We start from the raw sequence: 57,671 nt of genomic DNA on the forward strand, positions 1-57,671 counted from the left end.
GCAGGTGACGCCGTACTCGTTCTCAAGTCCGAAGATGCGACGATCCATTATGCTCCTAGCGAGGGGACTGCCGGGTTCACCCGGCAGAGGAATCGCTTCCCGGTTGTGATCCTTGCGCTCGAAACGGTCAGGGCTCGGCCGTCGCCCACCTCAGCTGAGGGAAGCGAGAAGCTGCTCCCGCTCGGGGAGCGGAGGAGTAACTGCCTCACACTATTCGCTGAACTTTTCAAGTGGGTAGGGATCAGTGGGGTTTCCGGTCGTGGACCTTATGCCCCTGCCACCAGCGACGTAAGCGGGTTCACGAGGGAGATTTCCCTCATCCCGGCGCGCTGCCGGAGTGGCGTTCGAGAACCGGTCGACCGGGAAGGGCGCCACCCGTGCCGTCCGGCCCGGCAGGGGGCGGAACGGGTCTCCGTCCTGCCCCCTGCCGGGCACGTCAGGCGCCGGAGCCGGTGTCGATGTCCCCCTCGGGAGCGGTGGCCGGACCCGAGGACGCGCCGGGGCCGGTCTCGGGGGCCGTCTCGGCGGGGGCGGCCTTGGCCTGGGCGGCGGCCTCGGCCAGCAGGCTCTCCAGCCTCGGGCCGTTGAGCCGCTGGAACTTGCGGTGCGGGCGGTTTCGGTCGAGCACCGCCACCTCCAGCTGGCCCACCGGAGGACGCTCGCCGCCCGGCTCGGTCAGCGCCGTCAGCGCCGTCTCCAGCGCCTCGGCCAGCCCCATGCCGTCGCGGTAGCGCTCCTTGAGCCGGGTCAGGACGGCCTCGGCCTGGCCGCCCATCGCGGCCGTGCCGTGCTCGTCGAAGACCGAGCCGTCGAAGGTCAGCCGGTAGATCGCGTCGGTCTCGGGGGTCTCGCCGACCTCGGCGACGACCACCTCCACCTCCATCGACTTGATCGACTCGGTGAAGATCTGCCCGAGGTTCTGCGCGTAGAGGTTGGCCAGGCCGCGGGCGGTGACGTCGGAGCGGTCGTAGGTGTAGCCGTTGATGTCGGCGTAGCGGATGCCGCCCAGCCGCAGCGCCTCGAACTCGTTGTAGCGGCCGACCGCGGCGAAGCCGATCCGGTCGTAGATCTCGCTGATCTTGTGCAGCGCCCGGGAGGGGTTGGGGGCGACGAACAGGATGCCGTGCTCGTACTGGAGCACGACCACGCTGCGGCCGCGCGCGATGCCCTTACGCGCGTAGTCGGCCTTGTCCCGCATGATCTGCTCAGGGGACGCGTATCCAAAAGGCATGGACACCGGAGTGGTCTTCCTCTCGTGTTAGCGCAGCGGGGCGATGGGGCCGTCGGGGTTGGTCATTCGGCCGTCCACCGTCGTCCGCACGTATTCGGCGACCTCCTCGTCGGACAGGCGGCGGAACCCGTCGGCGTCGATCACGGCCACCACCGGCCAGATCCTGCGGGTCACGTCGGGCCCGCCGGTCGCCGAGTCGTCGTCGGCCGCGTCGTAGAGGGTCTGGATGAGCATCAGCGCGGTGTCCTCTGCCGAGGCCCCCTCGCGGTAGAGCTTCTTCAGCGCGCCCCGCGCGAAGATCGAGCCGGAGCCGATCGCGTGGTGGTTGAACTGCTCGTAGGGGCCGCCGCCGACGTCGTAGCCGAAGATCCGGCCGCCGTCGGTCTCGGGGTCGTAGGCGGCGAACAGCGGCACCACGACCAGCCCCTGCATCGCCATCGCGAGGTTTCCGCGGATCATGGTGGCCAGCCGGTTGGCCTTGCCCGCCACCGAGAGCGTGCGGCCCTCCATCTTCTCGTAGTGCTCCAGCTCCACCCGGAAGAGGCGGGCCATCTCGATGCCGGTGCTCGCCGCCCCGGCGATGCCCATGCACGAGTGGTCGTCGGTGCGGAAGACCTTCTCGATGTCCCGCTGGGAGATGATGTTGCCCGAGGTCGCCCGGCGGTCACCGGCCATCACCATGCCACCCGCGCAGGTGGCCGCGACGATCGTGGTTGCGTGCGGAATCATGTCGCCGACCGGGGTCGCCAGCGTGTCGTTCCGGCCGGGGAGCAACTCCGGCGCGTAGGACCCGACGAACTCGGTGAATGAGGAGTTGCCGGTGTTCGTGAAGATATGACTCACCATGCCGGCGGGCAGGTCCCTGTGCGATGCCACGCGACTCCCTCCAAAGGTGCCTTCCTTTAAGGTCCGACCCTACTCACGTTGTCGTGGTGCATGCACTTCCCCGACTCAGCTCACCGCGAACCACCCCGGGCCGGATCCTCGGATCTTTACTCGCGGGTACGCCCGTGTAATTGTCGAGTTGTCGTGACATGCCTCACCCTTCTGAGGGGGTCGCTGTGAGACTCTCCCCCCGTCCCGCTCTGGCCGCGACTCTGATGGGGGCCGTCCTGGCCGTGGCCTCCTGCGGATCCGACACCCCCGCCGAGGGCGGCTCCGTCACCCTGACCATCACCGCCAACGCGATCTCGGGCGGGAAGAACTCGGCGAGCGCCGACTGGATCAAGCAGTGGGTGATCCCCCGGTTCGAGGCCGCGCAGAAGGCCGCCGGGCGGGACGTGCGGGTGCTGTTCCAGCCCAACGGCGTCGACGACGAGCAGTACAAGACGAAGATCGCTCTGGACCTGAAGTCCAAGACCGGCGCCGACGTGATCGACCTCGACGGGATCTGGGTTGGCGAGTTCGCCCAGGCCGGCTACATCAAGCCGCTCAGCGAGGTGGGCGGGTCCGCGGTGGACGCCTGGGAGGGCTGGAACCAGATCCCGCAGGCCGTCCAGGGCCTGGGCATCTTCGAGGGCAAGAAGTACGGCCTGCCGCAGGGCACCGACGGGCGGGTCCTGTTCTACAACAAGGCGCTGTTCGCCAGGGCCGGGCTGCCCGCGACGTGGCAGCCCGAGAGCTGGCAGGAGATCATCGACGCGGGCGAGGCGCTGAAGAAGCTGCCCGGCGTGACGCCGATCCAGATCAACGCCGGCACCGCGATGGGCGAGGCGACCACGATGCAGGGGGCGCTGCCGCTGCTGGTGGGCACCGGCACCGAGATCTACTCGAACGGCAAGTGGACCGGCGCCTCCCAGGGCGTCAAGGACATGCTGGACTTCTACCGGAAGGTCTACCCCGGCGGCCTCGGCGACCCCAAGCTCCAGCAGGAGGCCAAGGGCCGCGACAAGTCCTTCGCCGAGTTCGCCGAGGGGAAGATCGGCATCCTGGCCGAGGGCGACTACTTCTGGCGGGCCGTGGTCGAGCCGACGGCGGGCGTGGCGCCGATGCCCGAGCGGGACAAGGTCGTCGGCTACGCCAAGATCCCGGCCATGGAACCGGGCGCCGGGGTGCGCGGGCAGGACTTCGTCAGCATGTCCGGCGGGGCCGTACGCGTGCTGAACCCCTTCTCCAAGAACCCCGGACCGGCCTGGGAGCTGCTGTCGTTCATGCACTCGGCCGAGGCGGTCAAGGCCGAGCTCGCCGGAGCGGCCCGCGTCACCTCGCGCACCGACGTCAACGAGGAGGTCCTGGCGGGCGACCCGATGCTGAAGTTCATCGCCGAGGAGATCCTGCCCATCACCGCCTACCGCCCCGGCCTGGCCGTCTACCCCCAGGTCTCCACCGCCCTGCAGGAGGCCACCGCCGCCGTGGTCTCCGGCACCCCGCCCGAGGAGGCCGCCGACGCCTACCGCACCAAGGTGGAGGGAATCGTCGGTGGCCCCGGCAACGTCTCCAACTGACCTCCCGCCCCGCCGTACGACGCTTTCCGGGCGCGACGTGTACGGCGGGCGCGTGTGAACAGCCTGCGAGGGGGCGCCGGTGAACCAACGGAGGAGCGCCCACAGCGAAGCGAGGACGCGACGACGGCGGGAGCCGGATCGAGGAGCCCCCGAGCCGCGACGCGTCAGCGTCGCCATAAACGCAGCCCCCGAGCCGCGACGCGCAGCGTCGCCGTGAACACGGACGCGGCGGGGCTGGGGAGGAGCAGGGCGGTCGGGTTCGTGTTGCCGGCGCTCGTGCTCATCGGGGTTTTCCTGGTCTTCCCCGCGTTGTGGACGATCTATCTGGGGCTCACCGACTATCGCCTGACCGGGCTGGCCGCCGCGGACCCGCAGGTGGTGGGGGCCGACAACTACACCACGGCGCTCGGTGACGAGCGGTTCCAGAGCTCGCTGTGGCTGAGCGTGCAGTACGTGCTGGGCTCGGCGATCATCGGGCAGGCGGGGCTGGGGTTCGCGATCGCGTGGGTGATGCGCGGGCGGCGGGGGCCGGTGCGGCGGGTCGTCGAGGGACTCGTGCTGCTGTCGTGGATCCTGCCGAGCTCGGTGGTGGCGTTCCTGTGGATCGCCCTGCTGGACCGTGACGGCGGCACCCTCAACGTCCTGCTGAACACCCCCGGCGCCGCCTGGCTGCTCGACCACCCGATGCTGTCGATCATCGTGTTCAACACCTGGCGCGGCACCGCGTTCTCGATGATGCTCTACGCCGCCGCGCTGGAGAACGTGCCCCCCTCGCACCTGGAGACCGCCCGCCTGGCCGGGGCCTCCACCTTCCAGCAGCTGCGCGACGTCGTCCTGCCCCGGATCAAGGGCCACATCCTGACCAACATGCTGCTGATCAGCCTGTGGACCTTCAACGACTTCACCCCGTTCCTCATCACCGCGGGCGGGCCCGAAGGGCGTTCGGAGATCCTGCCGTTCTACGTCTACACCACGGCCCTGCGCGGCGGGCAGCTCGGCTTCGGCGCCGCCGTCTCCTTCCTCATCCTCCTGATCAACCTCGTCTTCGCCCTGGCCTACCTGCGCCTGCTGCGCAACCGCGACCGCGACCTGCGGGAGGCCGTCGCGTGAACACCGTCCGCCACGTCCTCGGCCGCCTCGCCTCGGCCGTCTTCCTCGCCCTCGTCGTCGGCTTCTTCGCGCTGCCCATGCTCTGGCTGGCCTCGGCGCCCTTCGACGCCACCCCCTCCATCACCGTCTCGATCCCCGAGTTCACCCTCGCCAACTTCCGCGCCATCCTCGACAACCCCTACGCGCTGGGCTCCATCGGCAACTCCCTCATCCAGGCCGGCGGCGCGGCGCTCATCGTGGTCGTCCTGGCCGCGCTGGCCGCCTACGCGCTGTCGCGGGTGCGGGTGCCCGGCCGCGACGCCCTGCTGTACGTGCTGCTCCTGCTGTCGTCGGTGGTCACCGGCACCGCCGCGATGGTGCCGATCTTCGAGCTGGCCACCCGTCTCAACCTGGTCGACACCCACATCGGCGTCATCCTCGTCGTCTCCGGCGGGCTGCTCCCGGCGGCGATCTTCATCCTGAAGGACTTCATGGACGCCACGCCCACCTCCTACGAGGAGTCCGCCCGGGTGTTCGGCGCCTCGCCGCTGCAGATCCTGCGGCACATCGTGGTCCCGGTGGTCCGGCCCGGCCTGGCCACGATCGCCGTGTGGGCCATGGCCAGCGTCTGGGGCGGCTTCCTGATGCAGTACATCCTGCTGCGCGACCCGGCCAAGTCCCCCAGCGCGGTGATCCTCTACACCCTCTACACCGAGGGCGGCCAGCCCAACCTCGACCTCATCTCCACGTTCTCGTTGCTCTACTCGCTTCCCGTGGTCCTGATGTACCTGTTCGTCAGCGGCCGGTACGGCTTCCGCTTCCACGGAGGGATCAAGCAGTGACCATCTCCCTGCGCGGCCTGACCAAGGTCTTCCCCGGCGGGGTCCGGGCGCTGGACTCCCTGGACCTGGACATCGGCGAGGGCGAGTTCTTCGCCCTGCTGGGGCCGTCGGGCTGCGGCAAGACCACGCTGCTGCGCACCATCGCCGGGCTGGAGACGCCCACCTCCGGCACCATCGCCATCGGCGGCGCCGACGTCACCGCGCTGCCGCCCGGCCGCCGCGACGTGGCCATGGTCTTCCAGGACTACGCGCTGTTCCCGCACATGGACGTCACCGCAAACATCGCCTACCCGCTGCGGATCAAGAAGGTGCCGCGGGCCCGGCGCGATGCCGCGGCGGCGGAGGTCGCCGGCCGGCTGAGCCTGTCGGAGCTGCTCGGCCGCCGCCCCGCGCAGCTGTCCGGCGGCCAGCAGCAGCGCGTCGCGCTGGCCCGCGCCATCGCCTGCCGCCCCAAGGTGTTCCTGTTCGACGAGCCGCTGTCCAACCTCGACGCCCGGCTGCGCCTGGAGGCCCGCACCTTCCTCAAGCGCCTGCAGGACGACCTCGGCGTCACCACCGTCTTCGTCACCCACGACCAGAGCGAGGCGCTGGCCCTGGCCCACCGGATCGCCGTCATGGACGCCGGGCGGATCGCCCAGGTCGGCACCCCCGCCGAGATCTTCCGCCGGCCCGCCACCACCTTCGTCGCCTCCTTCATCGGCTCCACCCCGATGAACCTCCTGCCCGGCACGGTCGCCGGCGGGACCCTGCGCGTCGCCGGGGCCGTCCTGCCCGCCCCGGCCGGCCTGCCCGACGGAGAGGAGATCGTCTACGGCGTCCGCCCGGAGTACGCCGACCTGTCGCCCGTCCCCCGCGACGACGCCTTCGCCGGCGCCGTCACCGTCCTGGAGAACCTCGGCACCTCCACCCTCGTCACCCTGGAGGGCGGCGGGCAGGACGGGGACCTGCTCGTGCAGGTCGTCGTCCCCGAGGGGGAGGAACCCCCGGTGGGCACCTCCGCCTGGGCCGTCCCGCACACCGGCCGCGCGCTGGTCTACCACGGCGACCGGCTGGCCGGACCCGTGTGAAGGCGGCGCCCCGCGGCGAACCCCGGACCCTGGAGGACCACCCCGCATGAAGGCGGCGCCCCGCGCCGGACCCCGGACCCTGGAGGACTCCCGTATGAAGGTGACGCGCCGCACCGGAACCTGGACCCTGCGGGACCGGCTGTCCGACCCGGTCCGCCAGGTCCCCTTCGAGCTGCCCGCCGGGACGAGCGCCTTCACCGTCCGGCTGGCCTACGACCGCTCGGCCGGTGTGCTGGACCTGGGCTGCATGGGACCTTCGGGCTTCCGCGGCTGGTCCGGCGGCGCCCGGTCCGAGTACACGATCACCCCCACCTGGGCCACCCCCGGCTATCTGCCCGGCGAGCCCGAGGCCGGCCTCTGGCACGTCATGCTGGGCCTGTACCGCATCCCGCCCGGCGGCCTGCCGTACCGGCTGCGGATCATCCCGCACCCCTCGCCGCCCGCCCTGCCCCGGCACGGCCGGCGCGGCCTGCGGCCCCCTCCCCCGCCGCCCCGCGCGCCCGCCGCGGTCAGGCGCGCCCTGCCCGCCCTCGGCGGGCTGCGCTGGCTGGCCGGGGACCTGCACACCCACACCGTGCACTCCGACGGCTCCCTCACCGTGGCCGAGCTGGCGTGCCTGGCCGCCGACCGCGGGCTGGACTTCCTGGCGGTCACCGACCACAACACCGTCAGCCACCACGCGGAGCTGCCCGCCGCGGCCGCCTACGCCGCCATCACCCTCATCCCCGGCCAGGAGATCACCACCGATCTCGGCCACGCCAACGCCTTCGGCGACCTGGGCTGGATCGACTTCCGTCAGCCGCCCGGCGCGTGGGCGGCGGCCGTACGGGAAGGAGACGGAGTGATGTCGGTCAACCATCCCGTCGCCGCCGACTGTGCCTGGCGCCATCCCATGATCGAGCGGCCCGCCGTCGTCGAGACGTGGCACTGGAGCTGGCTCGACCGCACCTGGGGCGCGCCCCTGGCCTGGACCGGCGCCTGGACGCCCGAGCCCGTGATGGTCGGCGGCAGCGACTACCACCGGCCCGAGGAGGGCCACCCGCCGGGCGAGCCGACCACCTGGATCCTCGGCGGCGCCGACCCCCTGGAAGGGCTGCGCGCCGGCACCGCCGCCGTCTCGGCCTCCCCCGGCGGACCGCTCCTGCTGCGCCACGGCGACGAGTTCCTCGTGCTGGACGCCGACGGCCTGATCCTGTGGGGCCCGGAGACCCGCCGGGTGATCGTCGGCGACCGGCTCGTCCTGCCCGCCCGGCCCGGACCGCACCGGCTGGAGACCTTCCGCAACGAGGTGGTGGCGCTGTGCGCGTGAAAGTGGCGGTGGCCGGGCTGGGCGTGGCCGCCCAGATCATGTACCTGCCGCTGCTGGCCAGGCGGCCGGAGCTGTTCGAGATCACCGCCGTGTGCGACCTCGACCCCGCCCGGGCCGAGCCTGCCGCGCGCCAGGCCGGGGCGCGCGCCTTCACCGACCCGTGGGCGATGCTCGGCCAGGGCGGGTTCGACGCGCTCATCGTGCTCACCGCCGGATCCCACGGCGCGCTCGTCGCCGCCGCGCTCTCCGCCGGGCACGCCGTCCTGTGCGAGAAGCCGCTGGCCTACAGCCGCGCCGAGGTCGCCGGGCTGGACCACGCGGACCGGCTGATGGTCGGCTACATGAAGCAGTACGACCCGGCCGTCCGGCGGGCCGTCGCCCTCCTGGACGGGCGGGCGGTCCGCCACTTCGACGTCACCGTCCTGCATCCCACCGGCGAGTCCCAGCTCGCCTTCGCCCGCGTGCGGCCCTCCCGGCCCTCCGCAGAGGCGCTGGAGCCGTGGCTGCGGGCCGACGAGGAGGCGCTCGACGCCGCCCTCGGCCCCGCCGCGCCCGCGCCCTGGCGGTCGCTGTACGCCGACGTCGTGCTCGGCAGCCTCTGCCACGACCTGGCGCTCATGCGGACCTTCGCCGGCCCGCCCGCCACCGTCGAGCACGCCGCCGTCTGGGAGGGCCCCTCCGTCGAGGCCGCCGGAGCGCTGGAGCACGGCCGCTACGGCCTGCGCTGGCACTATCTGCCCGGCCATCCCGCCTACCGCGAGACCGTCGCGGTCCATCACGAGGACGGCTCACTGGAGCTCGTATTCCCCTCCCCCTACCTGATGAACGCCCCCACCCTCCTGACCGCCACCTCCCTGTCCGGCACGACCGAGACCAGGGCGGCCTTCCGCGACGTGTCGGAGGCCTTCGAGCTCCAGCTGGAGGCCTTCCACGCCCTGGTGACCGAGGGCACGCCCCCGCTCACCGGGCTCGGCGGCGCCCTCGCCGATATCGTGACCGCGCAGGCAATCATCAGAGCGGCAGCCGGAAACGCCATCGGAGGCGAAGCCCATGACGCATGAGGCCGCCGGGCCCCGCGACATCCCCCGCGTCCCCCGCGAGATCGTCGTCGTCCCGCACACCCACTGGGACCGCGAGTGGTACCTGCCCTTCCAGCGCTTCCGCCTGGGCCTGGTGCGCATGCTCGACGAGGTCCTCGACACCATGGCCGCCGATCCCGGCTACCGCTTCACCATGGACGGCCAGCTCGCCGCCCTGGAGGACTATCTGGAGATCCGGCCCGAACGACTGCCCCGGGTGAGGGCGCTGGTCGCCGAGGGCCGCCTGGCCGCCGGGCCGTGGCTCATCCTCGCCGACGAGTTCCTGTGCGCCGGGGAGACCCTCATCCGCAACCTGGAGTACGGCGTGCGCGGCGCGCAGTCCCTGGGCGGGGCGATGCGCGTCGGCTATCTGCCCGACCAGTTCGGCCACTGCGCCCAGATGCCGCAGATCCTGCGCCTGGCCGGGCTGGAGCACGCCTGCCTGTGGCGCGGCGTGCCCGCCCGCGTCGACCGCGACGCCTTCGCCTGGGCAGGCGCCGACGGCACCGTCATCCGCACCCAGTATCTGCCCGGCGGATACGGCAACGCCGTCGCCCTGTTCAGCGGTCCCGCCGAGGCGCTGGGCGACCGGCTGGCGGCCTTCGAGGAGACCATGCGCCCGTGGCGGCCCGACGGCCCCCTGCTGGCGATGTACGGCGCCGACCACAGCGCCCCGGCCGCCGACATCACCGCCGCCGGGCTGCGCCTGGCCACCCTGGGCGAGTACGTCACGGCGCAGGACCCCTCCGTGGCCGGTCTGCCCGTCGTGGAGGGCGAGCTGCGCTCCCACGCCCGCGCCAACATCCTGCCCGGCGTCATCTCCGCCCGCATCCCCGCCAAGCGGGCCATGGCCCGCGCCGAACGCGTGGTGACCCGCTACGCCGAGCCGCTCACCGCCCGCTGGCTGCCCGGCGACACCGCCGCCGCCAAGCTCCTCGACATGGCCTGGCGCCGCCTGATCGCCTGCAGCGGCCACGACTCCATCACCGGCTGCGGCGCCGACGAGACCGCCCAGCAGGTGGCCGCCCGCATCGCCGAGGCCGAGCAGATCGGCCAGGCCGTCGTGGACATGGTCAGCGCGTCCCTGGCCGACGGCGCCGGCCGCGGCGACCTCGTCGTGGTCAACCCCTCCCCCTTCACCCGGACGTCCCTGGTCCTGGCCGACCTTCCCGAGAGCCGCGCCCGCCTGCTGGACGCCGGGGGCGGGCCGGCGCCGCTGCAGCGGCTCGAACTCGCCCCGACCCTGCTCGACGAGACCGTCATGGACGACCTCACCCGGCTCCTGGGCCGCATCCACGAGCGCGAGCTGTTCGGCCAGGAGATCGTCTCCTGGGAGGTCTCCGAGGAGGGCCCCGGCAACGTCTTCACCGTCGTGGTCGGCCGCCACGCCACCACCGGGTACGACTACGCCGACCTGCGCCGCGCCGTCGTGGCCGCCGCCGCGCGCCCCGGCCCCTGGACCGTCCGGACCCGGGCCGAGAGCGTCGTGACCGTCGCCGCCCTGGTCACCGTCCCCCCGCTGGGCCGTACCGTGCTCACCTCCGCGTCCCCGGCCGCCGGGGAGTTCCGCGAGAGCGCGGAGCCCCGGGAGGCCGCGCCCGCGGACCTGTCCGCCGTGCGTCCCGCGGAGCACGTCCCCGCCGCGGCCGCGGCCGGCGGGCCCGTGCTCGACAACGGCCTGCTCCGCGTCACCGTCGAGGCCGACGGCACCCTCTCGCTCGTCTCCGCCACCGGGGCCCGGGTCCGCGGCGCCGGCCGGATCGTCGACGGCGGCGACGTCGGGGACACCTACAACTACGCGCCTCCCGGCCACGACCTGCTGGTCGACACGCCCGTGTCCGTCGAGGTCGACAGCGTCCACTCCGGTCCCCTGGTGTCGGTGCTGGAGATCCTGCGCACCTACCGCTGGCCCGCGTGCGAGGCTCCGGGAACCCGCTCCGGCGAGACCGAGACCGTCGTCGTGGCCACCCGCGCCGAGCTGCGCGCCGGCGAGCCGTACCTGCGGCTGGAGGTCTCCTTCGACAACCGCACCCGCGACCACCGCGTCCGCTGGCACGCGCCGCTGCCCCGGCCCGCCGCGGAGTCGTTCTCCGAGGGGCAGCTCGCGGTCGTCCGGCGCGGCACGGCCGGCGAGGGCGGCTGCGGGGAGGAGCCGCTGCCCACCTTCCCGGCCGAGGGGTTCGTCGCGGCCGGGGGACTGGCCGTCCTGCTCGACCAGGTCACCGAGTACGAGCTGACCGGCGGGGAGCTGGCCCTGACCCTGATGCGTTCGGTGGGCCACCTGTCCAGGAACCGCAACGCCTATCGCGACGAGCCCGCGGGCCCCCAGCTGCCCACCCCGGCCGCCCAGTGCCCCGGCCCCGCGATCATGCGTTTCGCCGTGCTTCCCCTCGCGGGGACCTGGGACGAGGCCGGGCTGCCGCGCCTGACCGAGGAATACCGTCACGAGCTGCTCGCCGTACCCGGCTCCGGCCGCAGGGCATCCGGCCCGGGCCGCACGCCCTCCCCAGGCGAGGACGCGCCGCCCGCCTTCCACGCCTCCGGCGCCCCGCTGGAGATCGAGGGCACGGGTGTGGTCATGGCGGCCCTGCGCGAGCGGGACGGCGTGCTGGAGATCCGTCTGGCGGCCGAGCATCCCGCCGCCACCGAGGCCGTCATCCGCGGGCCGTTCACCGCCGCCCGCCGCGCCGACCTGCTCGGCGCGGCGGGCGAACGGCTGGAGGTCGCCGGCGGCGCCGTACGGCTGCCGCTACGCCCCTTCGAGATCGCGACCGTCCACCTTCACCCCGGCGGGTGACGGCGGCGGCGCGCTGCGCTGATCAGACCTCTGCCGTCACTGCCCGCCCTTCTGGATGTACGACCTGACGAACTCCTCGGCGTTCTCCTCGAGGACCTCGTCGATCTCGTCCAGGATCGCGTCCACGTCGTCCGACAGCTTCTCGTGGCGCTCCTGGACGTCGGTGGACTCCGCAGCCGCGGTCTCCTCGACCTCCTTGTCGGTCCGGCCGGTCTGCTTCTGCCCGCCGGTGTCCTTGCTCGCCATGTGTGGCACCTCCGCCTGGGGGACGTCTGTACTTCATATCTTCCCCGAACCGGGGGACATTTCGCGCGGATCGCTCCACGACCTTCGCCCTTCCGCCCCGGGTGCTGCCCAGACAACCTCCCCACGACCCCCGGGAGCAAATCCATTCTCTTGACTGGATAGCAGAACTATCCAATAATTGGACAGCAACACTATCCAATTGGGAGGCCATCCATGTCCCCGTCGTCCCTGAGCACCGCCGGTGTGCTGTTGATCACTGTGCCGGCCGTCGCCTTCGGCGGAGTCTCACTGCTGGCGCACATCATGCGCTCCATCCCCGGCTACCTCGACAACCCCGTGCGCCGGAGCCTGTGGCGGGCCGGGCACGCCCACGCGGGCGTGCTGGTGCTGTTCGCGCTCGTCGCCCTGCTCTACATCGACCAGGCGGACCTGTCCGACGGCCTGAAGAGCCTGACCAGGACGCTGATCGTGGCGGCGCCGATCCTGATGCCGCTGGGGTTCTTCCTGTCGGTCGTCCGGCCCTCCGACACCAAGCCGAGCAAACTGATCTGGCTGGTGCCCCTGGGCGGGGCGTCCCTGGCGGCCGGAACCCTGCTGCTCGGACTGGGTCTCGTGTGACGCTCTTTACAACGTAGATTCATACCTGTTCGGCAGGTTATGTCCCTCACGGACCGTTCCAAGTAGGTCTCCACTCCCGATTCCTGAGATCATGCCGGGGTGAGCACCATCGTCGACGATCGCTACCAGCTCCTCGCGCCCGTGGGCAAAGGCGCGACCGGCGTCGTGTGGCGGGCCTACGACCTGTTACTCGAGCGCGACGTGGCCCTGAAGGAGATCGCCCTGCCCCCCGGACCCGAGGCGGCCGAGCGGCGCCGCAAGGTGGTGCGGGAGGCCAGGATGGCGGCCCGGCTCAGCCACCGGGGCATCGTGACGGTGCACAACCTGGCCGAGGAGCCCGAGCGGCTCTGGATCGTGATGGAGTTCCTGGAGGCGCTCACCCTGCACGACACTCTGGTGCAGGCGGGCCCGCTCCCCGTCGACCTGGTGGCCAAACTGGGCCGGCGCCTGCTGGAGGCGCTGCGCCACGCGCACGCCGGCGGAGTGGTCCACCGCGACATCAAGCCCGCCAACATCATGCTGACCGGCGACCGGGTGGTGCTGGCGGACTTCGGTTTCGCGGCCTTCGAGAGCGCCGCGACGACGTCGATGCGCGGCACCCCGGCCTTCATCGCACCGGAGGTCCTGCAGGGCCGGGGCGGGACCCGCGAGGCCGACATGTGGTCGTTCGGGGCGACGCTGTACATGGCGGTGGAGGGCAGGACCCCGTTCAGGACCGTCGACTCGATGGCCGCCCTGATCGAGGCGCTGCGGGAGCCCCCGCGCACGCCGCGCCGGGCGGGCGCCCTGGAGCCGGTGCTGCTGGGCCTGCTGCGCAAGGATCCGGCCGCCCGGCTGAGCGCCGAGCAGACGCACGCGATGCTCATGAATGTGCGCAGGCACAGCGCCGCATAGCCGTTCCGGCGGGTCGGCCCGGATTCCGGGCGCGCTTCTTTCTGGATCAAGAAAGGGAAACAATACTCCATTCACGAACGCGCCCGAATTGTTATGCGCAATAGGCAGAGCGAACGCGTCAATCGCGCTTCGGGATGAAAACATGAATCACTGAGGGGCCCGGTTTCTACGTGAAAACAGGTGGTTCATGGGGACGGAAACGGGAAAGCCCCGACCTCTCGGGGGGCGTTACCAACTGCTTTCACCCACCGGCAGGGACGGTGTGGGCATCATGTGGCGCGCGCACGACCTGCGGCTGCGCCGGGACGTGGCGGTCAAGGAGATCCAGCCCCCTTTCCGCGCCGACGGGGCCGATCTCGAGGAGGCGCGGCGGCGCGCGTTGCGGGAGGCGCGCTCGGCGGGGCGGCTGAGCCATCCGGCGGTCATCTCGGTGCACGATCTCCTGGAGGAGAACGGCCGGCTCTGGATCGTGATGGAGCTGCTGGAGGCCCTCACCCTCGAGGAGACGGTCCGGCACCTGGGTCACCTGCCGATCCACTGGACGGCCTGGATCGGTTTCCAGCTGCTCGCGGGGCTGCGGCACGCGCACGGGGCCGGGGTCCTGCACCGCGACATCAATCCCGGCAACATCCTGCTGACGGGCGACCGGGTGGTGCTGTCGGACTTCGGCATCGCGGCGCTGGGCGGGGACCCGGGCACGTCCACCACGGTGCCGATCGGCTGCGCCCCGGCCTACGTCGCGCCGGAGCGGCTGCGCGGCGGCCACGCCGACCCCGCGGCGGACCTGTGGTCGTTCGGGGCGAGCCTGTACTTCGCTGTGGAGGGCCGCTCGCCGTACCCCGGATCGGACACGCTGGCGGTGCTGGGCCGGGCGATGAACAGCGAGCCCGACCCGCCCACGAAGGCGGGGCCGCTGCGCCGGGTCCTGGAGGGCCTGCTGCGGCGCGATCCGGCCGAGCGCATCTCCGCCGGCCGGGCGGCGCGGATGCTGTCGGAGATCCTCCGGCTGGAGGGTGTGGCGGTGACGCCGCCCTCCCTCCCGGCGCAGAGATTCCCGCCCGGCGCCTTCACCCGATAGCCCCCTTTACGTCGTAGATCAGGGAAAACCCCTCAGGATCCTCTCCCGGCCGCCGATGGACACCGGAGACATCGAATCGACCGGGAGAGGAGTCCAGACATGAATGTCGGCCGGCACGAGCGTGCCGCGGCGCCGCGCGGCCTCACGGCCACGGTCATGGCACAACCGCTCCCGCGCGTCACCGCCGCGCTGGCCGTGCTCTGCGTAGGGTGGTTCGTCCTCAACGTCGGATCCCCGTCGGGGTCCCCCTTCGTCGCCTGGGCGCTGTCGGCGCTCTGCTGCGCGCTGGCCGCGTTCGCCTGCGCGCGCGTCGCCCGGCTGTCCGGCCTGGCCGCGCCGACCCGGCGCTTCTGGCGGCACTTCGCCGTCGCCCTGAGCGTCATCCTGCTCGCGCTGGGCAGCAACGCCTACGACGCGGTCGCCGGACCGCTGGCGCCCACCCAGCGCGTCAGCGGGCTGACCACGGCGCTGTACCTGACGGCCGTGGCGGTCTTCCTGTGGGCGCTGTTGCGGCTGCCCGTGACCCGGCGCTCACGTGAGGCCTGGCTGACCCTGGGCCTGGACACCGGTGTCGTGGTCCTGGCCGCCGGGCTGTTCGCCTGGTACTTCGTCCTGCGCGGCTCCTCGGAACTGGCCTTCACCACGGGTTCGGACCTGACCGCGGTGGCGATCATCACGCTGGGCGGCATCGACATCCTCGCCGCCGTCAAACTGGCGCTGACCGGCACCGGCCCGATGGACCGCGGAGTCATGTGGATCCTGGGGCTGGCGGTGCTGATGGGCGCGGGGTGCGGAGCCCTCATGCCGCTGCTGAGGACCAGCCCGCACATCACCACGACCCATCTCAGCATCCCGGTCATCGCCTTCCTCGTCGCGGTGGCGGCCGAGTGGCAGCGGCACGCCCCCGCCCGGGGCACCGCCCGTCGCGCGGCACGCCGCCGCCCGTTCAGCCTGCTGCCGTACGCCGCGATCGCCGCCACCGACGTCCTGCTGCTGGTCTCGACCTGGAACGCGAGCCAGGAGATCCGCCTGGTCGTGACCGGCTCGATCGCCCTGACCGCGCTGGTGGTGGTGCGCCAGATCACGGCGTTCTACGACAACGCCAACCTGCTGGCCCGGCTGGACGCCAGCATGCTGGACCTGAGCCGGCACGAGCAGCGGTTCCGCTCACTGGTGCAGAACTCCTCCGACGTCATCACGGTCACGGCCATGGACGGGACCTACACCTACATCAGCCCGAGCTTCGAAAGCGTCCTGGGCCGCCCGGCCGAGCACTACATCGGCCGGACGCTGCGGGAGTTCACCCACCCGGAGGACCTGCCGGTCCTGCAGGACATGCGCGACCGCCTCGCCCGCGACCCCGGCCTCACCATCACCTGCCAGGCGCGCATGCGCCACGCGGACGGGAACTGGCGCTGGCTGGAGGTCGTGGCCACCAACCGGGTGGACGACCCCAGCGTCCAGGGCATCGTGGGCAACACGCGTGACATCACCGAGACCAAGCGGGCCCAGGACCAGCTGGCCCACCAGGCCACCCACGACGCGCTGACCAGGCTCGCCAACCGGACCCTGTTCACCGCGCGGGCCTCGGAGGCCCTGGCCGAGGCCGGGACCGGCAGCGTCGCGCTGGCGCTGGTCGACCTCGACGACTTCAAGGCGATCAACGACCGGCTCGGGCACGCGGTCGGCGACGCCCTGCTCACGGTCGTCGCCGACCGGCTGCGCCGGTGCGCGCGGCCCGGCGACACGGTGGCCAGGCTCGGCGGCGACGAGTTCGCCGTGCTGCTGCGCGGCGTCTCCCCGCAGGAGACCTGCCGCGTCGCCGGGGAGATCCTCGCGACGCTCCGCACGCCCATCAACGCACTGGGGTACGACATGCTCGTACAGGCCAGCATCGGGCTGGTCGACGGCGGCGCGGGCATGGACGCCAGCGAGCTGCTGCGCCGCGCCGACGTGGCCATGTACGCCGCCAAGGAGCAGGGCAAGAGCCGCTCGGTCCGCTACTCACCGGACATGGACGACCGGGCCGCCGAGCACGCCCGGATGGGCGCCGACCTGCAGCGGGCCCTGGCCGGAGGCGAGCTGTTCCTGCTGTACCAGCCGGTGGTCACGCTGCCCCACGGCGACCTCTCCAGCGTGGAGGCGCTGATCCGCTGGCGGCACCCCGAGCGCGGACTGGTCTCGCCCGCGGAGTTCATCCCCGTCGCCGAGCACAACGGGATGATCGTCCGGCTCGGCGACTGGGTGCTGCGCGAGGCGTGCCGCCAGATGGCCGAATGGAAGCGGGACTACGGCGACGCCGCGCCCTCGCGGGTGGGCGTCAACGTCTCGGCCCGGCAGCTGCGCGAGCCGGCGTTCGCCCAGACCGTGGCCGACGTGCTGGCCGAGACCGGCCTGCGCCCGAGCGACCTGCTGGTGGAGATCACCGAGACGGCCGTGTTCGACGACGGCCCCGCGGTGGAGACCGTGGCCGCCATCCAGGCCCTCGGCGTCGCCATCGCCCTGGACGACTTCGGCACCGGGCACTCCTCGCTCGGCCTGCTGCGCACCTGCCCGGTCGACATCCTGAAGGTGGACAAGCTGTTCGTCGACGAGGTCACCGGCACGGCCGAGCAGGCGGCGATCGCCACCTCGCTGGCCCAGATCGCCCGCGCCCTGGGGCTGGGCGCGGTGGCCGAGGGCGTGGAGACCCCCGCCCAGGCCATGCGGCTGTACCAGATGGGCTACCGCCTGGCGCAGGGGTACCACTTCTCCCGGCCGCTGTCGGCCGAGGACCTGGGCGGCCTGCTGGCCGCCGGGGGCCGCGGCCCCGACGCGGTGGAGCCGCCCGCCCTGGCCAGCTGACGGTCCGGCCGGCCCGTCGTCCGGGGGCACGCCGGTGGCGGATCCGGAGACGGCGGCACGCCGGGGGCGGCCCGTCAGCGGCAGGCCGCGGCGAACCTGGCCGCCAGGTGCGGGCTGCCCGCCCAGTGCAGGTGCAGGTAGGAGGCGGTGACCCCGCCCTCGGCGAACCCGTCGGCGCCCGACCGCCAGCGGAACAGCGGCCGGTCGGGCGCGGGCCGGACGGCCGTGCGGTGGAACTCGTGCCCTCGGTAGCGCTCACCGTTCCTGGTGAGCACCGAATCCCGTACGGCCACCGCGTCGCGGTAGCCCAGGGTGAGCGTGCCCGTCATCTCGGCCTCGGTGTCGAGGATCCCGCACATCGGCCTGCCGTCCAGCGTCCGCGCGAGATAGAGCAGGCCCGCGCACTCCGCCGAGATCGGTCCCTCGAACGCGGCGACCTCCTTGCGCAGCGGCTCGTTGGCGGACAGCTCCGCCGCGTACACCTCGGGGAAGCCGCCACCGATGACGATCCCACGGGTCCCCTCGGGCAGGGCCTCGTCGGTGAGCGGGTCGAAGGTGACGACCTCGGCCCCGGCCGCGGTCAGCAGCTCGGCCTGCTCGGTGTAGCCGAAGGTGAAGGCGGGACCGGCGGCCACGGCGATCCTGGTCCCCGCGGGGACGGAGGGCCCGGCCGCGGCGCCGGGGTCCTGCGGGCCGGGGGTCCACGGGCGGGCGGCCAGGGGCGGCGCCGTGCGCGCGAGCCGTACGAGCCCCTCCAGGTCGCAGGAGGCGGCGACGAGGTCCTCGGCGGCCTTCATCGTCTCCAGCGACCGGGCGCGGCGCTCGGCGACGGGCACCAGGCCGAGATGGCGGGAGGGCGTGGCGACGGCGTCACTGCGGCGGATCGCGCCCAGGACCGGGACGCCGCTCTCGGCCAGGGCCTCGCGCAGGAGGTCCTCGTGGCGTTCGGAGCCGACCCGGTTGAGGATCACGCCGCCGAACCTGAGCCGGGTGTCGTAGGAGGCGAACCCGTGGACCAGGGCCGCCACCGAGCGGCTCTGCCTGGCCGCGTCGACGACCAGGACGACCGGGGCCTGCAGCAGCCGGGCCACGTGCGCGGTGGAGGCGAACTCGCCCGCGCCCGCCCCGTCGTACAGGCCCATGACGCCTTCGACCACGGCGATGTCCGCCCCGGCCGCCCCGTGCAGGAACAGCGGCGCGACGAGGTCCTCCCCCACCAGCCACGGATCGAGGTTGCGCCCCGGACGGCCGGTGGCCAGGGCGTGGTACCCGGGATCGATGTAGTCGGGCCCGACCTTGTGCGGGGACACCGCCAGCCCGCGCCCGGCCAGCGCGGCCATGAGCCCGGTCGCGACGGTGGTCTTACCCGCCCCCGAGGCCGGCGCCGCGATCACCAGCCTCGGCACCGAGACACTCATCCGCCCGTCCCTCCCGCACCCGTCACCACTCGATGCCCTTCTGACCCTTCTGGCCGGCGTCCATGGGGTGCTTGACCTTGCCCATCTCGGTGACGAGGTCGGCGGCCTCGATCAGGCGCGGGTGGGCGTCGCGGCCGGTGATGACGACGTGCTGGTTGCCGGGTCGCGCCGTGAGGGTGGCGACCACGTCCTCGACGTCGATCCACCCCCACTTCAGCGGGTAGGTGAACTCGTCCAGCACGTACAGCCGGAAGGTCTCGGCGGCCAGGTCGCGCTTGATCTGCTCCCAGCCCTCGCGCGCGTCGGCGGCGTGGTCGGCCTCGCTGCCGGGGCGCTGGATCCAGGACCAGCCCTCCCCCATCTTGTGCCACGACACCGCCCCGCCCTGGCCCGACTCGCCGAGGACGCGCAGCGCCCGCTCCTCGCCGACCCGCCACTTGGCGGACTTGACGAACTGGAACACCCCGATGGGCCAGCCCTGGTTCCAGGCGCGCATGGCCAGGCCGAAGGCCGCGGTGGACTTGCCCTTGCCGGGGCCGGTGTGCACCATCAGCAGCGGCCGGGTACGGCGCTGCCGGGTGGTCAGGCCGTCGTCGGGCACGACGGCCGGTTTTCCCTGCGGCATGTTCATGCCCCTTTCCGCATGCTCACCGCATGCTCGATGTCTGCTCGTTGTCCGCCCGGTGCGCGCTCACGCGGCGGTCCGCCGCTCGCGGATCATCCCGGCGAGATCGGCGAGGTCGTCGAGGCGCACGATCTCGGCGCCCATCCGGTGGGCCAGGGACCGGGCCAGGCCGAGGCGGACGTGCCCGCCCTCGCAGTCGACCACCACGCTCGTCACCCCGGCCAGCAGCCCGGCCGCCCGGTGGGCCTCCCCGACGGTGCCGGAGGTGGCCCGGCCGTCGGTGACCACGACCAGCAACGGCCGGCGGACCGGGTCGCGCAGGCGTTCCACGCGGAGCACCTCGGCGGCGCGCAGGAGCCCGGCGGCCAGCGGGGTGCGCCCGCCGGTGGGCAGCTCGCGCAGCCGGGCGGCGCCGGCCTCGACGGAGGAGGTCGGCGGCAGGACGAGGTCGGCGCGGGCGCCCCGAAAGGTGATCAGACCGACCTTGTCGCGGCGCTGGTAGGCGTCGAGCAGGAGGCTGAGCACGGCCGCCTTGACCGCGCGCATGCGCTGCCTGGCGGCCATCGAGCCGCTGGCGTCCACGACGAAGAGCACCAGGTTGCCCTCGCGCCCCTCCCGTACGGTCTCGCGTAGATCACCGCGGTTCAGCAGCAGGCCCGGACCGTTCCTGCCGCGTTCCCGCTGGTACGGCGCGGCGGCCAGGACGGTCGCGGTGAGGTGGACCGAGCCGGGACGGCCCTGGGGGACGCGGGCGCCGGTGGTGCGGCCGAGCGGGGTCCGGGCCCGAGACCTGCGGCCGGGGGCCCCGGCGCCGATCCCCGGCACGGTGAACAACCGGGTCCGGCGGGACGCCTCGACGTCGGCGCCGGAGACCCGCCCGTCGCGTGCCCCCTCAACCTCCGGCCCCGCCGGGACCCCGCCGTTGAGTCCCTCGGCGGACCGGGCGCCGTCCCCGCCGGCCCCATCGGGCCGGGCGCCGTCCTGACCGGACTCGTCACCCCGGGCACCGTCCTGGCCGGGTCCGTCGCTCCGGGCGCCGTCCTGGCCGGGTCCATCAGCCCGGGCGTCATCGTGACCGGACCCCTCAGACCGGCCGTCGTCCGGATGCGCGCCGTTCTGCCCGGTCCCCTCGGCGCGGGGGCCGTCTCCGTCCGGGCCGGGGGTGCCGGGGCCGTCGTCTTCCGGGCCGTCGTCTTCCGGGCCGTCGCCTTCCGGGCCGTCGCCTTCCGGGTCGTCGTCCTCGGGGACCTGGGCCAGCAGGGCGTCGAGCCGGGACTCGTCGAGGCCGGGGGCGTCGAAGGGGTCTCGGCGGCGGCGGTGCGGCAGGGCGAGCCGGGCGGCCTCGCGGACGTCCTCGGCGGTGACCCGGGTACGGCCCCGCCAGGCGGCGTGGGCGATGGCCGCGTTCGCGGTGATCAGGTCCGCGCGCAGGCCGTCCACGTCGAAGCCGGCGCAGACCGTGGCGATGCGCCGCAGCGCGGAGTCCGGCAGGACCACCTCGGCGACCCTGGCGCGGGCCCCGGCGATCCGGGTGGCCAGCTCCGCCTCCCCGGCCGCCCAGTCCGCGGCGAAGGCGGCCGGGTCCGCCTCGAAGGCCAGGCGCCGCCGTACCACCTCGGCCCGCTCGGCCGGGTCCCGCGAGGCCCTGACCTCCACGGTGAGCCCGAACCGGTCGAGCAGCTGCGGGCGCAGCTCCCCCTCCTCCGGGTTCATCGTGCCCACCAGCATGAACCGGGCGGCGTGCCGTACCGAGACGCCCTCGCGCTCGACGTAGCAGGTGCCCAGGGCGGCCGCGTCCAGGAGCAGGTCGACGAGGTGGTCGTGCAGCAGGTTGACCTCGTCGACGTACAGGACGCCGCGGTGGGCCGCGGCCAGCAGGCCGGGCTCGAACGCCTTCACGCCCTCGGTCAGGGCGCGCTCGATGTCCAGCGAACCGGCCAGGCGGTCCTCGGAGGCGCCGACGGGCAGCTCGACCAGCCGGGCGGGCCGCACCGCCGACGCCCCGCTCCGGCGCGCCTCGTCCTGGTGGGACCCGTTCTCCCGCGATTCGTCCTGGTGGGAGCCGTTCTGGAGCAGCCCGCTCTCGTACGTCCCGTCCTCGTGAGCCCCGTTCTCGTGCGGCCCGTCCGGGCAGCCGGGGTCGGGCGCGGCCGGGTCGCAGGAGAACCGGCAGCCGCGCACGACCTCGACCGGCGGCAGCAGCGCGGCCAGCGCCCGCACGATCGTGGACTTGGCGGTGCCCTTCTCGCCGCGGACCAGCACGCCGCCCGCGCGCGGGGAGACCGCGTTGAGGATCAGGGCGAGCTTGAGGTCGTCGAGGCCCACGACCGCGGTGAAGGGGTAGCGCGCGTCCCGCGCCGGGGCGGCCGCCGTCACCGGGGCCGCCGTGGAGGTGTCGCGCACCGTCGGGTTCTCCTTGAGGTTCATGGTCCGGCGAGGTTCATGGTCCGGCGAGGTTCATGGTCCGGCGATTCACGGCCCGGCGAGGTTCATGGCCCGGGGTAGCCGAGCCGCCAGCGCCCGCCGCGGCCGGTGAGGGTCACCCGGGCCAGCGGAGCGACGTCGACGCGCCAGAAGGACAGGGCCGGGGCGCCGAGGGCGTGGACGATCGCCGCGCGGATGACCGAGGGGTGAGTGACCGCGACGGTCCTGCCCGGTCCCCTGGCGGCCAGCCACGCGGACACCCGGCCGAGCAGGCCGACGACCGTCTCCCCTCCGTGGGGCGCGGCGGCGGGGTCGGTGAGCCAGGCGGCCAGCGCCTCCGGCTCGGCCGCCTCGACCTCGCCGAGCGTCAGTCCGCGCCAGCGGCCGTAGTCGTACTCGGCCAGCAGCGGATCCGGGGCGGACTCGATCCGCAGGCCGAGGGCCTCGGCGGTCTGCACGCACCGCTGTTCGGCCGCGCAGACCGCCGTGGCGCCGCCGGGCACGCGGGTGCGGGCGGCCCGGCGCAGGCCGGCCTCGTCGAGGGGCTCGTCGGCCGGGAACGCGGCCCGGACCGTCGCCCGCGTCGAGGCGTGGCAGACCAGCAGCAGGCGGGCGACCCCCGAGGGGGACCTCACGCCGGGCTGGGCACGCGCGAGGCCGGGACGCGCCCGCGCGCGGCGAGGGCGAACAGGGTGCCGACGCCGAGCCAGAACACCGCCTGGGTGCCCAGGGAGGCGATCCGGAAGTCCCACAGCAGGTCGGCGGGGAAGCCCCGGGGCACCTCGCCGATCTCGGGCAGGAGGATCCAGGCCGCGATCACGGGCAGGAGCGTGCACGCGCCCGCCGCCAGCCAGCGCAGCCGGGGCTCCGCGCCGGCGGCGTAGCGGTGGGTGGCGGCGCCCGCGGCGACGGAGAGGATCCCGACGGCCACGGCGACGAGGTAGAGCACGGTGCGCTCGTTGATCGTCCCGGGGTCGCCGACGGCCGGCGGGTTGGCGGGGTACTTCAGGAAGGGCACCAGGACCACCGCGACGAACGCGGCGGCCGCCAGGGTCACCGCGAGCGCCGGCTCGGAGCGGGGACCCGCCCGCCCGCGCACGGCCGCGTAGGCGAGGGCGAACAGGCCGCCGACCGCCAGGCCGTACAGGGCCAGGGCCAGGAACAGCCCGAAGCGCTGCCCGTCCCGGCTGACGAGGGCGTCCTCACCGTGGGAGTGCCCTCCGGAAGCGGCCCCGTCGTGGGAGTGCCCCCCGGCGGCCGCTCCGTCGTGGGAGTGGTCGCCGGTCTCCGCGCCGGAGTGCGCGGCGGCGTGCCCCGGGGAGCTCGCGGCCGCCTCCTCCAGCGCGATGGCCCGCTCGATCTCCGGCTCGCCCACGGCGTAGGCGAACACGGCCGCGAGCAGCCCGGCGAGCAGCCCGGCGAGCATGCCCCGGACGAAGAGTTTGGTGATCACCTGTGGCTCAGTGGCACGGGACGCCGAGCAGGTGGCGTCCGTCGTGCATGAGCTCGTGCAGGTAGTTCCCGGCCTGGGAGATCGCGCCCTGGTCGAAGGTCACCAGGTAGGCCAGGAGCAGCAGCGCCGGTACGGCGAGCAGCATCCAGCGGGTGAGCGAGGACCACGGAACGGGGCGGCTGTGCGGAGCCGAGATCTGGCTCACGGCTACCTCCTTCAGGGATTGCGCGTCCCTCTCGTAGGTAGTGGCGGTCGAGTGACCTGACTCCCGGCCCCGCGGGGCCGATCACAGTGGCGCGACCGCACCGGAATCTCACCGGATTTCCCTCGCACCGCCACAAAACACCCGGACCGTATCCCGTGATCCTCTCCCCCGTCAATTCCACATCCTGCGCAACAGGCCCGGCAGGGGTGACGCGGAGGAGACGACGCGGAGGAGACGACGCGAAGGAGACGACGCGAAGGAGACGACGCGAAGGAGACGACGCGAAGGAGCGCGCCGGGGCGGCGGCCCCGGCGCGCTCCGCGGAGATCGCTGTTCGCCGGTCCGTTATTCGCCGGTCAGTGCGGTGACCAGCTCGGCGGCCGTGCGGCAGCGGTCGAACAGCTCGCCCACGTGTGCCTTGGTGCCGCGCAGCGGCTCCAGGGTCGGGACGCGCTGCAGGGACTCGCGGCCGGGGATGTCGAAGATCACCGAGTCCCAGGAGGCCGCGGCGACCGAGTCGCTGTACTGGCTCAGGCAGCGCCCGCGGAAGTAGGCGCGGGTGTCGCTGGGCGGCGCCTCGACGGCGCGCAGCACCTCCTCCTCGGTGACCAGCCGCTGCATCTTGCCCCGGGCGACCAGCCGGTTGTAGAGGCCGCGGTCGGGGCGGATGTCGGAGTACTGCAGGTCGACGAGCTGCAGACGCGGATGGGACCACGCCAGCCCGTCGCGGGAACGGTAGCCCTCCAGCAGCTGCAGCTTGGCCACCCAGTCGAGCTCCCCGGCCAGCAGCATGGGGTCGTCGGCCAGCCGGGTCAGGACCGACTCCCAGCGGTCCAGGACGTCCTTGGTGGGCTCGTCGACGCCGCCGTTGCCGCTGCGGGTCTCGGCGTACTTCCTGGCCAGCTCGAGATACTCCATCTGCAGCTGCACCGCGGTCATCTTGCGGCCGTCGCGCAGCTGGATCTCGTAGCGCAGCGTGGGGTCGTGGGAGACCGCGCGCAGCGCCTGGACCGGGTTCTCCACGGCGAGGTCGCGGGTGAAGAAACCGTCCTCGATCATCGCCAGGATCAGCGCGGTGGAGCCCAGCTTCAGGTAGGTGGAGATCTCCGACATGTTGGCGTCGCCGATGATGACGTGCAGCCGGCGGTACTTCTCCGGGTCGGCGTGCGGCTCGTCGCGGGTGTTGATGATCGGCCGCTTGAGCGTGGTCTCCAGGCCCACCTCGACCTCGAAGAAGTCGGCCCGCTGACTGATCTGGAAACCCTCGCCGCGGGAGTCCTGCCCGATGCCGACCCGCCCGGCGCCGGTGACGACCTGCCGGGAGACGAAGAAGGGCGTCAGATATCTGACGATGTCGGCGAACGGCGTCGCCCGCCGCATCAGGTAGTTCTCGTGGCAGCCGTAGGAGGCGCCCTTGTTGTCGGTGTTGTTCTTGTAGAGCTGGATCGGCGCGTTGGACGGGATCGCCGAGGCCCGGGTCGCGGCGTCGTGCATGACCCGCTCGCCCGCCTTGTCCCAGATCACCGCCGCCCGGGGATTGGTGCACTCGGGCGTGGAGTATTCGGGGTGGGCGTGGTCGACGTACAGCCGCGCGCCGTTGGTGAGGATCACGTTGGCCAGGCCGAGGTCCTCGTCGGTGAGCTGGCTGGCGTCCGCCACCTCCCGCGCGAGATCGAAGCCCCGCGCGTCGCGCAGCGGATTCTCCTCCTCGAAGTCCCAGCGTGCCCGCCGCGCCCTGGCCGCCGAGGCGGCCAGATAGGCGTTCACGACCTGCGAGGAGGTCACCATCGCGTTGGCCCCCGGCTGTCCGGGCACGGAGATGCCGTACTCGGTCTCGATGCCCATCACCCGCCGTACCGTCATGCGCACCCTCTGTTCATCTGGGGCTGTCTCATCCGCCGTGTTATATATCCCCGAGCCTAGACCTTCCACCATGCCCTGTGGCCAGACAGTTATGGCACGGAGGTTTTTTCCACCGCGATTCGGGGCTCTTCGATGACAGCCTCGACCGGAATTGCGACGCGCCGTCTCCTGGCCTTGACAAAATCCTGGACCGGGCGTTCAGCCAAACGGTAAACCAGATAGGAGAAGGCCGCCACGGCAAGCACGGTGACGGCGGCGGTCAGCCAGGGCGGCAGCGTGTCGCGCAGCGCGGGGATGATCAGTACGGCTCCCGCGGTGTGGAACAGATAGACCGGGTAGGTAATCGCCCCCAGCACGAGCAGGCCGCGCCAGCGCAGCCGGCCCAGCCAGCCGAGCGCCACCATGGCCATCAGGACGTAGAAGGCGACCACGGTGGCCACCACGGCCCAGTCGGGCACGGGCATGGCGGCGTAGCCGACGGCGTCGATCCGCCGGGCCACCCGGTCCAGGGCCGCGTCGACCGCCAGGCCCGCGCTGATCCCCGCCATGCACCACAGGACCAGCCGGGGGCCGTAGCGGGTCATCAGATAGAAGGCCATGCCGCCGACGAAGTAGGCCGCGTACCTGGGCATGACCAGCAGCTCGACCCAGTAGTCGTCGCTGCCGGCGAAGAACCCGGCCGCCAGCAGCCACACGCCCATGAAAGCCAGGCAGCGGCCGAGCGTGGGCCCGACGATCACCAGGACGGAGATCAGCAGATAGAAGCGGAGCTCGACCCAGAGCGACCAGTAGACGCCGTTGGCGTCGTAGACGCCCAACAGGCGCTGGATCATGGTCAGGTTGGCCGCGTAGCCGCCTGCGTCCAGCTTGGGGTCCAGGGCCGTGGCCGAGGTGAGGCCGTACAGGGCCGCGGTGACCCCGACGCTGACCCAGTAGGCCGGATAGAGCCGGACCACGCGGGACAGGGCGAAGGCGCCCAGGCCGCGCCCCCAGATGCTCATCAGGATCACGAAGCCGCTGATCATGAAGAACAGCTCGACGCCGAGGATGCCCAGCCCGGAGATCGTCGAGATCGCCGGGAACAGCTCGGCGGGGGTCTCGTCCCACACCGAGCGGAAGGCGATGAAGTAGTGGAAGGCGAGCACCGCCATGGCGGCGGTGAAGCGCAGGAGATCCAACTCGGCGAGGCGGCCGCCGTCCCGGACCGCCCCCCGGGATCCCGAGCCGGTCACCCGGCGGCCGACCCGAAACGTTCATGCACGCCTGTTGGACGGCGAACCAATCAGTTGGGTTCCAAGTGACGACATTTCACTTTTGTGGCGTATGTGAAAGCCGTTGCCGTACGACCTCGATCCCGGCCCCGATCCCGGCCCTGCCCCGGTCCCGGACGCGCGGAGGTTCCGGCGCGCGGGCCGGAGCCTCCGGACGCGGAACGGCGCGGCGCCCGAGCCGGGTGCCGCGCCGTTCCGGTGGTGCTAGAGGTACTGACCGGTGTTGGCCACCGTGTCGATGGACCGGCCGGCCTCGGCGCCCTGCTTGCCGGAGACGAGGGTGCGGATGTAGACGATCCGCTCGCCCTTCTTTCCGGAGATGCGCGCCCAGTCGTCCGGGTTGGTGGTGTTGGGCAGGTCCTCGTTCTCGGAGAACTCGTCCACGCAGGCGGTCAGCAGGTGCTGCACCCGCAGACCCTTCTGGCCGGTCTCCAGGAACTGCTTGATCGCCATCTTCTTGCCGCGGTCGACGATGTTCTGGATCATCGCGCCGGAGTTGAAGTCCTTGAAGTACAGGACCTCCTTGTCACCGTTGGCGTAGGTGACCTCCAGGAAGCGGTTCTCCTCGCTCTCGGTGTACATCCGCTCGACGACCCGCTGGATCATCGCCGCGATGGTGCCCTCGCGGTTGCCGTTGTGCTCGGCGACGTCGTCCGGGTGCAGCGGAAGATCCGGGATGAGGTACTTCGAGAAGATGTCCTTGGCCGCCTCGGCGTCCGGCCGCTCGATCTTGATCTTGACGTCCAGACGGCCGGGCCGCAGGATCGCCGGGTCGATCATGTCCTCGCGGTTGGAGGCGCCGATCACGATGACGTTCTCCAGGCCCTCGACGCCGTCGATCTCCGACAGGAGCTGGGGGACGATCGTGTTCTCGACGTCGGAGGAGACGCCCGAGCCTCGGGTGCGGAAGATCGAGTCCATCTCGTCGAAGAACACGATCACCGGGGTGCCGGCCGAGGCCTTCTCCCGGGCCCGCTGGAAGACCAGGCGGATGTGCCGCTCGGTCTCACCGACGTACTTGTTGAGGAGCTCGGGGCCCTTGATGTTGAGGAAGAAGCTCTTGCCCTCCTGACCCGTCTTCTCCGCGACCTGCTTGGCCAGTGAGTTGGCCACGGCCTTGGCGATGAGGGTCTTGCCGCAGCCGGGCGGGCCGTACAGCAGCACGCCCTTGGGCGGACGGAGCTTGTGCTCGCGGAAGAGGTCGGCGTGCAGGTAGGGAAGCTCGATGGCGTCCCTGATCTGCTCGATCTGCCGCATGAGCCCGCCGATCTCCTCGTAGGAGATGTCGGGCACCTCCTCCAGGACGAGCTCCTCGACCTCGGACTTGGGGATGCGCTCGTAGACGTAACCCGAGCGCGGCTCCAGCAGCAGGGAGTCACCGGCCCGGATCGGCTGGCCGATCAGGGACTCGGCGAGCTTGACCACCCGCTCCTCGTCGGCGTGCGAGATCACCAGTGCGCGCTGGCCGTCCTCGAGAAGCTCCTTGAGCATCACGATCTCGCCGAGGTCCTCGAAACCGAGTGCCTCGACGACGTTGAGGGCCTCGTTGAGCATGACCTCCTGGCCACGCTTGAGTTCCTCGACGTCCACCGCGGGGCTGACGTTCACACGAAGCTTGCGGCCACCGGTGAAGACCTCCACCGTGCCGTCTTCCCTCGCCTCAAGGAAGACACCGAACCCGGATGGCGGCTGCGCCAGCCGGTCGACCTCCTCCTTCAGCGCGACGATCTGGTCTCTGGCTTCCTTGAGGGTCGCCACCAGACGTTCGTTCTGGCCGGTGACGGCCGCGAGATTCGCCTGGACCTCGTGGAGACGCTCTTCGAGGATCCTGGCCTGCCGGGGAGACTCCGTCAGCTTCCGACGCAGCGCGGTGACCTCCTCCTGCAGGAAGGAGACCTGTGTTGTGAGATCAGCGACCTCCCGTTCGCGCTGCGCGGCTCGAGCCTCAGCGTCGTCGCGAGCTGCCACGCCGTCACCTCCTTCCCAGTCGAGACCGACTACTCAAAACCCTACCCATCTGAGAGCCGCCCGTTACCTGTCCGGGCAGTGTTCGTATGGCTACGTTAAGCGAGCAGTGATTAATCCCTTATGGTGCGTTTAGTGCTGAGAGCATGAGAACACGGCATTCTGTACTCGTGTCTACCACGACGTGGGTCGTGGCCGAATCGTCATGTGGATGCGGCGGAGGTCGTGGACTCCTCGCCATACGCCCCCTTCGCCGGACGCCTGCGCCGGGGTGGTGGGGTCACCCCGTCCGCCATGCGGCGGGCCGTGACGAGAAAGCCGGTGTGGCCGACCATCCGGTGGTCGGGCCGTACGGCGAGCCCTTCGACGTGCCAGTCGCGAACCAGGGTCTCCCACGCATGGGGCTCGGTGAAACTCCCGTGCTCCCGCAGAGTTTCCACCGTGCGCGACAACTGCGTCGTCGTCGCCACGTAGCAGCAGATCACACCGCCCGGCGTCAGAGCCTTGGCCGCCACGTCCACGCACTCCCACGGGGCGAGCATGTCCAGGATGATCCGGTCGACGTCGCTCTCGTCGAGCGCGTCGACGAAGTCGCCGACGACCAGGCGCCACTGGTCCATCGGCCCGCCGTAAAACTTCTCCACGTTCTTGGTGGCGACCTCGGCGAAGTCCTGGCGACGCTCGTAGGAGGTGACCTTCCCCTCGGGCCCGACCGCGCGCAGCAGGAAGCAGGTCAGCGCGCCGGAGCCGACGCCGGCCTCGACGACGCGCGCGCCCGGGAAGATGTCGGCCATCGCGACGATCTGCGCGGAGTCCTTGGGGTAGATGACCGCCGCGCCGCGCGGCATGGACAGCGTGTAGTCGGAGAGCAGGTGCCGGAAGGCGAGGTACTGGGTCCCGCCGGAGGACCGCACCACCGAGCCCTCGGGCTGCCCGATCAGGTCGCTGTGCGGGATGAACCCCTTGTGCGTGTGGAAGACCCCGTCCTCCTTCAGCGTCACCGTGTGGCGCTTGTTCTTGGGGTCGGTGAGCTGAACCTGATCCCCGGCCTGAAACGGCCCATGCCTGCGAAAACCCATGCCCGCAAGGGTATCGGCGCCCGGCCGGAGGAAACGCCGGTCCGGCCGGGGGGAAAACGGTTCGCCGCACCGGCGGTGACCTGGTAGCACTGGAGGATGTTTCCCCGAGAAGTGATCCCCGCCGGTCCGGTCCTGCTGCGGGAGCCCGCCGAGGCCGACGCCGAGGCGATCGTCCGCGGCTGCTCCGACCCCGAGATCGCCAGGTTCATCCCCGCCGTGCCGGTGCCGTACACCCTCGACGACGCGATCTCCTACCTGAAGGCCGCCGAGCAGGACTGGCAGCGCGGCGGCGCCTCGTTCGCCGTCGCCGACCCCGGCACCGGCGAGTGGCTGGGCAACATCGGGCTCAAGCCGCCCAACCCCCGCGGCGGCGTCGAGATCGGCTATCTGATCGCCCCGTGGGCGCGCGGGCGCGGGGCGGCCACGGCAGCCACGGCGGCGCTGACCGCCTGGGCCTTCGCGCACGGGGTGCACCGCGTGGAACTGCTGGCCGTGGTGGAGAACCTCGCCAGCCAGCGGGTGGCCATGGCCGCCGGGTTCCACCGCGAGGGCGTCCAGCGCGAGGGCACGCCCGCGCGCGACGGCCTCCACCACGACCTGGTGTCCTTCGCCCGGCTGAGCACCGACTCCGGCGAGCGGGTCCGGCCGTTCCTGCCTCCCCTGCCCGGCGGGTCGCTCTCGGACGGGGTGGTACGGCTGACGCCGCTGGAGGCCGGGGACGCCGCCGACTACCACACGCTGCAGAACCTGCCCGACGTCGTGCGCTACAGCGTCCCCCCGGAGGCCCCCACCGCCCGGGAGAGCGAGCGGTTCTGCCGGGAGGCGGGCATGCTCTGGCTGGCGGGCGCGCGGGCGGAGATGGCGATCCGCAGCGCGGACGACGACGCGTTCGCCGGGCACATCCAGCTCAGCAACGTCATCCCCCCGCTGCGGCAGGCCATGGTGGGCTACAGCCTGCTGCCGCGGGCCCGCGGCAGGGGCCTGGCCACCCGCGCGGTGAACCTGGTGACGGAGTGGGCCTTCGGCCACACCTCGCTGGCCCGGGTCGTCGCGGGAACCTCCCCCGCCAACACCGCCTCGCACCGGGTGCTGGAACGGGCGGGCTTCACCCGTGACGCCCTCCTGCACGGCGCGCTGCCCGGCCACGGCGAGACCCGCCTGGACGACCTGCAGTGGTACCGCCTGCGGCCCTCCGGCTGACCCCTGGGCGCCCGTTGCTCAGCGCTTCTTCACGCCCCCTCCCGGATTCGGTCCGCCCGTCGCAAACATTTACGGCTTTCTCCCAGGTCACTGCATATTCGTCTCACCTCAGGGAACTCCCCCGTCACGTATGTCCCACATCCCGCATGCGGGGGTGGCCAAGCGGGGTTATGACGGGAATACTCCGAATCGTGCTACCCCAGGCCCACCACCGTTTCGGCGTGGGCACCCGGCTCGACGAAGCGAGGGACAAGGGATGAGCATCACCCACCAGGTCGGACTGGATCACAGCGCCGCCATCTGGTACAGCGAACCTGAGGATTCCCTGCAGAGCCTGATCGAGACCTTCACCGGCCTGGACGCCGACGACCTGATCGACCAGGTCGTCGCGGCCGCGGCGACGGTGTGCTCGACCGGCTACTCGGGGCTGGTCCAGGTCGATCCTGTGCAGGAGAGCGCGACGCTGGTCCGGCTGCACACCCCGCCGGGAGACCCGCTGGCGGTGGAGAGCTGGCTCCAGGACGGTCCGGTGCTCAAGACTCTGGCGACCCGGTGCCATCCCATCCGCCTGCCGCGGGACAGCGTCCTGGGCCATCCGGGCTTCCTGGCCGTCCCGGTCCCGCTGGCCACCCGGGAGGAGGCCTACCTGTGGGCGGCCGGGCGTCCCTTCGACCACCGCGACGAGGACCTGCTGGTGCGCTTCGCCACCGCGGCCGGGCGCGCGATGGAGGCGGCCAGGGGGTTCGAGGCCGCCACCCGGCTCCTGCGGTCGGTGCACGCGTTCGCGCGCCGCCTGCCCCGCCTCGGCTCCGGCGCCCCGGGAGCGGGCCCGAAGTGATCCGCACCAGCTGACGACCGGCCGGGGGCCGGGCCCGCGTTCCGCGCCGGGCCCGGCCCCCGGGCATGCGTGCCGCGAACCGGGCCCGCGCGCCGTACGAAGATCCCGTCGGTCGGCGCACCGCCGTACGGGGTCCGCGGGCCCGCGCGCCGTGCGGAGAACCCGTCAGTCGGCGCCGAACTTGGCCCGCAGGCGCGCGAAGGCGGCGTCGGTGCCCTGCAGCGCGCGGTCGATGTCGGCGTCGGCGTGGGCGGCCGAGATGAACCAGTTGTGCCAGGGGTGGACGTAGACGCCCTCCTCCAGGCAGGCCGAGGACCAGAACATGCCCTTCTCCAGGGTCGCGTCGCCCTCGAAGGACAGCCACGGGATCTGGACCGGGCCGGTCTGGTTGATCACGAAGCCGTGGGCGGCGGCCTGGGCGGCCAGGCCCTCCCGCAGCCGGGTCCCCGCCCGCTCCATCAACGCGACGCCGTCGATGGCGTGCAGGGTCTCGATGGTGGCCTTGGCCGCGGCCATCGGCGCCGCGTTGAACCAGAACGAGCCGGTGGAGTAGATGGTCTGGGCCGGGCCCCGCAGCGCGTCCACGCCGGTGACGGCGGCGATCGGGTGGCCGTTGGCCATCGCCTTGCTGAAGGCGTACAGGTCGGGGCGGACGGCCAGGGTCTCCCAGGAGCCGCCCAGGTCCAGCCGCCAGCCGCCGCGCACGTCGTCGATCACCAGGGCGGCCCCGAGCCGGTCGGCCAGGGCGCGCAGGCCGCGGGCGAACTCGGGCTCGGCCAGCTCCTGGTCCTCGAAGGAGTCGTGCTTGAACGGCGTGACGATGATCGCGGCGACGTCGGACCCGTCCGGGCCCTCGGCCTGCGCGGCGGCGGCCTCGGCGCTGGCCAGGTCGTTGTAGGTGAACTCGATCAGGTCGGCGCGCTCGTTGGGCGTGGTGCCCGAGGGGCTCGGCGTGCACCAGGGGTCGGCGCCGTGGTAGGAGCCGTGGGCCATGAGCACCTTGGTCCGCCCGGTGGCCGCGCGGGCGATCATCAGGGCCTGGGTGGTGGCGTCGGTGCCGTTCTTGGAGAACATCACCCAGTCGGCCTGCGGGATGGTCTCCACCATCAGTTCGGCGAGCTCGACGTAGACCGGGCCCGGGCCGTTGAGGCAGTCGCCGACGGCCAGCTGGGCGGCGACGGCCGACTCCACGGCCGGGTGGCGGTGGCCGAGCACGATGGGCCCCCAGGAGCACATCAGGTCGACGTACTCCCGGCCGTCGGCGTCGAACTGGCGGCACCCCTCGCCGCGCACGAAGAACTGGGGGTAGGCCGGCCCGTGCAGGGCGGCGTTGAGGTGGCCGTACATGCCGCCGGGGACGACCTTGGCGGCCCGGTCGCGGAGGTTGGCGTCAGTGGACATCGCTGGGAACATCACCTTTCGTTCTGTCACGTGACCGCGCCGGGTCACAGGCCGGACGGGTCGACGCCGTCCAGGCCCGCGTCGGAGCCGAGGCCGCCGGCGACGCGGGCCGCCACGGCGGTGCCGAGCCGGGCCGAGCCGAGGACGTCGCGGCCCTGGGCCAGACCGGCGATGAACCCGGCGCAGTAGGCGTCACCGCAGCCGGTGGTGTCGACCACCGGCACGTCCAGGGCGGGCACCCGGGTGATCCCGGAGGCGGTCGCCACCAGGCTGCCCTCGCCGCCCAGGGTGACCAGCACCCCCTTGGGCCCCTCGGCCAGCAGTTTGACCGCGGCCTCCTGGGCGTCGGCGGCCCCGCTCATCATGAGCGCCTGCTCCTCGTTGGGCAGCAGGTAGTCGATGTGCGGAAGAAAAACACGTGCCCCCTGCATCAGATCGGGCATGTTGGACAGGAGGTCCATCGTGACGACCGTCCCCGCGGCCCGCGCCTCGTCCAGCAGGGCGAAGAACCGGGGGTCATGCAGACCCCAGGTCACGTCCATGCCGCCCAGGTGCAGGATCCGCGCGCTCCTGATCCGCTCGTGGTCCAGGTCGTCGGGCGACAGCACCAGGTTGGCGCCGGGCACGTGGAAGGAGGGACGGCCGCCGTCGGGCCGGATCGGCAGGATCGAGGCGGCGGTCTGCTGGCCGGGCCTGCGCACGATCCCGCCGACGTCCACCCCGTGTCTCGCCATGATCATCAGAAGGAAGTCGCCCAGCTCGTCGTCGCCGATCGCGCCGGCCGAGGCGACCTCCAGCCCGAGCTTGGCGAGGTCGACGGCGGTCCCGGCTGCGGCGCCCGCCGCCGTGATGCGGATCTGCTCCAGCAGGTGGGTGTCCTGGCCGGCCGGGATCGACTCCACGGGCCGGGCGAGCACGTCCACGATGTGCACCCCGACGGTGACGACAGTCATGGCGAGCCCTCCTCATGTCTTGACGGTCCTGAGCGGATAATAGACGGGCGCCCGAATACCATGTCAACGAGCAAGGCGGAGAGGACGGGAAAGTGCCGAAGATCGTCGATCACAACGAGCGTCGCGAAGAGGTCGTCGAGGCCGCGCGCCGCATCATCCTCCGCGAGGGGATCGAGGCGGCCACGACCCGCGCCATCGCCAAGGAGGCCGGGTACTCCAACGGCGTGCTCACGCACTACTTCGCCGACAAGGACGACATCATGCTCTCGGCGCTGCGCTCGTCGCACCGCCGCATCGTGGAACGGCTGCGCGCCAAGCTCTCCGGCCGCACCGGGCTGGCCGCGCTGCGCGAACTGCTCCTGGACAACCTGCCGCTGGACGACGAGCGCACCCAGGAGAGCGGTCTGGAGGTCGGCTTCTGGAGCCGGAGCCTGACCAGCCCGGCCCTGCTGGAGGCCCAGCGCGCCGAGGCGCGGGAGCTGCACTATCTGGTGCGCAGCCTGCTCGGCGCGGCGGCCGACGCGGGCGAGATCGCGACCGCCGAGGACCTCGACGACGTCGCCGAGCGATTGCTCGCCCTGGTCGACGGGCTCAGCGTGCACCGGCTGCTCTATCCCGACAGGCTGGGCGCCGGGCGGATGGAGAGGCTCCTGGACGCCGAGCTCGGCCGTCTCCAGGCCTCCCCCGCGTCCCCCCGGCCCGTGCGGGGCCGCGGGGACGGGGAGGCGTCCCAGAGGAGCGCGTGATCCCGGCCCGGTTCACCGGCCGGGCGGGAGCGTTCCAAGACGAGAGGTGATCCCGGCCGGTCGGTCCCGGCCGGGGCGGATCACAGGAGCGCGTAGACCCGGTCGGCCACTCCCCTGGCCGTGGGCCGCTTGGCGGCGTCCCCGATGCAGGTCTGCACCAGCTCGGCCAGCTCGGGCTCCAGGTCGCCGACTACCGAGGGCGCGGTGCTGTTGATCTTCCGCAGGGTCAGCAGCGGGTCGTGGGTGGGCAGGTCGCCGTACAGCCCCCTGCCGGTGGCCGCCCAGTGCAGTGTGGCGCCGAGCGACCACACGTCCCCGGCGGGCGTGGGCTTGTCCCCCTGCAGCAGCGCCGGGTCGGTGAACTCCACCGAGCCGATCCCGCCCATCCCGGTCACCGTCGCGCCCGGCGTCAGCACCTGCGACAGGCCGAGGTCCGACAGCTTCCCCCCGGTGTCGGTCAGCAGCACGTTGCCCGGGGTGATGTCGCGGTGCACGATCCCCTCCTCGTGGAGCGCCTGCGCGGCGTGCGCGGCGCAGGCCACGGCGCGCAGCGCGTGCTCCCGCGACGGCGGCTCGACCGGGCGGCTCAGCGACCCGGCGGGCAGGTACTCCATCGAGTAGTAGAAGATCCCTCCCTGCTGACCCGCGTCGTAAAGCGTCACCAGGTACGGCGAGCGCACCGCGGCGAACGCCTTCAACTCCCTGGTCGCCCGCCGGAAGGCGTCGGCGCCGGTGCCGCCGAGAACCTTCACCGCGACGAACTCGGTCTCCACCGGCAGTCGCTCGGGCTTTTTCGCTAAATAGAACTCGCCGTGATTGCCCGCCCCCAGCGATCGGACGAACTCATAATCGGCGATGCCTTCCACCGGCGCTCTCCCCTCCTTGCCGCCGATCCATTCCCGGCGGCGTTCTCCACACGGTAACGTCGCCTGGTCATTGTCGGGGCTTTTCTTCACTTACGGGAAGCGTGTTCACCGGTGCTCCACATGGATCTGCTCCTGCTCGACCTGGTGATCGTCCTGGCCGTCGCACGGCTGTTCGGTGCCCTGGCCCGGCGTCTCGGCCAACCACCGGTGGTGGGCGAGATCCTGGCCGGCATCCTGCTCGGTCCCACCCTGCTCGGCCCGCTGCTGGGTGAGACCCTCTTCGGCCCGGAGATGAAACCTCCGCTGCAGGCTCTGGCCAATGTCGGCCTCGTCCTGTTCATGTTCGTCGTCGGCCTGGAACTGGACCAGAAACTGGTGCGGGGCAAGGGCCGCATCGCGGTGACCGTCGCGCTCGGCTCGACGCTGCTGCCGTTCGTGCTGGGCTGCGGGCTCGCGCTGTTCATCGCCGGCGACCACGTCGGCGGGGACAAGACCCTGCCGTTCGTGCTGTTCATGGGGGCGGCGATGGCCGCCACCGCCTTCCCCGTGCTGGCCCGCATCCTCACCGACCGGGGCATGCAGCGCATCACTCTCGGCGGCCTGTCCCTGGCCGCCGCCGCGGTGATCGACGTGCTCGCTTGGACCGTTCTAGCGGTGGTGGTGGCCGTGGCCGGGGCGGGGGACGCCGAGGGCCAGTGGAAGGTCCTGCTGGCGCTGCCGTACGCGCTGGTGATGTTCCTGGTGGTCCGCCCCCTGCTGGCCCGGCTGGTGCCCGCCTACGAGCGGGCCGGGCGGCTGACGCCCTCGCTGCTGTCGCTGGTGCTCATCGGCCTGATCGCCTCGGCCTGGGCGACCGAGTGGATGCACGTGCACTTCATCTTCGGGGCGTTCCTGTTCGGCGCGGTGATGCCGCGCGAGGGCGCCGAGCGGCTCAACCACGAGATCCTGGAGCGCCTGGAGCAGCTGGCCGTCCTGCTGCTGCTGCCGATGTTCTTCGTGGTGGCCGGGCTCAACGTGAACCTGCGCGCGCTGGACCTGTCCAGCCTGGGCGTCCTGGCCGCGATCCTGGCGGTGGCGATCGGCGGCAAGATGCTGGGCTCCTACGCCGCGGCCCGCATGCAGGCGGTGCCCTCGCGGCAGTCGTGGGCGCTGGCCACCCTGCTGAACACCCGGGGGCTGACCGAGATCGTCATCCTCACCGTCGGCCTGCAGAAGGGCGTGCTCGACAACGAGCTGTACTCGCTGATGGTCGTGATGGCGCTGGTCACCACCGGCATGACCGGCCCGCTGCTGCGCAGGATCTATCCCGACCGGCGGGTGGCCCGCGACATCGCCGAGGCCGAGCGCGCCGCCCTCGGGGTGACCGCCGCGCACCGGGTGCTGGCCGTCGTCCCCGAGCCGCCCGCCGAGCAGGGCCCGCTGGTGGACCTGGCCGCCACCCTGGCCCGCGTGAAGTCCCCCTCCGAGGTGGCCCTGGTCCACCTGCGGCCCTACCCCAGCGGCCGGCTGGAGGTCGGCACCGGCCTGTCGTCGGAGCTGGCCGAGATGGCCGAGACGCTGCACGAGCTGGAGGAGCTGGCCGGCACCGCCAGGGTGCAGGGCTCGCAGTCCCGGGTGGTCAGCCGCTTCGCCACCGACGTGGCCGTCGAGCTGCCCGAGGTGGTCGGCGGGGCCGAGCCCGACCTGGTGGTGCTGCCCGCGGGCGTGCCCGGCTACGCCGAGGTCCGCGCCGCGGCCGTGTGCCGCGTGGTGACCGTGCTCTCCCCCGACCAGACCGAGGCCGCCGAGTTCGGGACCGGACCCGTCGCGGTGCACCACGGCTCCGACGCCGCCACCCACGTGGCGCTCATCCTGGCGCTGCTGCGCGACCGGCCGCTGGTCGTCACCGGGGGCGGCCGGGCCTCCTCGCTGGCCCAGCGGCTGAGCAAGCTTGGGGTGCGGGCCACCGCGGGCGAGGCCCCGGCCGGGGCGCTGGTCGTGGCGCCCGACAACGGGACCGTTCCGGGCGGCACGCACCTGCTGGTGCGCGCCGAGCAGGACGCCGACCCGGTCGACTGGGCCGCCGCGGTCGCCGCCCTGCGCACCCCGGTCGCCCAGCCCTGAGGGTCCCCCGGCCCCTGAGGACACGCGAGGGGCGGGCCGGGGCCTCATGGCCCCGCCCGCCCCTCCGCCGTGTCGCCGCTCTCAGCTGTTGCGGTGCGACTCGTAGCGCATGGTGCGCGAGACGCCGATGCGCACGGTCGTGCCGGGCGCGATCGTGACCGGCTCGTTCGGCGGGATGTCGTAGAAGTTCGGGTCGCCGGGCGGCTGGATCTGGGTGCCGTTGACCGAGCCCAGGTCGACCAGGTTGACGTCCCAGCCGTCCAGCGCCACACGCAGGTGGCGGCGGGACACCGAGCCGTCGGGGCTGGTGACCTTGGCCGGGCGGACCGCGCCCTCGGCGACCTCCGGGGCCCGCTCGGGGTCGCGCCCGAGCAGGTAGTCGGTGTCCAGGCGCAGCGTCATGCCGTCGTCCAGCAGCAGCACGCCCAGCGGCGGGCGCGGCCCCTTGTAGGGCACGAGCGTGCGCTGCACCAGCGCGATGCCGCAGACCGCGCAGTACGGCACCCGCGGGTCGTTGAAGTGGTCGTTCTTGCAGTCGACGCCGTAGACCAGGGGCCGCGATTCGGGCTCGGGCATCATCGGCATGTCCGGCGCGGTCCCCGAGGGGCCGGAGGGGCCGGGGGTCAGCAGCTCGTACTCGAACGACTCGTTGCGGACGTCGATCGGGTCGCCGCCCATCCCGTTGGCCCGTGCGGTGTCGATGTCCTCGTGCGAGGGCATCGCGGGGGCCGATCCGGACCCCGGCCCCTGGGACGGGACCGCGGGCATGGGCTCGGAGTGCCACCCCTGGGGAGCGGGGGCCTGCTGCTCCATCGGCGGGCCCGCCGGCGGGTAGGGGTCGGCCGGGCCCAGCGGGTACGGCGGCGGCCCCGCCGGGGCGGGCTCCATCACGGGTCCGGGCCGCTGCTCCATGGGCGGACCGGCGGGCTCCATCGGCGGCGGTCCCCAGTCGGGGGCCATCGACGGGCCGGGGGCCGGACCGGGTCCGGCTCCCATCGGGGACATCGGGGGCATCGGGGGCGCCTGGGACTCGGCCTGGACCGGTGCCGGGGCGGGCTGGGCCGCGCGCATGGGCGGCTGCGCCGCCTCGCCCATCTCCGCCGGGTCCCACTGGACCCCGCCTCCGGAGATCACGCCGCCGTCCAGCCGGGCGAAGCGGTGCGCCGCACCGGCGTCGGGCAGGCGCAGCTCGACCCGGGTGACCGGGCCGGGCACCAGCCGGTCGGACCAGGTGAGCGCGTCGCGCCCGGCCAGGCGCACCTCTCCCGCGGAACCGGTGACCGACGCCGAGGCCTGGCCGCTGACCAGCACGGCGACGCCCTCGGGCACGTGACCGGCGACGGCGCACGCCACGGGCTCGCCCATCATGGCGGCCAGCACCTGGGCGACGCGCCGGGCCAGGGCCCGCCCGTCGCCGCCCGAGGCCGCGGTCTCCCGCACCGCCCCCAGCAGATCCTCCGCCACGGCCTCGGCCGCGTCGCACACCAGCAGCAGCCCGCCCACATGGGCGACCAGCCCGTTGCCCGGAAGCGGACGCACCACCCCGAAGCCCTGGTCGGTCACAGAACTCTCCCTCCCCGGAAACGCCATCGGATGAACGGAACCCTCATCGGACCGTTCGCCACTAGCCACATGGATACCCAGACGACGGTGAAGTGCGTCCAGAACGCGGCCGCCGGAATCGGGTCGATGAAACCGACCGCACCGGACCGTAGCAAAAAGTACAGCAGAAGACCTTCGGGAACGAGAGTGAGCAAACCGAACATGGTCGGCCAGTCCTTCTCCCACCTGAACTGCATGAGGAAGTGATAGATCAGCTCCCAGACGATGCCCAGCACCCCCACCGCCACCAGGACGAGCAGACCGGTGACATAGAGCTCGCTGAGCGGGGCGGTCACGCCCGGCACGATCGGCATGATGAGCAGCGTGACCACCACGCCGACGGTGGCCAGCAGGAACAGGCGCGTCTGGATGCGCCCGATCAGGGTCGGAACCACGGAGACACTCCTTATACCGGCGAGTTGAAGGCCCACTTGAACCACTGCGCGGTCGAGCGCAGCGGCCCCATCTTCTTGACGAACCCGCGCCTGGCCAGGTCGTCGGCGATCTCCTGGGCCGCGATCTGCAGCCCGAGGAAGGTGTCGACGCCGGGGAAGTAGCCGCCGAGGGTGGCCGACCCGGAGGCGTACAGCGCGCCGTCGCCGTTGGCGGTCCCCTTCACCTCGAAGTGGCGCTCCACCTCCAGGCGGCCGACCGGATTGCGGTAGGCGCCGCTGTGCTGCAGCAGGTCCGCGAAGATGCGGTGCTCGGAGATGTCGGCCTCCAGTCCCGTGCAGTCGATGATGTAGTCGGCCACCGGCTCACGGATGATGCCGTCGTTGCTGCGCACGTAGCTGACCAGCCGGCCGTCCTCGGTGCGCTCCACCCGGTCCACCGTGCCCTGCACGGCGTGGTAGTAGCCGCCCTCGCGCCCGGCGCGCATCTGCTCCTGCCAGTGCCGCCGGTAGGGGGTGTTGGTGCCGCCCATCTGCTTGTACTTGGCCGCGCGCTCGGCGCCCTCCAGCTTGCGCATCTCCGCCTTGAGCTGGCCGCCCCACACCGACTTGGGATAGTTGAACCCCTGGTAGGCCCAGCCGTCGCCGCCCTTGCGCCGCGACCACAGGTGCGGGCCGTGGGAGCCGGTGATGAAGGTCCGGAAGATGTGGATGATCTGGGTCTGGAGCCCGAACTTCTTGCGGTCGTCGAACAGGCGCTGGAGCACCCGGGAGGCGACGATGCCGCCGCCCCGGATGACCACCGTGCCGGGCCGGGTCTTGAGGAACTCGTAGACCTGCTCGTGCGGCTCGTAGGCGTTGACGACGTGCTGGTAGTCGGAGTACTTCGTGCGGAACTCCTGCAGGTCGGGCAGGAACTTCAGGCCCGGGTAGCCGACCGCGATGTGGACGAACCGCGAGCGGAAGATGATGCGCTTGGTGGGCGCCGCCCCCTCGGGCGGGGTGACGACGGTGAAGTAGCCGCCGCCGGCCCTCTTGCGCACCATGCGGACCTGGCCCTTGACCAGCATGTCCCAGTAGTTGATGCGCTTGGCCTCGCGCTCCAGGTTCTCGAAGACGGTCCCGGCGCGCGGCGTCCAGTAGTCGTTCAGGAGCGGCTCGGTGAACAGCTGCCACAGGTAGGCCGGGTTCTTGTCCTTCCAGGCCTCCTCCAGCGCGTAGGAGGGGAAGCCCCACAGGTTGTCGGGGCGCGAGGAGGAGTCGGAGCGGATCCGCTCGCCGCGCGGGATCTGCGAACACCTGGTGAGGAACTCGTAGGTCTGCCACGGGTGGTCGATGTTGGAGATGACCCGCATCTGCGAGGTGGGGACCCCGTAGATCCGCAGATAGTCGACGGTCACGAACGACCCGATGCCCCCGCCCACGGTGAGGAAGGGGATGTCGTACATGGGAATGCCCGCGGACGCGACCATGTGGTCGGTCCACTCGGAGGTGCCGAGGAGTTCCGGCGTCAGGTCACCGGCCGAGGCCGGCGTGCTGGGGGGTGCCAATGTGATGCGTCCCTCGAAGATACGTGGCCAACCGGTTCAGTTGGCCAGAAGATTAGTCCCGGTCCGCGCCGAAAACGAGTGGGACAGATCGGGCGATCTTTTCCCCCGCGCCGATGTTCTGCCCCTTGTCTCGTTCCAACGCAATCTTTCAGACGTCTGAAAAGTGCCGGAGGTTCGCCCGGACACCGGTGAACAGGCTTCAGACACCGGTGAACAACCGGTTCACGTCCGACGTGGCGAGCACGCCGAAGATCTCCCCTCCGCGTTCGACCAGAAGATACTCCCCGGCGGGGCTTTCGCGCATGGCCTCGATCAGGGATTCTCCCGTCAGATCGGCGGCCAGCACCAGCGAAGGCTCGAGATTGCGGGCCAGCGCGCCGACCGCCACCCACGGGCGGCGGTTCTCCGGGGTGGCCTCCACCGCGATCTCGTTGACGATCCCCGTCGGGCGGCCCTCGTGGTCCACCACGACGATGGCGCCCGCCTGGGCCTCGGTCGTACGGCGCAGCGCCTCGGCCAGCGGCACGTCGGCGGTGACCGCGATGGCCCGCCGGGCCAGGGCGCGCGCGTTGACGTGCGGGATGCGCGCCCGCATCCGGGCCCCGCGCAGCGCCTGCGTGGCGCCGAACCAGATGAAGGAGGCCAGCAGCACCGACCAGATGAGCGGGCCCCAGCTCGGCTCCTGGCCGCTCATCAGCGACAGGGCGGCCGGCCAGACGACCAGGAGGACCGCCAGCCCGCGACCCACCCAGGCCGCGACGACCGTACCGGTCCCGGAGCTGCGGGTGATCTTCCACACTCCGGCGCGCAGCATGCGGCCCCCGTCCAGCGGCAGGCCCGGCAGCAGGTTGAACACTCCGACGATCAGGTTGGCGAGCCACAGCTGGTAGCTCAGCACGCCCAGGATCGTGTTGGGGTCCAGGAACCGGTCCAGCGCGAAGCCCGCGCCGCCCAGGCCCAGGGAGAGCAGCGGCCCGGAGAAGGCCACCATGAACTCCCTGCCCGGGGTCTGCGGCTCGCGCTCGATCTCCGAGACGCCGCCGAGCAGATAGAGCGTGATGCGCCGGACCGGCAGGCCGTACATCTTGGCGACCACGCAGTGCGCCAGCTCGTGGAGCAGCACCGAGACGTACAGCAGCACCGCGAAGACCAGCGCGACCAGGTAGGACAGGCCGGTGCTCAGCTCGGGCAGCCGCGAGACCACCGCGGGCTGGAAGGTGAAGGTGATGAACGCCGCCACGATGAACCAGGTCGGCGAGACATAGACCGGGATGCCGAACGGACGACCCATCCGCAGACCCGGGTTGTCCTGGCGCGGGCTCTCGCTGCTCACCGGTGGCTCACCACTCCTCGAATCACTCGGGCTCCGGCCTCGATGCTACGCGCCCGGGGTCGCGGGGGCCGCGCCACATCTGCACTCCGGGTCCAAACTGTCGCCGCGGTGACCTACAGTGCGGACATGTCGCTGACCGAGCCCACGATCATCGGAGCGCTGTCGCCGTCCCGCGCCGGTGACTTCATGACGTGCCCGCTGCTCTACCGGTTCCGGGTGATCGACCGGCTGCCGGAGCCGCCGTCGCCCGCCGCGGTGCGCGGCACGATGGTGCACTCGGTCCTGGAGCGTCTCTACGACCTGCCGGCCCCGGCGCGCACCGTCGCCGCGGCCCTGGACCTGGTGGAGCCCCAGTGGGAGCGCCTGCTGGCGGAGGAGCCCGCCTACGGTGAGATGTTCGCCGGCGAGCGGGAGCAGGCCGAGTGGCTGGCCCAGGCCCGCGCCATGCTGGAGCGCTACTTCACGCTGGAGGACCCCCGCGTCCTGGAGCCCGCCGAGCGGGAGCTGTACGTCGAGGTGGTGCTCGACGACGGCCTGATGCTTCGGGGTTACATCGACCGGCTGGACGTCGCGCCCACCGGCGAGGTCCGGGTGGTCGACTACAAGACCGGCAGCGCGCCGGGCCCCTCGTTCGAGGCCAAGGCGCTGTTCCAGATGAAGTTCTACGCGCTGGTGCTGTGGCGGCTGCACGGCTCGGTGCCCCGCCTGCTGCAGCTGATGTACCTCGGCGGGGCCGGTGAGGTCCTGCGCTACGCCCCCGACGAGGCCGACCTGCGCGCCACCGAGCGCAAGGTGCGGGCACTGTGGAAGGCCATCGAGCGGGCCCTGGACACCGGCGAGTGGGTGGCCAGGCCCAGCCGCCTGTGCGACTGGTGCAACTACAAGGACCTGTGCCCGGAGTTCGGCGGCACCCCTCCGCCGCTCCCGGCGCGGCAGCCGGGCGACACGGTGCGCAGCACCCGCCGCGCGACCCGGGCCGCCACCGACGAGATCTGATCGGTGCCCGATCCTCATCTGATCCGCGTCTGATCCGCACGTCGGGGTCATCCGAGGGGATGAGGGGGATTTCCCCCTGTAGCAGGGTGGCGCGGGTGACAGGACGCCTAAATTGATTGTGTGCGCAACACCCTGGGCACTCCGTCCCCCCGGTCCCGCGACCGCCGGCTGGTCCCGGACGCGGTGCTCGCCGTGCTGCTGGCGGCCGCCGCGGTCCCCCTCGCCTACCTTCCCTCCCCCTTCGGCTCCTCCTACGGCGCCCCCGCCGCGCCGGACTCCCCCGGCTGGCCGGGCCTGACCCTGATCGTGGCCGGGTGCCTGGCCACGGCGTTGCGCCGCCGCCGGCCGTTCCTGATGCTCTGCCTGGTCGTCCTCGTCGACATGACGCTGGCGGCCCTGTCCGAGGGCGGCTCCCTGCTCTGGCTGGCCACGTTGTGGCTCGTCTACACGGTCGCCGCCCACCGGGGGCTGGCGCTGAGCCTGTGCGCGCTCGCGGTGGGCTTCACCGGCCGTGTGGCCTCCGGGGCGCTGCGGGGCGACCTCGGCGACTGGAGCGCGCACCTGCTGGTGATCGTGCTCGCCACGGCGCTCTGGCTGGCGGGCCGGAGCCTGCGGCTGCGCCGGGCCTACCTGTCGGAGCTGCGCGAGCGCGCCGGGCGGATGGAGCGGGCCAGGGAGGCCGACACCCGCGCGGCCAGGGCCGAGGAGCGCTCCCGCATCGCCAGGGAGCTGCACGACGTGGTCGCCCACCACGTGAGCGTGATGACCGTCCAGGCCGCCGCGGCCCGCCGGGTCCTGGCCAGCAACCCCGACGGGGCGCGCGAGGCGCTGTCGGCCATCGAGAAGATGGGCCGCACCGCGATGGCCGAGATGCGCAACATCGTGGGCGTGCTGCGGACCGACCAGGGCGCCCCCGCCGAGCGCGAGCCGCAGCCCGGCGTGCACGGGATCCCCTCCCTGGTCGCCCAGATGCGCGAGGCGGGCCTGTCCACGCAGCTGAGCATGGTGGACGCCTGCGGCGCGCCCGCGGACGGCGGGGACCACGGCGGGGACCGGTTCGGGCCGCTGCCGCCGGGGGTGGACCTGGCCGCCTACCGCCTGGTCCAGGAGGCGCTCACCAACAGCCTGCGCCACGCGGGCGCGGGCGCGCACGCCTGGGTGACCGTACGGCACGAGCCGGGCGAGCTGACCGTCCACGTCGAGGACGACGGCCGGGGGGCGCATGTGGACCGCACCGCGGACGGCCCGGCGGACCGGGGCCGGGACGAGGGCGGGCGCGCCGGGGGCGGGCGGGCCGCGGCCGAGCGGATCGGCCACGGATTGGTCGGCATTCGTGAGCGGGTCGCACTCTATGGTGGAATTCTGAGGATCGGCCCGCGTCCGGAGGGCGGATTCGAGGTAAGAGCCCGGTTCCCTCTCAAGGACTCATGATGACGATCAGAGTGTTGCTGGTGGACGACCAGCCACTGCTGCGCACCGGCTTCCGGCTCATCCTGGAGGCCGAGCCCGACGTCACGGTGGTCGGCGAGGCGGGCGACGGCAAGGCCGCGCAGGACCAGTCGCGGGCGCTGCTGCCCGACGTGGTGCTGATGGACATCCGGATGCCCGGCGTCGACGGCATCGAGGCGACCCGCAGGATCGTCCGCGAGGCCCCGGGCGGCGCCCACGTGCCCCGGGTGCTGGTGCTGACCACCTTCGACCTGGACGAGTACATCGTGGAGGCGCTGCGCGCCGGGGCCAGCGGCTTCCTGCTCAAGGACGTCCCGCCGGACGAGCTGGTGCAGGCCATCCGGGTGGTCGCCGCGGGCGACGCCATCGTCGCCCCGAGCGTCACCCGGCGGCTGCTGGACAAGTTCGGCGCCCGGCTCCCCTCGGCCCACCAGCAGTCCACCCCGGCCCGCCTGGACCGGCTCACCGAGCGGGAGCTGGAGGTGCTGCGGCTGATCGCCCGCGGCATGTCCAACGCCGAGATCGCCGCCGAGCTGGTGGTGAGCGAGACCACGGTCAAGACCCACGTCGGCAACGTGCTCACCAAGCTGAACCTGCGCGACCGCGTCCAGGCCGTGGTCCTGGCCTACGAGACCGGGCTGATCACCCCCGGTGCCATCCCGTAACCGGCCCGGCGGGTCACCGCCTGATCGATCCCGGCGCCATCCTGTGACCGGCGATCCGCTGACCGGCCCGGCGGGTCCCCGCGGAGGCGCACGCCATCCGGTCCCCGCCGGCGCATACGCGCTGTGAGGCGGCGCGGGCAAGCCTCTCCCGCGACCGCTCCCGTTCTGCAACCGCCCCGCTACTGACAGGCATCCGTCGGGCGGTTGCATGGACGGGAACTTCCTGCCGTGACACCTGTTTCCGGCACCCGCGCGGGGCCGGGACACCGCCTGGACAAGAGGCCATGAACCGTTCGCTCACCACCGCAGGCCGCCCGGCCGCCGGACGGTCCGGCGTGCGCGGACGTCGCCTGCCACCCGCGTGGGTCTGCTGCCTCCTGGCCGGTGCCGGCCTGATCGCCCTGTACTACGCCTTCCCGTTCCTCGGCGCGTCCGACGACGTGCAGTCGGGGCTGTACTGCGTGATCAGCGGGGGATCCGCGGTCGTCATCGCCGCCGGGATCCGGTGGCGGCGGCCGCGGGCGAGGCTCGCCTGGTGGCTGCTGGCGGCCAGCCAGGTGATGTACACCCTGGGGGACCTGACCTACTCGTTCATGCCGGGCGACCCGGGCACGAGCTATCCGCTGCTGGCCAACATCTTCTATCTTCTGCAGTACCCCCCTCTGGCACTGGCGCTCATCCTGCTCATCAGGCGCCGCACGCCCGGGGGCGACGTCCCGGCCATGATCGACTCCTTCGTCATCTCGATCGGCGCCGCCCTGCTGTACTGGATGTTCCTGATCGGCCCGGTGATGGTCACCTCGTCCCTCTCCCCGTCCGACCAGTTCGCCACGCTGGCCTTCCCGGTGGTGGACCTGCTGGTGCTGGCGCTGTCGCTGCGCCTGGTGTTCGGCGGGGGCGAGCGGAGCCGGTCCTACCACCTGCTGATCGGCTTCCTCTCACTGGTCCTGGTGGCCGACATCGGCTACGGGATGCAGGCCCTGTTCGGCCGGTACATCCCCGGCACCGCGCTGGACCTCGGCTGGCTGAGCGGTTACGTGCTGCTCGGCTCGGCCGCGCTGCACCCGTCGATGGCCAGGATGGGCGAGCAGGTGCCGGCCCGGCCCGCGGAGGCCTCCCGCTACCGGCTCGTCCTGCTGGCCAGCGCGACCCTCATGGCGCCGATGGTCCTGCTCGTGCGCTACCTGCAGGACGGCAACATGGAGCTGCTGGTGCTGGCCGCCGCCTCGGCCTCCCTGTTCCTGCTGGTCATGGCCCGCATGTCCGGGCTGATCGCCGCCCAGCGGCGGCTGGCCATGACCGACGCGCTCACCGGTCTGAGCACGCGGCGGCTGCTGGAGGAGAGCATGCGCGGCGAGATCTCCCGCTCCGGCCGCCACGGCACCACGCTGGGCCTGCTGCTCATCGACGTGGACCACTTCAAGCGGGTCAACGACACCTTCGGCCATCCCGCCGGGGACGCGGTCCTGGCCGAGACGGCGCGGCGCATCCGCGCGGTCTGCCGGGACGGCGACCTGGCCGCCCGCTTCGGCGGCGAGGAGTTCGCGGTCCTGGCGCCGCACACCACGCAGGCGGGGCTGGCCCTGCTCGCCGAACGCATCCGCGCCGTGGTGGCCGCCGCCCCCGTGGCCGCCGACGAGTCCACCGGCGTGCCCGTCACCGCCTCGGTGGGCGGCGCGATCATGCCGCTGCACGCCCGGACGGCCGACGACCTCATCCGGATCGCCGACGAGGCGCTGTACGCCGCCAAGAACGCCGGCCGCAACCGGGTCCTGATCGGCCCCCTCCCCCAGACCTCCGCCGAACCCGGCGCCGGACCCGCCGCCGGGCCCGTCCGGGCGGCCGGTGGACCCGGCCACGGGCCCGCGGAGGAGCCCGAGCGTTTCCGCCCCGTGGCCTGACCTCCCGGCGAACGGCTCCGCCCCGCGGCCCGGCCCCGCGGGAGCGGGTCACTGCACGGCGGGGGCGCCCACCTCGGTGGCGGTGGGGTCCTGGGCGCTCGCGGCGGCCCGGATCGTCCCCGTGGCGATCTCCTCCGCCCAGTGGCAGGCGACCTTGCGGCCGGGGCGCATCTCCCGCAGGTCCGGTGACTCCTCGGCGCAGCGCGTCGGCTGGCGGAAGGGGCAGCGGGTGTGGAAGCGGCAGCCGGGCGGCACGTCCACCGGGGAGGGCAGGTCGCCGGTGAGCAGGATCCTGCGCCTGCGCTCCTCCACCTCGGGGTCCGGGATGGGGATCGCCGACATCAGGGCGATCGTGTAGGGGTGCAGCGGCTCGGCGTACAGCTCGTCGGAGGGGGCCTCCTCCACCAGCGCGCCCAGGTACATCACCCCGATGACGTCGCTGACGTGCCGGACGACGGCCAGGTCGTGGGCGACCACGACGTAGGTCAGGCCGAGCTGCTCCTGCAGATCCTCCAGGAGGTTGACGATCTGCGCCTGGATCGAGACGTCCAGCGCGGAGACCGGCTCGTCGGCGATGATCAGGTCGGGGTTGAGGGCGATCGCCCTGGCGATGCCGACGCGCTGGCGCTGCCCTCCGGAGAACTCGTGCGGATAGCGGCCCGCCGCCCCCGCCGGCAGCCCCACGATGTCCAGCAGCTCGCGCACCCGCTTCGACCTGTCGCCGGGGAAGCCGTGGGCGCGCAGCGGCTCGGTGAGCGCCGACTCCACGCTCTGGCGGGGGTCGAGGCTGGCCAGCGGGTCCTGGAAGACCATCTGCATGTTCCTCCGCAGGCGGCGCATGGGCTCCGGTCCCTGCAGGGCCAGATTGACGCCGTCGAACACGACGGTCCCGGCGGTGGGCTCGACCAGGCGCAGCACGGCCTTGCCCAGGGTGCTCTTGCCGCAGCCGGACTCCCCCACCAGGCCGTAGGTCATGCCGCGCCGCACCTCGAGGTCGACCCCGTCCACGGCGCGCACGTGGCCGACGACCCGCTGCAGCAGCGTCCCCTTGCGGATGGGGAAGTGCACCTTCAGCCCGCGCACGGACAGCAGCGGCTCACCGGGGACCGCCGCGCCGTTCGAAGGCGCGGGCCCGGCCGATCCCGCGGCGCCGTCCGGGGGCGCCGGCTCACCGGGCTCCGCCGTACCGTTGGAGGTCATCGGGGGGTCACCTCCCGCACCGGGCCGGACCGCAGCGGGTTGAAGCAGCGCAGCCCGTGGTGCCCGCCCAGCAGCTCGGGGGTCGCGGAGGTGCACTCCTCCACCCGGTTGGGGCAGCGGGGCGCGAACGCGCAGCCCCGGTCCCAGGGGATGGTGTCGCGGGGCGAGCCGGCGATGGGTTCCAGGCGCGTGCCGCGCGGCTGGTCCAGGCGGGGCACCGAGGCGAGCAGGCCGCCGGTGTAGGGGTGGCGGGGCGCGCCGAACAGGTCGTGGCGGGACGCCCGCTCGACGATGCGGCCGGCGTACATGACGTGGACGGTGTCGCACATCCCGGCGACCACGCCCAGATCGTGGGTGATCAGGATGAGCGCGGTCCCGGACTCGGCCACCAGCGTCTTGAGCAGTTCCAGGATCTGCGCCTGGATGGTGACGTCCAGCGCCGTGGTGGGCTCGTCGGCGATCAGCAGCCGGGGGCGGCAGGCCAGCGCGGTGGCGATGAGCGCCCGCTGCCGCATGCCCCCGGACAGCTGGTGGGGATACTCCCGCAGCCGCCGGGAGGGGTCGGGGATGCCCACCCTGCGCAGCAGGTCCCCGGCCTCTTTGCGGGCTTCGCCCTCGTTCAGGCCACGGTGGCGCACCAGCACCTCGGTCACCTGCGTGCCGACGGGCACCACGGGGTTCAGCGAGGTCATCGGGTCCTGGAAGACGACGGCCAGCTCCCTGCCCCGCAGGGTGCGCAGCTTGTCGGGGGGCAGGGAGAGCAGCTCGGTCCCGTCGAAGGACACGCTCCCCTCCACCCGCACGCCGCGCCGGGGCAGCAGCCCCATGACAGCCAGGGAGGTGACGGACTTGCCGCAGCCCGACTCCCCCACCAGGCCGACGGTCTCGCCGGGGGCCACCGAGAAGCCGACGCCGTCCACGGCGCGCACGTCGGGGCGGCCCCGCTGCCGGAAGACCACCGTCAGGTCCTCGACTCGCAGAAGAGTCACATGTCACCGCCGGTACTTGGGATCGAGGGCCTCGCGCAGCGACTCGCCCAGCAGGGTGAAGCCGAGCGCGGCGATGATGATGGCCAGGCCGGGGAAGACCGCCAGCAGCGGGGCGCTGGACAGATAGCGCTGGGTGTCGGCCAGCATCCGGCCCCACTCGGGGATGCTCGGGTCGTTGCTGGACAGGCCCAGGAAGGCCAGGCCGGCCGCGTCCACGATGGCGACGGCCAGGGTGAGCGTGCCCTGCACGATGACCGGGGTCAGCGAGTTGGGCAGGACGTGGCCGAGCACGATCCGCCGCCGCCGTACCCCCACCGCCTTGGCGGCCAGCACGTAGTCCGACTGGCGCTGGGCCAGCATCTGGCCGCGCAGCAGCCGGGCGAAGATCGGGACGTTGACCACCGCGATGGCGATCATCACCGCGTCCAGGCCCGAGCCGAGCATGGCGGCGATGCCGATGGCGAACAGCAGGCCGGGAACCGACAGCATGATGTCGACCAGGCGCATCACCACGCCGTCCACCCAGCCGCCGAAGGCCCCGGCCAGCAGGCCCAGCACCATCCCGCCGACCAGGCCCAGCAGCAGTGACACCACCCCGATGACCAGGGACCAGCGGGCCCCCCACAGGACCCGGGAGAACTCGTCGCGGCCCAGGTCGTCCAGGCCGAACCAGTGCTCGGCCGAGGGGCCGGGGATGGAGGTGGGGGTGACCTGGCCGACCGGCTTGTCCGGCGGGTACGGCGCCAGCCAGGGGGCCAGCAGCGCGAGCGCGACGAACATGATCACCAAGATGGCGCCGACGATCGCGACGGGGTTGCGGCGCAGCCGCCGCCAGGCGTCCCTGCCGAGGCCGCCGCCGGTCTCCTCGGGGGCGACGGTCTCCACCTGGGCCAGGCTCATGCGCCGCTCCTCTCCCGGCGGGCCGCCGGCCGGTCCGGCCGGTTCCCACCCATGCCATCCCCGGATCGGCGCCCGCTCACGCCGCCTCCGGACGGGTGCCCGCTCACGCCGCCCTCACCCTCGGGTCGACGAGCCCGTAGGTGACGTCCACCAGCAGGTTGACCAGAACGAAGATCACCGCGGTGAACAGGATGAACCCCTGCAGGACCGCGTAGTCCCTGGCGGCGATCGAGTCGGCCACGAACTTGCCGAAGCCGGGGAAGGCGAAGACCGTCTCGGTCAGCACCGCGCCGCCCAGCAGCAGGCCGACCTGCAGGCCCACCACCGTGACCACCGGCAGCAGGGCGTTGCGCAGCACGTGCCGCCCGCGGATCGTGCCGGGCCGCAGACCCTTGGCCTCGGCGGTGCGCACGTAGTCCTCGTGGAGCACGTCCAGCACCGAGGCGCGGGTGATGCGCACCACGATCGCCAGCGGGATCGTGCCCAGGGCGATCGCGGGCAGGATCAGGTGCGTCACCGCGTCCCAGGCCGCCTCGGGGTTGCCGGTCACCAGGCCGTCCAGCACGTAGAACCCGGTGGGGTGCTCGGCGTCGATCAGCGGGTCCTGCCGCCCGTCGGTGGGCAGGATCCCCAGCTTCTCGGCGAAGACGAACTTGAGCATGTACCCCAGGAAGAAGACCGGGATCGTGATGCCGAACAGCGACCCGGCGACCGACAGGTGGTCGACCCAGGTGCCGTGGCGGCGGGCGGCGAGATAGCCCAGCGGCACGCCCACCCCCACCGCGAAGATCATCGCGGTGAGGGCGAGCTCCACCGTGGCGGGGAAGGTGCGCAGCAGCTCCTCTACGACCGGGTGCTGCGTCCTGCTGGAGACCCCGAGGTCCCCCTGGAAGACGTTGCCCACCCAGGTGAGGTACTGCTCGTACCAGGGCCGGTCGAGGCCGTAGAGCCGCTTGACCCGCGCCACGGCCTCGGGTGTGGCCCGCTCCCCCAGCAGCGCCTCGGCCGGCCCGCCGGGCAGCGCCCTGACCCACAGGAACAGCAGGATCGACAGTCCCAGCAGGATCGGCACGAGCAGCGTCAGCCGCCTGACGACGAACCGCAGCATCGATCAGTTCAGCGAGATCGAGGCGAACTTGTCGTTGAGCACCGGGCTCGGCACCCAGCCCTGGACGTTCTTGGCCGCGGCCGAGAACGAGGGGCTCTGCGCGTACGGCACGCCGGGCACGAAGTCGGCGATCAGGACGTTGGCCTGCTTGTACAGCGCCTCCCGCTTGGCCTGGTCGGGTTCCTTCTCCGCGTCGCTCAGCGTCTTGAAGATCTCTTCGTTCTTGAACGACCACTGGTTGGAGAAGGACTGGAAGAACGTGCCCAGGAAGTTGTCCGGGTCGCCGAAGTCGCCGTTCCAGCCCAGCAGGAACAGCGGGCAGTCGCCGGCCTGGGTGGTGTTGAGATAGTCGGGGCTCCACGGCGAGGTCTTCGGGGTGACCTTGAAGCCCGCGGCCTCCAGGTCGGCCTTCATCAGCTGGAAGTTGCCGGCCGGGTCGACCATGTAGGCGCGGCTGACCCCGCTGGGGTAGCAGAACTCCAGCGTCGGGTTCGACACGCCGGACTCGGCGATGAGCCGCTTGGCCTTGTCGACGTTGTAGTCGTACTTGGTGAAGTCCTCGGTGTAGCTCCACAGGCTGTCCGGCATGAACGCGTTGGCGACCTTGGCGCCGGTGGCGTACTTGGTCTTCACGACGTTGTCACGGTTGATCGCGTGGGCGATCGCCTGGCGGATCTTCTGGTTCTGCATGATCTCGGTCCGCTGGCTGAAGCCGAGGTAGCCCATGTTGAACGGCGCCCGCTCCAGGACCTGCACCCCGGCGTTCTTCAGCGACTCCAGGTCGGCCGGGTCGGCGTAGTCGAAGGCGTGGACCGATCCGGCGCGCAGCGCCTGCGCCCGGTCGGCGGCCTTCTCGATCGGCCGGAATATGATCTTGCTGAGCTTGGCCTTCTCGCCCCAGTACTCGTCGTTGCGGACGATCTCCAGCTTGTCGCCGCGCGTCCAGCTGCCGAACTTGAACGGCCCCGTGCCGACCGGGTGCTCGGTGCCGAAGGTCCCGGTGAACTGCGGCGACTCGGCGGTCCCGCTCACCTGGTCGGCGTTGTAGTCCTTGAGCGCCTTGGGGCTGGCGATGGCGAACGACGACAGCGTCAGCGCCGACAGCACCGCGGCGGACGGCTCGGTGAGCTTGAGCTCGACCGTGCCCTCGTCCTTGGCCGTGCAGCCGCCGTACAGGCTCTCGCCGAGGGTGTCGGACTCGTTCTTGGCGAAGCCCCGGAAGACCGTCACCCAGTAGTAGGAGACCGAGTCCGCCTGCGCCAGGCCGGTGAAGTTGTACCAGCGGTCGAAGTTGGCGCACACCGCCGCGGCGTTGAACGGCTCGCCGTCGTGGAACTTCACGCCCTGGCGGAGCTTGAAGGTGTAGGTCTTGGCGTCCTTGCTGACCTGCCAGCTCTCCGCGAGGCCGGGCACGACGCCGGTGCCGCCCTCCTCGGTGGCCACGAGCGTCTCGAAGATCTGGTTGGTGACCCGGGAGGACTCTCCGTCGCTGTGGAAGGCGGGGTCGAGGATGGCCGGGTCCGCCGAGGAGGCGAAGATGAAGGACGAGCCCTCCGCCGTCTGCGTCCCGCCCGCTCCCGGCTCCGCGTCGTCTCCGCCGCAGGCCGCCGCCGAGATGGCCAGGGACAGGCCCGCCATCACCGCCGCCGACCTGCGTAGGGGCATACCGTCTCGTCGCATGCTGCACACCTCATCGCCGTCTTGCGGCCGAGTCACGGCCGCCGTGCGGACTCCCCGTTGATCGCAGGATCCACGGCGCCGCGAGGGCTGACCACCCCCTTGACTGAGGCTGTGGCGCAAATGTGACAGTCGGCTACCCGGAAGAGGCCTGGAGCGTTTCATCGGCGGAGCGGCATGTCCGGAAAAACGCGGACGCCCGTCCGGTACGGCTCGCGCGAGCCGTACCGGACGGGCGTTCACCGGGTCCGCGGCACCGGAGACCGGCGGGGCCGGGTCTCCGGGCGGGTCTCCGGACGGTGTTCAGAGCACGCTCAGGCGACCGGCCTCTTGGGGTCCAGGGCCTCGTCCACGTTCTGCACGATCTTCGCAGCCGCGGAGGCCGACACCTTGTCGGCGTTCTCCGGGAAGTGGCAGGCCACCTGGTGGCCGGGGGCCAGCTCCACCAGCGGCGGCTCCTCCGTCTTGCAGATCACCTGGGCCTTCCAGCACCGGGTGTGGAAGCGGCAGGCCGGCGGCGGGTTGAGCGGGCTGGGCACGTCGCCCTGCAGGCGGATGCGCTCGCGGTCCTTGCGCCGGGCCGGGTCCGGGATGGGCACGGCCGACATCAGCGCGTTGGTGTACGGGTGCATGGGCGACTCGTACAGGTTCTTCCGGTCGGCCAGCTCGACGATCTTGCCGAGGTACATGACCGCGACCCGGTCGCTGATGTGCCGGATGACCGACAGGTCGTGCGCGACGATGACGTAGGTCAGGTCGAGCTCGTTCTGCAGGTCCTCCAGGAGGTTGACCACCTGGGCCTGGATGGAGACGTCCAGGGCGGAGACCGGCTCGTCGGCGATGATCAGCTTCGGCTTGAGCGCGAGCGTGCGGGCGATGCCGATGCGCTGGCGCTGGCCTCCGGAGAACTCGTGCGGGTAGCGGTTGTAGTGCTCGGGGTTGAGGCCGACCAGCTCCAGGATCTCCTGGACCGCCTTCTTGACGCCCTGCTCCGTCTTGATGCCCTGGATGCGGAAGGGCGCGCCGACGATCGCGCCGACCGTGTGGCGCGGGTTCAGCGAGGAGTAGGGGTCCTGGAAGATCATCTGGATGTCGCGGCGGAGCGGCCGGATCTTCGGCTGGGTCATGTGGGTGATGTCGTGACCGTCGAAGACGACCTTGCCGCCGGTCGGCTCCAGCAGCCGGGTCACCAGGCGGCCGGTGGTGCTCTTGCCGCAGCCGGACTCGCCGACCAGTCCCAGCGTCTCGCCCCTGCGCACGTCGAAGCTGACCCCGTCGACCGCCCTGACCGCGCCGACCTGGCGCTTGAACAGGCCCTTGGTCACCGGGAAGTGCTTCTTCAGGTCCTGGACGGACAGCAGCGCGTCGGAGGCGCCCACGCTCACGCCCCCCTTCTCGTCCGCGCTCACGCGCCCTCCTGCGTCGGCCGCGTTCGCGATGCTGCTGCGTTCATGGCTCGCTCGCTTCGCTCGCTCACACGCCCTCCATCATCGGCTTGATCTCGTTCTCCCAGATGGCCCGCCGCTCCTCGCGAGGCATGTGGCAGCGGACCAGGTGCCCGCCGTCGCTCTCCACCAGCTGCGGCACCTCGGTGGTGGCCTTGCCGCCGGTGCGCTCCCGGTAGGGGCAGCGGGGGTTGAAGGCGCACCCGGAGGGCACGTTGATCAGGGAGGGCGGCGTGCCCTTGATCGGCAGCAGCCGCTCGGTGGGCTCGCGGTCCAGGCGGGGCATCGATCCCAGCAGACCCCACGTGTAGGGGTGCTCGGGCCGGTAGAAGATGTCCTCGGCCGCGCCGTACTCGATGCACTTGCCGCCGTACATCACCAGGATGTCGTCCGACAGCTCGGCGACCACGCCGAGGTCGTGGGTGATGATGATCAGCGCGGAGTTGAACTCGCGCTGCAGGTCCAGCATCAGGTCCAGGATCTGGGCCTGGACCGTCACGTCGAGGGCGGTGGTCGGCTCGTCGGCGATCAGCAGCTCGGGGTCGCACGACAGGGCCATGGCGATCATCGCGCGCTGGCGCATGCCGCCGGAGAACTCGTGCGGGAAGCTGTCGACGCGCTTGTCGGGCTGCGGGATGCCCACCCGGCCGAGCATGTCGATCGCGTGCTTGCGCGCGACCGCCTTGCTGACCTTGTGGTGGATCCGGTACGCCTCGACGATCTGCTGGCCGACCGTGTAGAACGGGTGCATCGACGACAGCGGATCCTGGAAGATCATCGCCATCTTCTTGCCGCGCAGCGTGCGCACGTGGTCCTGGCTGGCGCCGACGAGCTCCTCGCCGTCCAGCCAGATCTCACCGGAGATCTTCGCCCGGCCGCCCTTGTGCAGGCCCAGGATGCCCAGGCTCGTCACGCTCTTGCCCGAACCCGACTCGCCCACGATGCCCAGGGTCTTGCCCCGCTCGAGCTTGAAGGACAGGCCGTCGACGGACTTGACCAGGCCGTCCTCGGTGGGGAAGTGGATGCGCAGGTCGCGCAGCTCCAGGAAGGAGCCGGGCGCCGGAGAAGCGGAGGGGGTCGTCATGACAGCCTCACCCTCGGGTCGACCACCGCGTACAGAACGTCCACGATGAGGTTGGCCAGGACGATGAAGAAGGCCGCGAACAGGGTGACGCCCAGCACGACGGGCAGGTCGTTGCCCCGGATCGCGTCGATGACCAGCTTGCCGATGCCGGGGATCGAGAAGGTGCTCTCGGTGAGCACCGCCCCGCCCAGCAGCAGGCCGACGTCGAGGCCGAAGATCGTAAGGATGGGGGTCAGCGTGGCGCGCAGGGCGTGCTTGGTGACCACCGTGCGCTCCTTGAGGCCCTTGGCCCGGGCCGTGCGGATGTAGTCCTCGCCCATGGTCTCCAGCATGCCCGCCCGGGTGAGCCGGGCGTACAGCGCGGCGTACAGGAACGCCAGGGTGATCCAGGGCAGCACGAGCGCCTGGAACCACATCACCGGATCCTCGGTGAAGGGGGTGTAGCTGCCGCCGCCGGGGAAGATCCCCAGCGTGTAGGCGAACAGGGCCAGCGAGACCAGGCCGGTGAAGTAGATCGGCAGGGAGACGCCGGCCAGCGCCACCGTCATCGCCAGGCGGTCGGTCAGGGTGCCGCGTCTCAACGCCGAGATCACGCCGATGCTCACGCCGGCGACGAGCCAGATGATCGCCGCGCCGATGGCCAGCGACAGGGTCGCCGGGAGCCTGTCCATCAACGTCGGCCAGACCGGCTGGTTGTTGTTGAAGGAGTAGCCGAAGCAGGGTGCCGGGCACTCGACCATGCGGGGGCCGATGGAGTACTCCTGGCCCGCGACGATGCCCTTGGCGAACCGTCCGTACTGCACGATGAGCGGCTCATCCAGGTGAAGCCTCTTGACGGCGCCCTGGATCGCCTCGGGTGTGGCGTCCCGCCCGACGTAACGCGAGGCCATGCCCTCGGGGGTCTGTCCCAGGGCACGCGGGATGAGGAAGAAGATCGCGAACGTCGCCACACTGACGATGACGAGCATCAGCACGGCGGCGATCACGCGGCGGACGATGAAAGCGACCACGATCGTTCGGCCGGGGCGCCCGGGAGGATCTCTCCCGGGCGCCCTAGGCCTTCACCTGCCTTTGGCTAGCTAGGAAGGGACTACTGCTGGACGCCGAGCCACGTGTAGTCGTACATGCCGTAGGCCGGGTGCACGTACACGTTGGTCAGGGTGGACGGACGGAAGAGCAGGGTCTTCTCGTAGACGAACGGCAGGAACGCCGCCGACTCCATGACCTTCTTGTCGACCTCGCCCCAGATCTTGTTGCGCTCGGCGGCGTCGGTGGTCTGGATGCCCTTGTCCAGCAGGTCGTTAACGGCCGGGTCGTTGAGCTCCATCATGTTGTAGTTGCCGGAGTCCTTGATGAAGCGACCGTCGACGATCTGCGACAGGAAGCCGAAGCCCGAGGGCCAGTCGGCGCCCCAACCGGCGATCATGATGCC

48 protein-coding genes and 1 riboswitch (1 of these 49 running past the window's edge) are annotated in these 57,671 nt (G+C 72.0%); of the genes, 19 read left to right on the plus strand and 29 right to left on the minus strand.

What is annotated here, in order from left to right; genetic code table 11:
• Window positions 1–436: 436 nt before the first annotated feature.
• Both prcA and prcB read right to left on the minus strand, forming a co-directional pair.
• Window positions 437–1,231: a proteasome subunit alpha gene (gene prcA / locus Psi01_RS34845; protein WP_204068496.1), complete on the minus strand. Its 795-nt coding sequence runs from the start codon at window positions 1,229–1,231 to the stop codon at window positions 437–439.
• A gap of 27 nt (window positions 1,232–1,258) precedes the next feature.
• Window positions 1,259–2,077, minus strand: coding sequence for a proteasome subunit beta (prcB, locus tag Psi01_RS34850; protein ID WP_204068497.1), 819 nt, complete (start codon window positions 2,075–2,077; stop codon window positions 1,259–1,261).
• 215 nt (window positions 2,078–2,292) lie between these two features.
• Between prcB and Psi01_RS34855 the strand changes: the two genes are divergently transcribed.
• The 7 genes from Psi01_RS34855 to Psi01_RS34885 all read left to right on the plus strand — a co-directional run bounded on the left by Psi01_RS34855 (window position 2,293) and on the right by Psi01_RS34885 (window position 11,858).
• Window positions 2,293–3,675 carry an extracellular solute-binding protein gene (locus tag Psi01_RS34855; protein WP_204068418.1) on the plus strand — a complete coding sequence of 461 codons (1,383 nt, stop codon included), beginning with the start codon at window positions 2,293–2,295 and terminating at the stop codon, window positions 3,673–3,675.
• A 213-nt stretch (window positions 3,676–3,888) separates the two neighbouring features.
• Window positions 3,889–4,785 carry a carbohydrate ABC transporter permease gene (locus tag Psi01_RS34860; RefSeq protein ID WP_204068419.1) on the plus strand — a complete coding sequence of 299 codons (897 nt, stop codon included), beginning with the start codon at window positions 3,889–3,891 and terminating at the stop codon, window positions 4,783–4,785.
• Window positions 4,782–5,606, plus strand: a complete 825-nt coding sequence (locus Psi01_RS34865; RefSeq protein ID WP_204068420.1) for an ABC transporter permease subunit — start codon at window positions 4,782–4,784, stop codon at window positions 5,604–5,606. The genes Psi01_RS34860 and Psi01_RS34865 overlap by 4 nt, the downstream gene beginning before the upstream one ends.
• Window positions 5,603–6,673, plus strand: coding sequence for an ABC transporter ATP-binding protein (locus tag Psi01_RS34870; protein WP_204068421.1), 1,071 nt, complete (start codon window positions 5,603–5,605; stop codon window positions 6,671–6,673). The genes Psi01_RS34865 and Psi01_RS34870 overlap by 4 nt, the downstream gene beginning before the upstream one ends.
• 94 nt (window positions 6,674–6,767) lie before the next feature.
• Window positions 6,768–7,982: a CehA/McbA family metallohydrolase gene (locus tag Psi01_RS34875; protein ID WP_204068422.1), complete on the plus strand. Its 1,215-nt coding sequence runs from the start codon at window positions 6,768–6,770 to the stop codon at window positions 7,980–7,982.
• Window positions 7,973–9,043, plus strand: a complete 1,071-nt coding sequence (locus Psi01_RS34880) for a Gfo/Idh/MocA family protein (protein WP_239128257.1) — start codon at window positions 7,973–7,975, stop codon at window positions 9,041–9,043. The genes Psi01_RS34875 and Psi01_RS34880 overlap by 10 nt, the downstream gene beginning before the upstream one ends.
• Window positions 9,033–11,858: a glycoside hydrolase family 38 N-terminal domain-containing protein gene (locus Psi01_RS34885; RefSeq protein WP_204068423.1), complete on the plus strand. Its 2,826-nt coding sequence runs from the start codon at window positions 9,033–9,035 to the stop codon at window positions 11,856–11,858. The genes Psi01_RS34880 and Psi01_RS34885 overlap by 11 nt, the downstream gene beginning before the upstream one ends.
• A 36-nt stretch (window positions 11,859–11,894) precedes the next feature.
• Here the strand turns inward: Psi01_RS34885 and Psi01_RS34890 are convergent, their stop codons facing one another.
• Window positions 11,895–12,104 carry a ubiquitin-like protein Pup gene (locus Psi01_RS34890; RefSeq protein ID WP_203874491.1) on the minus strand — a complete coding sequence of 70 codons (210 nt, stop codon included), beginning with the start codon at window positions 12,102–12,104 and terminating at the stop codon, window positions 11,895–11,897.
• Window positions 12,105–12,317: 213 nt separating this feature from the next.
• Here Psi01_RS34890 and Psi01_RS34895 point away from each other — a divergent pair, with 213 nt between their 5' ends.
• The 4 genes from Psi01_RS34895 to Psi01_RS34910 all read left to right on the plus strand — a co-directional run bounded on the left by Psi01_RS34895 (window position 12,318) and on the right by Psi01_RS34910 (window position 17,538).
• Entirely contained in the window at window positions 12,318–12,722 is a 405-nt protein-coding gene (locus tag Psi01_RS34895) for a hypothetical protein (RefSeq protein WP_204068424.1), read from the plus strand.
• A gap of 99 nt (window positions 12,723–12,821) precedes the next feature.
• The gene (locus Psi01_RS34900) at window positions 12,822–13,616 is read left to right on the plus strand and encodes a serine/threonine-protein kinase (protein WP_204068425.1); all 795 of its coding nucleotides are present in this window, start codon (window positions 12,822–12,824) and stop codon (window positions 13,614–13,616) included.
• Window positions 13,617–13,803: 187 nt separating this feature from the next.
• Window positions 13,804–14,694 carry a serine/threonine-protein kinase gene (locus tag Psi01_RS34905; RefSeq protein WP_204068426.1) on the plus strand — a complete coding sequence of 297 codons (891 nt, stop codon included), beginning with the start codon at window positions 13,804–13,806 and terminating at the stop codon, window positions 14,692–14,694.
• Window positions 14,695–14,793: 99 nt separating this feature from the next.
• A complete protein-coding gene (locus tag Psi01_RS34910; protein ID WP_204068427.1) occupies window positions 14,794–17,538 on the plus strand; it encodes a putative bifunctional diguanylate cyclase/phosphodiesterase in 2,745 nt (914 codons plus the stop codon).
• Window positions 17,539–17,612: 74 nt separating this feature from the next.
• On the opposite strand, the gene Psi01_RS34915 is transcribed toward Psi01_RS34910, so the two are convergent.
• The 10 genes from Psi01_RS34915 to Psi01_RS34960 form a co-directional block, all read right to left on the minus strand.
• Entirely contained in the window at window positions 17,613–18,956 is a 1,344-nt protein-coding gene (locus Psi01_RS34915) for a cobyrinic acid a,c-diamide synthase CobB (RefSeq protein WP_204068428.1), read from the minus strand.
• A 22-nt stretch (window positions 18,957–18,978) separates the two neighbouring features.
• Complete coding sequence (cobO, locus tag Psi01_RS34920) at window positions 18,979–19,581, minus strand: cob(I)yrinic acid a,c-diamide adenosyltransferase (RefSeq protein ID WP_204068499.1); 603 nt, start codon at window positions 19,579–19,581, stop codon at window positions 18,979–18,981.
• Window positions 19,582–19,647: 66 nt separating this feature from the next.
• Window positions 19,648–22,008 carry a VWA domain-containing protein gene (locus tag Psi01_RS34925; protein WP_204068429.1) on the minus strand — a complete coding sequence of 787 codons (2,361 nt, stop codon included), beginning with the start codon at window positions 22,006–22,008 and terminating at the stop codon, window positions 19,648–19,650.
• 62 nt (window positions 22,009–22,070) lie between these two features.
• Entirely contained in the window at window positions 22,071–22,640 is a 570-nt protein-coding gene (locus Psi01_RS34930; protein ID WP_204068430.1) for a histidine phosphatase family protein, read from the minus strand.
• Window positions 22,637–23,458 carry a CbtA family protein gene (locus tag Psi01_RS34935; RefSeq protein ID WP_204068431.1) on the minus strand — a complete coding sequence of 274 codons (822 nt, stop codon included), beginning with the start codon at window positions 23,456–23,458 and terminating at the stop codon, window positions 22,637–22,639. The genes Psi01_RS34930 and Psi01_RS34935 overlap by 4 nt, the downstream gene beginning before the upstream one ends.
• A gap of 7 nt (window positions 23,459–23,465) precedes the next feature.
• On the minus strand, window positions 23,466–23,663 hold the full coding sequence (locus Psi01_RS34940) for a CbtB domain-containing protein (protein ID WP_204068432.1): 198 nt from the start codon (window positions 23,661–23,663) through the stop codon (window positions 23,466–23,468).
• Window positions 23,664–23,665: 2 nt separating this feature from the next.
• Window positions 23,666–23,810, minus strand: a riboswitch (adenosylcobalamin (AdoCbl) riboswitch).
• Between the two features lie 198 nt (window positions 23,811–24,008).
• The gene (gene dop, locus Psi01_RS34945; protein ID WP_204068433.1) at window positions 24,009–25,526 is read right to left on the minus strand and encodes a depupylase/deamidase Dop; all 1,518 of its coding nucleotides are present in this window, start codon (window positions 25,524–25,526) and stop codon (window positions 24,009–24,011) included.
• An 89-nt stretch (window positions 25,527–25,615) separates the two neighbouring features.
• Window positions 25,616–26,758, minus strand: a complete 1,143-nt coding sequence (locus Psi01_RS34950; protein ID WP_204068434.1) for an acyltransferase family protein — start codon at window positions 26,756–26,758, stop codon at window positions 25,616–25,618.
• A gap of 243 nt (window positions 26,759–27,001) precedes the next feature.
• Window positions 27,002–28,765: a proteasome ATPase gene (arc, locus tag Psi01_RS34955; protein WP_204068435.1), complete on the minus strand. Its 1,764-nt coding sequence runs from the start codon at window positions 28,763–28,765 to the stop codon at window positions 27,002–27,004.
• A gap of 200 nt (window positions 28,766–28,965) precedes the next feature.
• Window positions 28,966–29,841 carry a tRNA (adenine-N1)-methyltransferase gene (locus Psi01_RS34960; protein WP_204068436.1) on the minus strand — a complete coding sequence of 292 codons (876 nt, stop codon included), beginning with the start codon at window positions 29,839–29,841 and terminating at the stop codon, window positions 28,966–28,968.
• Between the two features lie 96 nt (window positions 29,842–29,937).
• On the opposite strand from Psi01_RS34960, the gene Psi01_RS34965 reads away from it, so the two are divergent.
• Both Psi01_RS34965 and Psi01_RS34970 read left to right on the plus strand, forming a co-directional pair.
• Window positions 29,938–31,041, plus strand: a complete 1,104-nt coding sequence (locus Psi01_RS34965; RefSeq protein ID WP_204068437.1) for a GNAT family N-acetyltransferase — start codon at window positions 29,938–29,940, stop codon at window positions 31,039–31,041.
• Between the two features lie 256 nt (window positions 31,042–31,297).
• Window positions 31,298–31,879, plus strand: a complete 582-nt coding sequence (locus Psi01_RS34970; protein WP_204068438.1) for a hypothetical protein — start codon at window positions 31,298–31,300, stop codon at window positions 31,877–31,879.
• A gap of 165 nt (window positions 31,880–32,044) precedes the next feature.
• Here Psi01_RS34970 and Psi01_RS34975 read toward each other — a convergent pair whose 3' ends face one another.
• Window positions 32,045–33,280 carry an aminotransferase class III-fold pyridoxal phosphate-dependent enzyme gene (locus Psi01_RS34975; protein ID WP_204068439.1) on the minus strand — a complete coding sequence of 412 codons (1,236 nt, stop codon included), beginning with the start codon at window positions 33,278–33,280 and terminating at the stop codon, window positions 32,045–32,047.
• Window positions 33,281–33,324: 44 nt separating this feature from the next.
• Entirely contained in the window at window positions 33,325–34,233 is a 909-nt protein-coding gene (locus tag Psi01_RS34980; RefSeq protein ID WP_204068440.1) for a carbohydrate kinase family protein, read from the minus strand.
• A gap of 92 nt (window positions 34,234–34,325) precedes the next feature.
• On the opposite strand from Psi01_RS34980, the gene Psi01_RS34985 reads away from it, so the two are divergent.
• Window positions 34,326–34,979 carry a TetR/AcrR family transcriptional regulator gene (locus tag Psi01_RS34985; protein WP_204068441.1) on the plus strand — a complete coding sequence of 218 codons (654 nt, stop codon included), beginning with the start codon at window positions 34,326–34,328 and terminating at the stop codon, window positions 34,977–34,979.
• An 80-nt stretch (window positions 34,980–35,059) separates the two neighbouring features.
• On the opposite strand, the gene Psi01_RS34990 is transcribed toward Psi01_RS34985, so the two are convergent.
• Window positions 35,060–35,845 carry a serine/threonine-protein kinase gene (locus tag Psi01_RS34990; protein ID WP_204068442.1) on the minus strand — a complete coding sequence of 262 codons (786 nt, stop codon included), beginning with the start codon at window positions 35,843–35,845 and terminating at the stop codon, window positions 35,060–35,062.
• A 120-nt stretch (window positions 35,846–35,965) separates the two neighbouring features.
• Between Psi01_RS34990 and Psi01_RS34995 the strand changes: the two genes are divergently transcribed.
• Window positions 35,966–37,948 (plus strand): cation:proton antiporter, encoded by a 1,983-nt coding sequence (locus Psi01_RS34995; RefSeq protein WP_204068443.1) that lies wholly within the window; start codon window positions 35,966–35,968, stop codon window positions 37,946–37,948.
• 81 nt (window positions 37,949–38,029) lie between these two features.
• Here Psi01_RS34995 and Psi01_RS44270 read toward each other — a convergent pair whose 3' ends face one another.
• The 4 genes from Psi01_RS44270 to Psi01_RS35015 all read right to left on the minus strand — a co-directional run bounded on the left by Psi01_RS44270 (window position 38,030) and on the right by Psi01_RS35015 (window position 42,783).
• On the minus strand, window positions 38,030–39,511 hold the full coding sequence (locus Psi01_RS44270; protein WP_204068444.1) for an FHA domain-containing protein: 1,482 nt from the start codon (window positions 39,509–39,511) through the stop codon (window positions 38,030–38,032).
• Window positions 39,508–39,945: a hypothetical protein gene (locus tag Psi01_RS35005; RefSeq protein ID WP_204068445.1), complete on the minus strand. Its 438-nt coding sequence runs from the start codon at window positions 39,943–39,945 to the stop codon at window positions 39,508–39,510. Before Psi01_RS35005 ends, Psi01_RS44270 begins: the two co-directional genes overlap by 4 nt.
• 11 nt (window positions 39,946–39,956) lie before the next feature.
• Complete coding sequence (locus Psi01_RS35010) at window positions 39,957–41,492, minus strand: hypothetical protein (protein WP_204068446.1); 1,536 nt, start codon at window positions 41,490–41,492, stop codon at window positions 39,957–39,959.
• A gap of 199 nt (window positions 41,493–41,691) precedes the next feature.
• Window positions 41,692–42,783 carry a site-2 protease family protein gene (locus Psi01_RS35015; protein ID WP_204068500.1) on the minus strand — a complete coding sequence of 364 codons (1,092 nt, stop codon included), beginning with the start codon at window positions 42,781–42,783 and terminating at the stop codon, window positions 41,692–41,694.
• Between the two features lie 168 nt (window positions 42,784–42,951).
• Between Psi01_RS35015 and Psi01_RS35020 the strand changes: the two genes are divergently transcribed.
• The 4 genes from Psi01_RS35020 to Psi01_RS35035 all read left to right on the plus strand — a co-directional run bounded on the left by Psi01_RS35020 (window position 42,952) and on the right by Psi01_RS35035 (window position 47,836).
• Window positions 42,952–43,821, plus strand: a complete 870-nt coding sequence (locus Psi01_RS35020; RefSeq protein ID WP_204068447.1) for a RecB family exonuclease — start codon at window positions 42,952–42,954, stop codon at window positions 43,819–43,821.
• Window positions 43,822–43,941: 120 nt separating this feature from the next.
• Window positions 43,942–45,252: a sensor histidine kinase gene (locus tag Psi01_RS35025; protein ID WP_204068448.1), complete on the plus strand. Its 1,311-nt coding sequence runs from the start codon at window positions 43,942–43,944 to the stop codon at window positions 45,250–45,252.
• Window positions 45,252–45,935 (plus strand): response regulator, encoded by a 684-nt coding sequence (locus Psi01_RS35030; RefSeq protein WP_204068449.1) that lies wholly within the window; start codon window positions 45,252–45,254, stop codon window positions 45,933–45,935. The genes Psi01_RS35025 and Psi01_RS35030 overlap by 1 nt, the downstream gene beginning before the upstream one ends.
• A gap of 284 nt (window positions 45,936–46,219) precedes the next feature.
• The gene (locus Psi01_RS35035) at window positions 46,220–47,836 is read left to right on the plus strand and encodes a GGDEF domain-containing protein (RefSeq protein ID WP_204068450.1); all 1,617 of its coding nucleotides are present in this window, start codon (window positions 46,220–46,222) and stop codon (window positions 47,834–47,836) included.
• A 48-nt stretch (window positions 47,837–47,884) separates the two neighbouring features.
• Here Psi01_RS35035 and Psi01_RS35040 read toward each other — a convergent pair whose 3' ends face one another.
• From Psi01_RS35040 to Psi01_RS35080, 9 genes are all read right to left on the minus strand, one after another.
• Window positions 47,885–49,036, minus strand: a complete 1,152-nt coding sequence (locus Psi01_RS35040) for an ABC transporter ATP-binding protein (RefSeq protein WP_204068451.1) — start codon at window positions 49,034–49,036, stop codon at window positions 47,885–47,887.
• Complete coding sequence (locus tag Psi01_RS35045) at window positions 49,033–50,025, minus strand: ABC transporter ATP-binding protein (RefSeq protein ID WP_204068452.1); 993 nt, start codon at window positions 50,023–50,025, stop codon at window positions 49,033–49,035. Before Psi01_RS35045 ends, Psi01_RS35040 begins: the two co-directional genes overlap by 4 nt.
• A 3-nt stretch (window positions 50,026–50,028) precedes the next feature.
• The gene (locus Psi01_RS35050; protein ID WP_204068453.1) at window positions 50,029–50,925 is read right to left on the minus strand and encodes an ABC transporter permease; all 897 of its coding nucleotides are present in this window, start codon (window positions 50,923–50,925) and stop codon (window positions 50,029–50,031) included.
• A gap of 103 nt (window positions 50,926–51,028) precedes the next feature.
• On the minus strand, window positions 51,029–52,033 hold the full coding sequence (locus Psi01_RS35055) for an ABC transporter permease (protein WP_204068454.1): 1,005 nt from the start codon (window positions 52,031–52,033) through the stop codon (window positions 51,029–51,031).
• 3 nt (window positions 52,034–52,036) lie between these two features.
• On the minus strand, window positions 52,037–53,713 hold the full coding sequence (locus tag Psi01_RS35060) for an ABC transporter substrate-binding protein (RefSeq protein WP_204068455.1): 1,677 nt from the start codon (window positions 53,711–53,713) through the stop codon (window positions 52,037–52,039).
• Between the two features lie 311 nt (window positions 53,714–54,024).
• Complete coding sequence (locus Psi01_RS35065; protein WP_275424636.1) at window positions 54,025–55,119, minus strand: ABC transporter ATP-binding protein; 1,095 nt, start codon at window positions 55,117–55,119, stop codon at window positions 54,025–54,027.
• 64 nt (window positions 55,120–55,183) lie between these two features.
• Complete coding sequence (locus Psi01_RS35070; protein ID WP_204068456.1) at window positions 55,184–56,239, minus strand: ABC transporter ATP-binding protein; 1,056 nt, start codon at window positions 56,237–56,239, stop codon at window positions 55,184–55,186.
• Window positions 56,236–57,249 (minus strand): ABC transporter permease, encoded by a 1,014-nt coding sequence (locus Psi01_RS35075; protein ID WP_204068457.1) that lies wholly within the window; start codon window positions 57,247–57,249, stop codon window positions 56,236–56,238. Before Psi01_RS35075 ends, Psi01_RS35070 begins: the two co-directional genes overlap by 4 nt.
• Window positions 57,250–57,329: 80 nt before the next feature.
• Window positions 57,330–57,671: the 3' end of an ABC transporter substrate-binding protein gene (locus Psi01_RS35080; protein ID WP_204068458.1), read on the minus strand. It continues 1,431 nt past the right edge of the window; 342 of the gene's 1,773 nt are visible here — the last part of the coding sequence; its start codon lies off the right edge, out of view; its stop codon occupies window positions 57,330–57,332.

The sequence above is a fragment of the Paraplanobispora siamensis genome (genome assembly GCF_016863175.1).
Taxonomy (GTDB): Bacteria; Actinomycetota; Actinomycetes; order Streptosporangiales; family Streptosporangiaceae; genus Planobispora; species Planobispora siamensis.

What these genes read in the sequence shown, in the direction of transcription:
- Psi01_RS35055 (WP_204068454.1), bottom strand. Translation starts at nt 52,033, where the DNA reads ATGCTGCGGTTCGTCGTCAGGCGGCTGACGCTGCTCGTGCCGATCCTG.
- Psi01_RS34875 (WP_204068422.1), top strand. Translation starts at nt 6,768, where the DNA reads ATGAAGGTGACGCGCCGCACCGGAACCTGGACCCTGCGGGACCGGCTG.
- Psi01_RS34960 (WP_204068436.1), bottom strand. Translation starts at nt 29,841, where the DNA reads ATGGGTTTTCGCAGGCATGGGCCGTTTCAGGCCGGGGATCAGGTTCAG.
- Psi01_RS34965 (WP_204068437.1), top strand. Translation starts at nt 29,938, where the DNA reads ATGTTTCCCCGAGAAGTGATCCCCGCCGGTCCGGTCCTGCTGCGGGAG.
- Psi01_RS34890 (WP_203874491.1), bottom strand. Translation starts at nt 12,104, where the DNA reads ATGGCGAGCAAGGACACCGGCGGGCAGAAGCAGACCGGCCGGACCGAC.
- Psi01_RS34995 (WP_204068443.1), top strand. Translation starts at nt 35,966, where the DNA reads ATGGATCTGCTCCTGCTCGACCTGGTGATCGTCCTGGCCGTCGCACGG.
- Psi01_RS35035 (WP_204068450.1), top strand. Translation starts at nt 46,220, where the DNA reads ATGAACCGTTCGCTCACCACCGCAGGCCGCCCGGCCGCCGGACGGTCC.
- Psi01_RS35030 (WP_204068449.1), top strand. Translation starts at nt 45,252, where the DNA reads ATGACGATCAGAGTGTTGCTGGTGGACGACCAGCCACTGCTGCGCACC.
- Psi01_RS34925 (WP_204068429.1), bottom strand. Translation starts at nt 22,008, where the DNA reads ATGAACCTCAAGGAGAACCCGACGGTGCGCGACACCTCCACGGCGGCC.
- cobO (WP_204068499.1), bottom strand. Translation starts at nt 19,581, where the DNA reads ATGCCGCAGGGAAAACCGGCCGTCGTGCCCGACGACGGCCTGACCACC.
- prcA (WP_204068496.1), bottom strand. Translation starts at nt 1,231, where the DNA reads ATGCCTTTTGGATACGCGTCCCCTGAGCAGATCATGCGGGACAAGGCC.
- Psi01_RS35015 (WP_204068500.1), bottom strand. Translation starts at nt 42,783, where the DNA reads ATGGGTCGTCCGTTCGGCATCCCGGTCTATGTCTCGCCGACCTGGTTC.
- Psi01_RS34915 (WP_204068428.1), bottom strand. Translation starts at nt 18,956, where the DNA reads ATGAGTGTCTCGGTGCCGAGGCTGGTGATCGCGGCGCCGGCCTCGGGG.
- Psi01_RS34980 (WP_204068440.1), bottom strand. Translation starts at nt 34,233, where the DNA reads ATGACTGTCGTCACCGTCGGGGTGCACATCGTGGACGTGCTCGCCCGG.
- Psi01_RS34885 (WP_204068423.1), top strand. Translation starts at nt 9,033, where the DNA reads ATGACGCATGAGGCCGCCGGGCCCCGCGACATCCCCCGCGTCCCCCGC.
- Psi01_RS34975 (WP_204068439.1), bottom strand. Translation starts at nt 33,280, where the DNA reads ATGTCCACTGACGCCAACCTCCGCGACCGGGCCGCCAAGGTCGTCCCC.
- Psi01_RS34905 (WP_204068426.1), top strand. Translation starts at nt 13,804, where the DNA reads ATGGGGACGGAAACGGGAAAGCCCCGACCTCTCGGGGGGCGTTACCAA.
- Psi01_RS34910 (WP_204068427.1), top strand. Translation starts at nt 14,794, where the DNA reads ATGAATGTCGGCCGGCACGAGCGTGCCGCGGCGCCGCGCGGCCTCACG.
- Psi01_RS35020 (WP_204068447.1), top strand. Translation starts at nt 42,952, where the DNA reads ATGTCGCTGACCGAGCCCACGATCATCGGAGCGCTGTCGCCGTCCCGC.
- Psi01_RS35040 (WP_204068451.1), bottom strand. Translation starts at nt 49,036, where the DNA reads ATGACCTCCAACGGTACGGCGGAGCCCGGTGAGCCGGCGCCCCCGGAC.
- Psi01_RS35060 (WP_204068455.1), bottom strand. Translation starts at nt 53,713, where the DNA reads ATGCGACGAGACGGTATGCCCCTACGCAGGTCGGCGGCGGTGATGGCG.
- Psi01_RS34895 (WP_204068424.1), top strand. Translation starts at nt 12,318, where the DNA reads ATGTCCCCGTCGTCCCTGAGCACCGCCGGTGTGCTGTTGATCACTGTG.
- Psi01_RS34970 (WP_204068438.1), top strand. Translation starts at nt 31,298, where the DNA reads ATGAGCATCACCCACCAGGTCGGACTGGATCACAGCGCCGCCATCTGG.
- Psi01_RS35070 (WP_204068456.1), bottom strand. Translation starts at nt 56,239, where the DNA reads ATGACGACCCCCTCCGCTTCTCCGGCGCCCGGCTCCTTCCTGGAGCTG.
- Psi01_RS35050 (WP_204068453.1), bottom strand. Translation starts at nt 50,925, where the DNA reads ATGAGCCTGGCCCAGGTGGAGACCGTCGCCCCCGAGGAGACCGGCGGC.
- prcB (WP_204068497.1), bottom strand. Translation starts at nt 2,077, where the DNA reads ATGGTGAGTCATATCTTCACGAACACCGGCAACTCCTCATTCACCGAG.
- dop (WP_204068433.1), bottom strand. Translation starts at nt 25,526, where the DNA reads ATGACGGTACGGCGGGTGATGGGCATCGAGACCGAGTACGGCATCTCC.